The 57,671-nt window shown below is 36.9% G+C and carries 61 protein-coding genes and 2 tRNA genes (1 of these 63 running past the window's edge); 28 read left to right on the forward strand and 35 right to left on the reverse strand.

What is annotated here, in order from left to right; genetic code table 11:
- Nucleotides 1-775 precede the first annotated feature (775 nt).
- Both AC3WV0_RS14985 and AC3WV0_RS14990 read right to left on the reverse strand, forming a co-directional pair.
- Nucleotides 776-1,660: a cupin-like domain-containing protein gene (locus tag AC3WV0_RS14985; protein ID WP_488846910.1), complete on the reverse strand. Its 885-nt coding sequence runs from the start codon at nt 1,658-1,660 to the stop codon at nt 776-778.
- Between the two features lie 307 nt (nt 1,661-1,967).
- On the reverse strand, nt 1,968-2,135 hold the full coding sequence (locus tag AC3WV0_RS14990) for a hypothetical protein (RefSeq protein ID WP_488846911.1): 168 nt from the start codon (nt 2,133-2,135) through the stop codon (nt 1,968-1,970).
- An 89-nt stretch (nt 2,136-2,224) separates the two neighbouring features.
- Between AC3WV0_RS14990 and AC3WV0_RS14995 the strand changes: the two genes are divergently transcribed.
- The 9 genes from AC3WV0_RS14995 to AC3WV0_RS15035 all read left to right on the forward strand — a co-directional run bounded on the left by AC3WV0_RS14995 (nt 2,225) and on the right by AC3WV0_RS15035 (nt 10,106).
- On the forward strand, nt 2,225-3,127 hold the full coding sequence (locus AC3WV0_RS14995; RefSeq protein ID WP_488846913.1) for a bestrophin family protein: 903 nt from the start codon (nt 2,225-2,227) through the stop codon (nt 3,125-3,127).
- A 60-nt stretch (nt 3,128-3,187) separates the two neighbouring features.
- Nucleotides 3,188-3,718 (forward strand): RNA methyltransferase, encoded by a 531-nt coding sequence (locus AC3WV0_RS15000; protein ID WP_488846915.1) that lies wholly within the window; start codon nt 3,188-3,190, stop codon nt 3,716-3,718.
- Nucleotides 3,719-3,903: 185 nt separating this feature from the next.
- On the forward strand, nt 3,904-4,554 hold the full coding sequence (locus AC3WV0_RS15005; RefSeq protein ID WP_090000469.1) for a CBS domain-containing protein: 651 nt from the start codon (nt 3,904-3,906) through the stop codon (nt 4,552-4,554).
- A 6-nt stretch (nt 4,555-4,560) separates the two neighbouring features.
- A complete protein-coding gene (locus tag AC3WV0_RS15010) occupies nt 4,561-5,427 on the forward strand; it encodes an NAD kinase (protein ID WP_090000468.1) in 867 nt (288 codons plus the stop codon).
- A gap of 70 nt (nt 5,428-5,497) precedes the next feature.
- Nucleotides 5,498-6,568, forward strand: a complete 1,071-nt coding sequence (fbaA, locus tag AC3WV0_RS15015) for a class II fructose-bisphosphate aldolase (RefSeq protein WP_488846916.1) — start codon at nt 5,498-5,500, stop codon at nt 6,566-6,568.
- 87 nt (nt 6,569-6,655) lie between these two features.
- Nucleotides 6,656-7,510, forward strand: a complete 855-nt coding sequence (gene accD, locus AC3WV0_RS15020; protein WP_488846917.1) for an acetyl-CoA carboxylase, carboxyltransferase subunit beta — start codon at nt 6,656-6,658, stop codon at nt 7,508-7,510.
- 56 nt (nt 7,511-7,566) lie between these two features.
- A complete protein-coding gene (locus AC3WV0_RS15025; RefSeq protein ID WP_488846918.1) occupies nt 7,567-8,082 on the forward strand; it encodes a DUF6973 domain-containing protein in 516 nt (171 codons plus the stop codon).
- 153 nt (nt 8,083-8,235) lie between these two features.
- A complete protein-coding gene (locus AC3WV0_RS15030; protein ID WP_488846919.1) occupies nt 8,236-9,639 on the forward strand; it encodes a nucleoside recognition domain-containing protein in 1,404 nt (467 codons plus the stop codon).
- A 74-nt stretch (nt 9,640-9,713) separates the two neighbouring features.
- Nucleotides 9,714-10,106, forward strand: a complete 393-nt coding sequence (locus tag AC3WV0_RS15035) for a hypothetical protein (RefSeq protein ID WP_488846920.1) — start codon at nt 9,714-9,716, stop codon at nt 10,104-10,106.
- A gap of 14 nt (nt 10,107-10,120) precedes the next feature.
- Here the strand turns inward: AC3WV0_RS15035 and AC3WV0_RS15040 are convergent, their stop codons facing one another.
- From AC3WV0_RS15040 to AC3WV0_RS15055, 4 genes are all read right to left on the reverse strand, one after another.
- Nucleotides 10,121-11,002, reverse strand: coding sequence for a ferric siderophore ABC transporter substrate-binding protein (locus AC3WV0_RS15040; protein ID WP_488846921.1), 882 nt, complete (start codon nt 11,000-11,002; stop codon nt 10,121-10,123).
- Nucleotides 11,003-11,036: 34 nt separating this feature from the next.
- Complete coding sequence (locus AC3WV0_RS15045; RefSeq protein WP_488846922.1) at nt 11,037-11,435, reverse strand: ExbD/TolR family protein; 399 nt, start codon at nt 11,433-11,435, stop codon at nt 11,037-11,039.
- A gap of 57 nt (nt 11,436-11,492) precedes the next feature.
- The gene (locus tag AC3WV0_RS15050) at nt 11,493-12,197 is read right to left on the reverse strand and encodes a MotA/TolQ/ExbB proton channel family protein (protein WP_488846923.1); all 705 of its coding nucleotides are present in this window, start codon (nt 12,195-12,197) and stop codon (nt 11,493-11,495) included.
- Nucleotides 12,198-12,365: 168 nt separating this feature from the next.
- Complete coding sequence (locus AC3WV0_RS15055) at nt 12,366-12,827, reverse strand: hypothetical protein (RefSeq protein ID WP_488846924.1); 462 nt, start codon at nt 12,825-12,827, stop codon at nt 12,366-12,368.
- Between the two features lie 252 nt (nt 12,828-13,079).
- Here AC3WV0_RS15055 and AC3WV0_RS15060 point away from each other — a divergent pair, with 252 nt between their 5' ends.
- The 3 genes from AC3WV0_RS15060 (at nt 13,080) to AC3WV0_RS15070 (ending at nt 16,359) form a co-directional block, all read left to right on the forward strand.
- On the forward strand, nt 13,080-14,876 hold the full coding sequence (locus AC3WV0_RS15060) for a DUF885 domain-containing protein (RefSeq protein ID WP_488846925.1): 1,797 nt from the start codon (nt 13,080-13,082) through the stop codon (nt 14,874-14,876).
- Between the two features lie 568 nt (nt 14,877-15,444).
- Nucleotides 15,445-15,834: a DUF1398 domain-containing protein gene (locus AC3WV0_RS15065; RefSeq protein ID WP_488846926.1), complete on the forward strand. Its 390-nt coding sequence runs from the start codon at nt 15,445-15,447 to the stop codon at nt 15,832-15,834.
- 78 nt (nt 15,835-15,912) lie between these two features.
- Entirely contained in the window at nt 15,913-16,359 is a 447-nt protein-coding gene (locus tag AC3WV0_RS15070) for a DinB family protein (protein WP_488846927.1), read from the forward strand.
- Nucleotides 16,360-16,441: 82 nt separating this feature from the next.
- On the opposite strand, the gene nth is transcribed toward AC3WV0_RS15070, so the two are convergent.
- A complete protein-coding gene (nth, locus tag AC3WV0_RS15075) occupies nt 16,442-17,062 on the reverse strand; it encodes an endonuclease III (RefSeq protein ID WP_488846928.1) in 621 nt (206 codons plus the stop codon).
- A 32-nt stretch (nt 17,063-17,094) separates the two neighbouring features.
- On the opposite strand from nth, the gene bcp reads away from it, so the two are divergent.
- Nucleotides 17,095-17,544: a thioredoxin-dependent thiol peroxidase gene (gene bcp, locus AC3WV0_RS15080; RefSeq protein ID WP_488846929.1), complete on the forward strand. Its 450-nt coding sequence runs from the start codon at nt 17,095-17,097 to the stop codon at nt 17,542-17,544.
- A gap of 83 nt (nt 17,545-17,627) precedes the next feature.
- On the opposite strand, the gene AC3WV0_RS15085 is transcribed toward bcp, so the two are convergent.
- From AC3WV0_RS15085 to AC3WV0_RS15105, 5 genes are read right to left on the reverse strand one after another with little or no spacing between them, the layout of a single operon-like run.
- The gene (locus AC3WV0_RS15085; RefSeq protein WP_488846930.1) at nt 17,628-18,173 is read right to left on the reverse strand and encodes a GNAT family N-acetyltransferase; all 546 of its coding nucleotides are present in this window, start codon (nt 18,171-18,173) and stop codon (nt 17,628-17,630) included.
- Nucleotides 18,133-18,807 carry a hypothetical protein gene (locus tag AC3WV0_RS15090; RefSeq protein ID WP_488846931.1) on the reverse strand — a complete coding sequence of 225 codons (675 nt, stop codon included), beginning with the start codon at nt 18,805-18,807 and terminating at the stop codon, nt 18,133-18,135. Before AC3WV0_RS15090 ends, AC3WV0_RS15085 begins: the two co-directional genes overlap by 41 nt.
- Before the next feature lie 32 nt (nt 18,808-18,839).
- On the reverse strand, nt 18,840-19,922 hold the full coding sequence (locus AC3WV0_RS15095; RefSeq protein ID WP_488846932.1) for a mannose-1-phosphate guanylyltransferase: 1,083 nt from the start codon (nt 19,920-19,922) through the stop codon (nt 18,840-18,842).
- Nucleotides 19,923-19,924: 2 nt separating this feature from the next.
- Complete coding sequence (locus AC3WV0_RS15100) at nt 19,925-20,515, reverse strand: SprT-like domain-containing protein (RefSeq protein WP_488846933.1); 591 nt, start codon at nt 20,513-20,515, stop codon at nt 19,925-19,927.
- Nucleotide 20,516: 1 nt separating this feature from the next.
- Entirely contained in the window at nt 20,517-21,839 is a 1,323-nt protein-coding gene (locus tag AC3WV0_RS15105) for a TolC family protein (protein ID WP_488846935.1), read from the reverse strand.
- A gap of 98 nt (nt 21,840-21,937) precedes the next feature.
- Between AC3WV0_RS15105 and AC3WV0_RS15110 the strand changes: the two genes are divergently transcribed.
- From AC3WV0_RS15110 to AC3WV0_RS15145, 8 genes are all read left to right on the forward strand, one after another.
- The gene (locus AC3WV0_RS15110) at nt 21,938-23,182 is read left to right on the forward strand and encodes a bifunctional folylpolyglutamate synthase/dihydrofolate synthase (protein ID WP_488846936.1); all 1,245 of its coding nucleotides are present in this window, start codon (nt 21,938-21,940) and stop codon (nt 23,180-23,182) included.
- A gap of 44 nt (nt 23,183-23,226) precedes the next feature.
- A tRNA-Val gene (locus AC3WV0_RS15115) sits at nt 23,227-23,301 on the forward strand.
- 32 nt (nt 23,302-23,333) lie between these two features.
- A tRNA-Val gene (locus AC3WV0_RS15120) sits at nt 23,334-23,408 on the forward strand.
- A 103-nt stretch (nt 23,409-23,511) separates the two neighbouring features.
- The gene (locus tag AC3WV0_RS15125; RefSeq protein WP_488846937.1) at nt 23,512-24,492 is read left to right on the forward strand and encodes a hypothetical protein; all 981 of its coding nucleotides are present in this window, start codon (nt 23,512-23,514) and stop codon (nt 24,490-24,492) included.
- Between the two features lie 50 nt (nt 24,493-24,542).
- A complete protein-coding gene (locus tag AC3WV0_RS15130; protein WP_488846938.1) occupies nt 24,543-25,013 on the forward strand; it encodes a DUF4280 domain-containing protein in 471 nt (156 codons plus the stop codon).
- A 2-nt stretch (nt 25,014-25,015) separates the two neighbouring features.
- Nucleotides 25,016-27,682, forward strand: a complete 2,667-nt coding sequence (locus AC3WV0_RS15135) for a hypothetical protein (protein ID WP_488846939.1) — start codon at nt 25,016-25,018, stop codon at nt 27,680-27,682.
- Nucleotides 27,675-28,652 (forward strand): hypothetical protein, encoded by a 978-nt coding sequence (locus tag AC3WV0_RS15140; RefSeq protein ID WP_488846940.1) that lies wholly within the window; start codon nt 27,675-27,677, stop codon nt 28,650-28,652. The genes AC3WV0_RS15135 and AC3WV0_RS15140 overlap by 8 nt, the downstream gene beginning before the upstream one ends.
- Nucleotides 28,653-28,664: 12 nt before the next feature.
- Nucleotides 28,665-29,141, forward strand: coding sequence for a DUF3592 domain-containing protein (locus AC3WV0_RS15145; RefSeq protein ID WP_488846941.1), 477 nt, complete (start codon nt 28,665-28,667; stop codon nt 29,139-29,141).
- Between the two features lie 4 nt (nt 29,142-29,145).
- On the opposite strand, the gene AC3WV0_RS15150 is transcribed toward AC3WV0_RS15145, so the two are convergent.
- The 4 genes from AC3WV0_RS15150 to AC3WV0_RS15165 all read right to left on the reverse strand — a co-directional run bounded on the left by AC3WV0_RS15150 (nt 29,146) and on the right by AC3WV0_RS15165 (nt 31,961).
- Nucleotides 29,146-30,114 carry a glycosyltransferase family 9 protein gene (locus AC3WV0_RS15150; protein ID WP_488846942.1) on the reverse strand — a complete coding sequence of 323 codons (969 nt, stop codon included), beginning with the start codon at nt 30,112-30,114 and terminating at the stop codon, nt 29,146-29,148.
- A gap of 2 nt (nt 30,115-30,116) precedes the next feature.
- Nucleotides 30,117-30,536 (reverse strand): SufE family protein, encoded by a 420-nt coding sequence (locus AC3WV0_RS15155; protein ID WP_488846997.1) that lies wholly within the window; start codon nt 30,534-30,536, stop codon nt 30,117-30,119.
- Nucleotides 30,537-30,621: 85 nt separating this feature from the next.
- Nucleotides 30,622-31,737: a glycosyltransferase gene (locus tag AC3WV0_RS15160; RefSeq protein WP_488846943.1), complete on the reverse strand. Its 1,116-nt coding sequence runs from the start codon at nt 31,735-31,737 to the stop codon at nt 30,622-30,624.
- Nucleotides 31,734-31,961, reverse strand: coding sequence for a uroporphyrinogen decarboxylase (locus tag AC3WV0_RS15165; protein WP_090001590.1), 228 nt, complete (start codon nt 31,959-31,961; stop codon nt 31,734-31,736). Before AC3WV0_RS15165 ends, AC3WV0_RS15160 begins: the two co-directional genes overlap by 4 nt.
- 152 nt (nt 31,962-32,113) lie before the next feature.
- Between AC3WV0_RS15165 and AC3WV0_RS15170 the strand changes: the two genes are divergently transcribed.
- The gene (locus AC3WV0_RS15170) at nt 32,114-34,651 is read left to right on the forward strand and encodes an ATP-dependent Clp protease ATP-binding subunit (protein ID WP_488846944.1); all 2,538 of its coding nucleotides are present in this window, start codon (nt 32,114-32,116) and stop codon (nt 34,649-34,651) included.
- 98 nt (nt 34,652-34,749) lie between these two features.
- Here AC3WV0_RS15170 and AC3WV0_RS15175 read toward each other — a convergent pair whose 3' ends face one another.
- Nucleotides 34,750-35,277, reverse strand: a complete 528-nt coding sequence (locus tag AC3WV0_RS15175; protein WP_488846945.1) for a hypothetical protein — start codon at nt 35,275-35,277, stop codon at nt 34,750-34,752.
- 116 nt (nt 35,278-35,393) lie between these two features.
- On the opposite strand from AC3WV0_RS15175, the gene mnmA reads away from it, so the two are divergent.
- The 3 genes from mnmA (at nt 35,394) to AC3WV0_RS15190 (ending at nt 37,176) form a co-directional block, all read left to right on the forward strand.
- Entirely contained in the window at nt 35,394-36,581 is a 1,188-nt protein-coding gene (gene mnmA, locus AC3WV0_RS15180; protein WP_488846946.1) for a tRNA 2-thiouridine(34) synthase MnmA, read from the forward strand.
- Between the two features lie 65 nt (nt 36,582-36,646).
- A complete protein-coding gene (locus tag AC3WV0_RS15185; RefSeq protein WP_488846948.1) occupies nt 36,647-36,847 on the forward strand; it encodes a hypothetical protein in 201 nt (66 codons plus the stop codon).
- A gap of 26 nt (nt 36,848-36,873) precedes the next feature.
- Nucleotides 36,874-37,176, forward strand: coding sequence for a hypothetical protein (locus AC3WV0_RS15190; protein ID WP_488846949.1), 303 nt, complete (start codon nt 36,874-36,876; stop codon nt 37,174-37,176).
- 69 nt (nt 37,177-37,245) lie between these two features.
- On the opposite strand, the gene AC3WV0_RS15195 is transcribed toward AC3WV0_RS15190, so the two are convergent.
- The 9 genes from AC3WV0_RS15195 to AC3WV0_RS15235 form a co-directional block, all read right to left on the reverse strand.
- A complete protein-coding gene (locus AC3WV0_RS15195) occupies nt 37,246-37,989 on the reverse strand; it encodes a LytR/AlgR family response regulator transcription factor (RefSeq protein ID WP_488846950.1) in 744 nt (247 codons plus the stop codon).
- A 59-nt stretch (nt 37,990-38,048) separates the two neighbouring features.
- Nucleotides 38,049-38,324, reverse strand: coding sequence for a 2TM domain-containing protein (locus AC3WV0_RS15200; protein WP_488846951.1), 276 nt, complete (start codon nt 38,322-38,324; stop codon nt 38,049-38,051).
- Nucleotides 38,325-38,353: 29 nt separating this feature from the next.
- Nucleotides 38,354-38,647, reverse strand: a complete 294-nt coding sequence (locus AC3WV0_RS15205; RefSeq protein WP_488846952.1) for a 2TM domain-containing protein — start codon at nt 38,645-38,647, stop codon at nt 38,354-38,356.
- 187 nt (nt 38,648-38,834) lie between these two features.
- Entirely contained in the window at nt 38,835-39,404 is a 570-nt protein-coding gene (locus AC3WV0_RS15210) for a methyltransferase family protein (RefSeq protein ID WP_488846953.1), read from the reverse strand.
- A gap of 18 nt (nt 39,405-39,422) precedes the next feature.
- On the reverse strand, nt 39,423-39,731 hold the full coding sequence (locus tag AC3WV0_RS15215; RefSeq protein ID WP_488846954.1) for a 2TM domain-containing protein: 309 nt from the start codon (nt 39,729-39,731) through the stop codon (nt 39,423-39,425).
- Nucleotides 39,732-39,742: 11 nt separating this feature from the next.
- On the reverse strand, nt 39,743-41,059 hold the full coding sequence (locus AC3WV0_RS15220) for a 2TM domain-containing protein (protein ID WP_488846955.1): 1,317 nt from the start codon (nt 41,057-41,059) through the stop codon (nt 39,743-39,745).
- Nucleotides 41,060-41,186: 127 nt separating this feature from the next.
- The gene (locus AC3WV0_RS15225; RefSeq protein ID WP_488846956.1) at nt 41,187-41,837 is read right to left on the reverse strand and encodes a hypothetical protein; all 651 of its coding nucleotides are present in this window, start codon (nt 41,835-41,837) and stop codon (nt 41,187-41,189) included.
- A gap of 81 nt (nt 41,838-41,918) precedes the next feature.
- Nucleotides 41,919-44,159: a TonB-dependent receptor gene (locus AC3WV0_RS15230; RefSeq protein ID WP_488846957.1), complete on the reverse strand. Its 2,241-nt coding sequence runs from the start codon at nt 44,157-44,159 to the stop codon at nt 41,919-41,921.
- Between the two features lie 141 nt (nt 44,160-44,300).
- On the reverse strand, nt 44,301-45,203 hold the full coding sequence (locus tag AC3WV0_RS15235; protein ID WP_488846958.1) for an AraC family transcriptional regulator: 903 nt from the start codon (nt 45,201-45,203) through the stop codon (nt 44,301-44,303).
- A gap of 147 nt (nt 45,204-45,350) precedes the next feature.
- On the opposite strand from AC3WV0_RS15235, the gene AC3WV0_RS15240 reads away from it, so the two are divergent.
- Nucleotides 45,351-45,854 carry a superoxide dismutase family protein gene (locus AC3WV0_RS15240; protein WP_488846959.1) on the forward strand — a complete coding sequence of 168 codons (504 nt, stop codon included), beginning with the start codon at nt 45,351-45,353 and terminating at the stop codon, nt 45,852-45,854.
- Nucleotides 45,855-45,928: 74 nt separating this feature from the next.
- Here the strand turns inward: AC3WV0_RS15240 and AC3WV0_RS15245 are convergent, their stop codons facing one another.
- Nucleotides 45,929-48,058, reverse strand: coding sequence for a carboxy terminal-processing peptidase (locus AC3WV0_RS15245; RefSeq protein ID WP_488846960.1), 2,130 nt, complete (start codon nt 48,056-48,058; stop codon nt 45,929-45,931).
- 145 nt (nt 48,059-48,203) lie between these two features.
- Here AC3WV0_RS15245 and surE point away from each other — a divergent pair, with 145 nt between their 5' ends.
- Entirely contained in the window at nt 48,204-48,974 is a 771-nt protein-coding gene (gene surE / locus AC3WV0_RS15250; protein WP_090001623.1) for a 5'/3'-nucleotidase SurE, read from the forward strand.
- Between the two features lie 27 nt (nt 48,975-49,001).
- On the opposite strand, the gene AC3WV0_RS15255 is transcribed toward surE, so the two are convergent.
- The 4 genes from AC3WV0_RS15255 to AC3WV0_RS15270 form a co-directional block, all read right to left on the reverse strand.
- Nucleotides 49,002-49,370, reverse strand: coding sequence for a hypothetical protein (locus tag AC3WV0_RS15255; protein ID WP_488846961.1), 369 nt, complete (start codon nt 49,368-49,370; stop codon nt 49,002-49,004).
- Between the two features lie 127 nt (nt 49,371-49,497).
- Complete coding sequence (locus tag AC3WV0_RS15260; RefSeq protein WP_488846962.1) at nt 49,498-50,901, reverse strand: radical SAM protein; 1,404 nt, start codon at nt 50,899-50,901, stop codon at nt 49,498-49,500.
- A 10-nt stretch (nt 50,902-50,911) separates the two neighbouring features.
- The gene (locus AC3WV0_RS15265) at nt 50,912-51,145 is read right to left on the reverse strand and encodes a hypothetical protein (RefSeq protein WP_090001627.1); all 234 of its coding nucleotides are present in this window, start codon (nt 51,143-51,145) and stop codon (nt 50,912-50,914) included.
- Complete coding sequence (locus AC3WV0_RS15270; protein ID WP_488846963.1) at nt 51,123-51,920, reverse strand: prolipoprotein diacylglyceryl transferase; 798 nt, start codon at nt 51,918-51,920, stop codon at nt 51,123-51,125. The genes AC3WV0_RS15265 and AC3WV0_RS15270 overlap by 23 nt, the downstream gene beginning before the upstream one ends.
- A 1,194-nt stretch (nt 51,921-53,114) precedes the next feature.
- Here AC3WV0_RS15270 and AC3WV0_RS15275 point away from each other — a divergent pair.
- Nucleotides 53,115-54,155: a GMP reductase gene (locus AC3WV0_RS15275; RefSeq protein ID WP_488846964.1), complete on the forward strand. Its 1,041-nt coding sequence runs from the start codon at nt 53,115-53,117 to the stop codon at nt 54,153-54,155.
- Between the two features lie 72 nt (nt 54,156-54,227).
- On the opposite strand, the gene fabG is transcribed toward AC3WV0_RS15275, so the two are convergent.
- The 4 genes from fabG to AC3WV0_RS15295 form a co-directional block, all read right to left on the reverse strand.
- Nucleotides 54,228-54,971, reverse strand: a complete 744-nt coding sequence (gene fabG, locus AC3WV0_RS15280) for a 3-oxoacyl-[acyl-carrier-protein] reductase (protein ID WP_312902050.1) — start codon at nt 54,969-54,971, stop codon at nt 54,228-54,230.
- Between the two features lie 174 nt (nt 54,972-55,145).
- Nucleotides 55,146-56,621 (reverse strand): WG repeat-containing protein, encoded by a 1,476-nt coding sequence (locus AC3WV0_RS15285; protein ID WP_488846965.1) that lies wholly within the window; start codon nt 56,619-56,621, stop codon nt 55,146-55,148.
- Nucleotides 56,622-57,296, reverse strand: coding sequence for a 16S rRNA (cytidine(1402)-2'-O)-methyltransferase (gene rsmI / locus AC3WV0_RS15290; protein WP_488846966.1), 675 nt, complete (start codon nt 57,294-57,296; stop codon nt 56,622-56,624).
- Between the two features lie 7 nt (nt 57,297-57,303).
- On the reverse strand, nt 57,304-57,671 hold the 3' end of the coding sequence (locus AC3WV0_RS15295; RefSeq protein ID WP_488846967.1) for a DUF8457 domain-containing protein. 1,135 nt of this gene lie beyond the right edge of the window; the window shows 368 of its 1,503 coding nt (coding positions 1,136-1,503); its start codon lies off the right edge, out of view; it ends in the stop codon at nt 57,304-57,306.

The following is a 57,671-nucleotide window of genomic DNA, read 5'->3' on the forward strand; positions in this document are numbered from 1 at the left end:
TTTTTTGGCTTCAAGAATGTGGCTTCGGCTCCGCTCAGCCACCGTTGGGTTGGAGGGTTTGAGTTGAAGGACTGGTGGCTTCGAGTGACCTCAGCCACCATTGGGGTTGTAGTGTTTTAGAGTGGATCGAGTGTCTTTAGAGTATAGCTGTATGGATGTTCTTGTGGAACGACGAAAAGTAGTCGAATGGCGGCGCCTGAGCGGAGTCGAAGGCCGCGTACACAAGAAGGACTGGTGGCTTCGAGAACCTCAGCCACCATTGAACAGATGTCATCATTTCCATCGTCATGGTAACTACAAAGTTCAACGTTAGAAAACAGTAGGGAAAATTCCACTCCTCCGGAGAGGGGAATTTAGAAGCGATCGACTGGCGGAGCCTGAGCGGAGCCGAAGCCACTATCTCATAAAATGAATTTCAACGCAGAGAACGCAAGGTTTATTTGAAATGATTTCGTATATTTTCCGTTCGCAAAGGCGCTTCGCTCAGCAAATGATAGCAAAATCTAATATTTAATATTGCATTGTTTTTTTGAACACAATAGCGCACTAGCTTCGGCTCCGCTCAGCCACCATTGAACGGATGTCATCATTTCCATCGTCATGGTAACTACAAAGTTCAACGTTAGAAAACAGTAGGGAAAATTCCACTCCTCCGGAGGGGTGGCAAAAATTCTTTCGAATTTTTGACGGGGTGGTTTAAGACAGATTCCGAGATTGGTGGCTTCAGCTTTGCTCAGCTACCAATAAGAAAGAAACCGACTCAATTAGCTATATATCAAGCTTCGGATTTTCCACCTGCTATTTTTGCCAAAGCTTTCGAGCTCTTCTTATAGGCCAACTTTTGTTTGTAGTTCACCCATTTAGCTTTGAAAAGCTTTCTCATCAATTTATCGGTGTACCTCATGATAAACACATGATACAGCATACTGGCAAAAACGTTGGGCTTATTGGGCAGCGCACGAAGCGACATGGAGAATCCGGGTTCCAGATACCTGTTGAAATGCCAGAACGCTCCCGGGATAAAAAGGGCGTCACCATGTTCCATAAAGATTTCATAGCCTCTCGCCTGCTTTAAAGCAGGGAACTTTTCATAATCCGGATTTTCATAATCGAGATCATAGATCGTATGAACCGACAACGGAACTTTATACAAAAATGCAGACTGCTTCTGATCGAACAGCAGAATCCTTTTCTTCCCTTCAAAATGAATATGGAGGAAATCCCCCAGGTCTACGTCATAATGCATCAGCACATGGGCTTCACTTCCCCCGAAAAACAAAGTCGGCAGTCTTTTGAAAAACTTCATGCCCAAATCAGGATAAGTGAAGTTTTTCAGCAATTCCGGAAGACGGTCGGTAATAATGTAAAAGAAAATACGCAGATCAGATGGTTTGCTTCTGATCGTATCAATATAATCCCTCATTTTCATGTGGGTCACCGGCGCATCAGAACTTTTGGATGCATCCGCAGGCTTATTGTCGTAAAGAGGAACTTCCTGATCTCCCGCCTTTTCACGGATAAAATCAAAATTCCATTGATCGAAGGCATCCCATCTGCTGGCAAAATTCTTGATCAGCAGCGGCTTCTGCTTCTTAAAATAGTTTTTCTGAAAGTCTTCTTTACTAATATCTGTTACAACATCTACGTTTCCGAGAATCATCTGGTGTGGTGTTTTAATTGTGAAATAAAAGTAAGGCTTTTTTGAATTTCAGGAAAATTTTAAGCTACTATCAATTATCATTTTCAATACAATACTCTTTTTTATCGCAATATGTTTAAAACTAATTTAAATTTACCACAAAAATTGCAAAAAGATCAGCTCAGCTTTTATTTAAATTTGATGACTACAATGAAAAGATCACAATAGCTTTTAAAATCTGAGATTTTTATCTTTTGAGAACCTTAAGTATTCTACTCATCGCGTTATGATTATCTTTTGTAACTTTTGCGGTTAAATTTAAAATTACCTAACGGGTTTCAAGCAAATAAATTAACACAGAAATAATACCTCCGAAAATAATCACCGCACAACCTTGTGGACCTGTAGATTTCCTTTTCCTTCCAAATGTGCTTACATAGTGACCGCTCACCCATTTCCCATCTCTTCTGAAATGTCCTTTTCTGTAATATCCCATAATTCCTATTTTTTTAACAAAGAAAAAATGAACCGGGCAATAAAATTTATGGTTTTCCGTAAAACAAAAACGAAAGCGAAATTTTATATTTGTACGGACTAACCAATCTTATGAGAGTTTACAATACCAAACATTTTCTAAAAATCCTTTTCAGCCTGCATAAAAGCGACACCCTGAAGATCCTTTTCCCAACCATGCTGCTGATAGGATTATATGCCTGGGGAATTGAATACCTTGAGGTTGAGTATCTTCATCTGTCTTCAAAATCGCCAATCAGTAATGTTAGCATGATTCACTCGCTGCTGGGTTTTGTGCTGTCTTTGCTTTTGGTTTTCAGGACCAACACGGCGTACGACCGATGGTGGGAAGGAAGAAAGCTTTGGGGTAAATTGGTCAACGACTCAAGGAATTTCGCTATAAAGATCAATACCATTCTTGCTGACGATAGAAAAAGTGCCGAGCAGATCGCCAGATACCTGAAGTTTTTCCCGCATTTCCTGGCCAAGCATCTTTCAAAAGAATCGACAAGACTGGCTTTGGATGAGGATTATTCTGAAATTGAAGACTATATCAAACATCACGGCCCAAGTGAAATTGTAATTCTGTTGACCCACAAATTAAATAAACTAAAAAAGGAAGGTAAAATCTCCGATATAGAAATGCTGTATCTGGATACGCAGCTTTCAGGTTTTCTGGATGTCTGCGGTGGTTGCGAACGGATTAAGAACACACCTATCCCCTATTCATATTCCTCCTTCGTCAAAAAGTTCATCATTCTGTATGTGCTGGCTTTACCGGTCGCATATGTGATTTCTATCGGTCTTTTTATGATTCCGCTTACGGTTTTTGTTTATTATGTGCTGATGAGCCTTGAAATGATTGCCGAAGAAATTGAAGATCCTTTTAATAATGATGAAAATGATATCCCGATGGAGACTATCGCTCAGAATATTGAGAGAAGCGTCCATCAGATCATGTGTTCGGGAAAATAATTAAATCTGAAATAATCCTGAACTCGTACATATTTATAAACCATTAATAAAAATATACAATTGGTACAAAAATTAAAACTGGAAGAACTCAACAGAATTGATGTGGAAACCTTTAAAACGGTTAAAAAGATCCCTTTAATTGTAGTGTTAGACAATATCAGGAGCATGCACAATGTTGGAGCAACCTTCAGGACTGCGGATGCTTTTCTTGTTGAAAAGATTATTCTCTGCGGGATTACACCTCAGCCGCCGCACCGTGAAATCCACAAAGCTGCGCTGGGTGCTACGGAAAGTGTTGACTGGAGCCATGAAAGCGATATTAATACAGCCATTAATGATCTAAAATCCCAGGGATTTGAAGTCGTAGGAATTGAGCAGACGACAAACAGCACGATGATCACCGATTTTACGATTGATTCGTCTAAAAAGTACGCGGTAATTTTAGGAAATGAAGTAGAAGGAATCAGCGATGAAGCATTGGCAAATATTGATTCTTTTATTGAAATTCCTCAGCTGGGAACCAAGCATTCTCTGAATGTAAGTGTATGCGGCGGAATTGTGATGTGGGAGTTTGCCAAAGCCCTGAAATAAAAAAACTGCATATGTCTAAAACACAGTGCAGTTTGAAATAAATCTAATAAAAAGTAAAAATGAAAGGCGACAAAGATACCTAATTTTTTGTCACAAACAAATTTTAGGATCGCTTTTTTACTTTTTAAGGAAAAAAAGTTTGAAATTCAGAAATAGTTTCGTTTAATTTTTTATAAATTAGCACAATGTTTATCAAGGAATATATCTCGAAAGACTTTCCGTGTTTTAGCCTGACTGACTCTATAGAATCAGCAAGAGAGACGCTAGAAGCATTTGGATATTCTCATATTTTCATCAAAAAATCCCACCATTTTTATGGCGCCATCGCAGAAGATTTTCTTTATGAAGAAGAAGGTATTCTGAAAGATCTGGAACATCAGATCGAGCGCTTTGCCATTCTTGAGGACAATAATATTATGGATAGCATCAGGCTGTTTTATACCTTCAATGCCAATGTGATCCCTGTCATCAACAAGAATGAAAAATATCTGGGATATATCACCTGTGAGGATATCTTTCAGGATCTGTCGAAATATCCATTGTTCTCTGAATCCGGTGCTATTCTCACCGTTGAAACACCCGGCAGAAAATACTCGATGACTGAAATCGCCAATATTGTTGAAAGCAACAACTCCAAATTTTACGGCGCCTTCATCAGCCAAATGTCAGATGATGTGATCCAGGTGACGATCAAGATCAGCAATGAAAATCTGAGCTCTATTGATGAAACATTCGACCGGTACGATTATCGTATTGTACAAAAGTATTACTCTGATGAAAAATCAGATTTGTTTCAGGACAGGTTCGGGTTTTTCCAAAAATTTATAGAAATATAAAAACGAATGAAGGCAGCCATATATTCCCAGAAAAAAGATCTAGATACCTTTTTATATTTAAGCAAATTTATTTCTGAGCTTGAAAACAGAGGTGTAAAATCTGTTTTGTATGATGAAATGGCTGAAGCCCTGCAGTTCTCAAAAATCTTCGAAACGTTCAATTGTAAACAGGATCTCTTGGATAAAGAGATTGATCTTTTTTTTACGTTTGGTGGAGACGGAACGATCGTTAATTCTTTAACCTTTATTGAAGATCTGGAAATTCCTATCGTAGGGGTAAATACCGGAAGACTTGGATTCCTGGCCAGCTTCACCAAAGAAGAGGCTTTCAATGAACTGGATTCCATTTTAAAAGGAGATATAAAAACCAGCCGCCGCTCCGTTATTGAAGTAGTGTCGCCGGAAATAGAAGATTTTTCCCCTTATGCCCTGAACGATGTGACGGTTTCAAGAAAAGAAACCACCTCGATGATTACAGTGGATTCTTATATCAACAATGAGTTTCTTAATGTATTTTGGGGAGATGGCGTTATTGTCTCCACTCCTACCGGTTCTACCGCATATTCACTGAGCTGTGGCGGACCAATCATCTCGCCGAACAACGAAAACTTTGTCATCACCCCTATTGCCCCCCACAATCTCAACGTGCGGCCATTGGTGGTAAATGATAAAGTGGAAATAAAATTTAAAGTGGAAAGCCGTGTCCCACAGTATTCCCTTTCCCTGGATTCCCGGCTGATCCATATTGAAACAGATAAGGAAATCATCATTAAAAAGGCAGATTTCCAGATTCTTCTGGTACAGCCAAACAACCTCAGCTTCTATGAAACCATCCGCCAGAAGCTACTTTGGGGCAGAGACAAAAGAAATTAAGAATTAAGCAAAAATGATTACCTTTACAGGAATTTTACAAACCCTAATAATTTATATTAAAAAGTAAAACATGAGCAGAATTTTCCCGGCAGGAGTTGCCACAGGTCAATTAGTTACTGATATTTTTCAGCATGCTAAAGAAAACAAATTTGCATTACCAGCAGTAAACGTAATTGGTTCAAGCAACGTAAACGCGGTTATGGAAACTGCAGCAAAACTAAACTCACCTGTTATTATTCAGTTCTCTAATGGAGGAGCTGCTTATAATGCAGGAAAAGGATTAAGCAATGACGGACAGAAAGCGGCCATCCTGGGAGCGATCGCCGGAGCAAAACATATTCACACCCTTGCAGAAGCTTACGGAGCGACTGTAATACTTCATACTGACCACTGTGCAAAAAAATTATTGCCTTGGATCGACGGTTTAATGGATGCTAACGAAGAATTCTATAAGCAAACCGGAAAATCTCTTTATTCTTCTCATATGCTTGACCTTTCGGAAGAGTCTTTAGAAGAAAACCTTGAAATTTCAGCTAAATATTTCGAAAGAATGGCTAAAATGCAGATGACATTAGAAGTAGAGATTGGGGTAACCGGAGGAGAAGAAGACGGTGTTGACAACTCTGATGTTGACAATTCAAAACTATATACTCAGCCTGAAGATGTGGCTTATACGTACGAAAAATTAAGAGCTATTTCCGATAACTTTACGATTGCTGCTGCTTTCGGAAACGTTCACGGAGTTTACAAGCCAGGAAACGTAGTTCTTACTCCGAAAATTCTTGATAATTCTCAGAAATATGTTCAGGAGAAATTCGGAACTGCTGCCAAGCCAGTGAATTTTGTATTCCACGGAGGTTCCGGATCTACTTTGGAAGAGATCAGAGAAGCAATTGACTACGGAGTGATCAAAATGAATATCGATACCGACCTTCAGTTTGCATACACAGAAGGAATCAGAGATTATATGGTGGATAATATCGATTATTTGAGATCTCAGATCGGAAATCCGGAAGGAGAAGAAAAACCGAACAAGAAATTCTATGACCCAAGAGTTTGGGTAAGAAAAGGTGAAGAAACATTCGCTAAGAGACTTGTTCAGGCATTTGAAGATTTAAATAACGTAAATACTTTAAAATAACAAATTTGGCATTTGAGATTTGAAATTCGAGATTTAATTGATAAGTCATAATTTCAAATCTCAAATCAATAATTGCAAATTAACAATATGGCATTCGAGTGGTTTAAAAGAAAAGCACAAAATATTACGACCTCTACTGATCAGAAGAAAGACGTTCCCAAAGGTCTTTGGCATCAGACCCCTTCAGGGAAAATCGTAGAACACGATGAGCTGAGAAGAAACAACTATGTTTCTCCTGAAGATGGCTTTCATGTAAGAATAGGAAGTGCAGAATTCTTTGATATCCTTTTTGATGAAGGTAAGTTCACAGAATTGGACGCTAATGTTGAAAGTATTGACATCCTGAACTTTAAAGACACCAAGCCATATGCAGACCGTCTGAAGGAAGTAAAGGCTAAAACAAAGCTTACTGATTCTATCAGAAATGCAGTGGGTACCGTAAAAGGAACCGAAATGGTGGTTTCCTGTATGGATTTTGCTTTTATCGGAGGATCTTTAGGATCGGTAATGGGTGAGAAAATCAGAAGAGCAGTAGACTACTGTATCGAGAAGAAACTTCCTTACATGATCATCTGCCAATCCGGGGGTGCAAGAATGCAGGAAGCAACTTATTCCCTGATGCAGTTGGCAAAAGTGCAGGCTAAGCTGGCACAGCTATCTGAAGCTGGTCTTTTGTACATCGCTTATCTTTGCGACCCGACTTTCGGAGGAATTACCGCATCTTTCGCAATGACTGCTGATATTATTATGGCAGAACCCGGTGCTTTGATCGGTTTTGCTGGACCAAGAGTAATCCGCGAAACGATCGGAAGAGATTTGCCGGAAGGGTTCCAGACTTCGGAATTCCTGCAGGAAAAAGGTTTCGTTGATTTTATCGTAAAAAGAACGGAAATTAAGGAAACCGTTTCAAAAACAGTGAATCTGTTAACGGTAAAAGCTTAATAATTTATAACAAAATACAGCAATCTCTCTCTGAACAGGAGAGAGATTTTTTATTGATGAGAACTTTCAGCATATTTTTCAATACGATCCGCAGTATGAGCTTTAAAAAGATCATGCGCCTTCTGTCGCTTGTTCTTCCTCATCCTTTTTTTTCTTTATTAAGTTTTCATGCAACCCTTCAGGCATACTCCATTGCGCAGAAAAAATTTCCGAAAACAGCTTCTACCAACGGCATCGGAAATGCTTTCAGACATGCATTATGGTGTTGCTTTATCATGATGTATTGCTGTAAGATTTCCTCACCAGAGAAAGCACTGGCCTTCTGCAAAAGAATGACTGATCTCCATGAGGAACTGTTTCCCAACAAACCACTGGAAACGAAAATGGATCTTCACAACAATAAAATCGGAATGGATTACTTCATGGAACTGCTTCCGGGAATCCACCGCCAGTTCTTTGAAAAAAACTTTTTCATCGATGGCCTTGAAAAGAAAATGAAAGATGCTAAAGTTTTAAAGAGTCTGGATGATGATTTTGAAGGCTTTCTGGTTTATTTAGATGAAAATAAATAAATGTGAATGGTGAATTTCACTCTGCGAGTCAATTTTGCTGCGCAAGTGAATCTTAAATCAGCCTGAAAATTCACTTTTACCCTTGACTATTGACAATCACCCTTTGTTATCTGAAGTTTTTTTGATAAGTTTAAACAATTATAATTTAATCAGATGGTTCTCAGCAGAATTTGGTCGGCTTTTATCATTGTTGCCATTGCCATTGCCAGTATAAAATACATCTCATCAAGCCATTACAAAACGATTTTTAACGATATGGTGGTCGGAAAAGGTGGTGATACGGTGCAGATTGCAACTCAGAAAATGAATACGCTTCCTCCTATTGTCCGAGACAGCTTGATGAAAAAGCCAGATTTTGCCGACAGCAGAATCCATTATAAAACCGATTCGCTGAAACAGGATGTGAAGGTTTACCGCATTCAGGAAGCTGATGGTGTGATCGGAACTTCTGAAACGGCTGTAAAAATATGCCTTGGCCTAATTGGTATCATGACTTTGTTTATGGGCTTTATGAGTATTGCTGAAAAAGCCGGCGGAATCAATCTTTTAAGCCGCTTTATTCAACCATTTTTCTCAAAGCTCTTTCCTGAAATCCCGAAAAACCATCCTGCTTTCGGACATATGCTGATGAATTTCAGCGCCAACCTTCTCGGACTGGACAATGCCGCAACACCTTTTGGCTTAAAAGCCATGGAAAGTTTACAGACGTTAAATCCTCAAAAAGATACGGCAAGCAACTCGCAGATCATGTTTTTATGCCTGCATGCCGGGGGAATGACATTGATTCCTGTTTCTATCATTGCCATTCGGGCTTCGATGGGTTCGAAAACGCCGACAGATATTTTCCTGCCCTGTATGATCGCAACTTTTGCTGCAACCTTGGCAGCGATGATCATTGTTTCTCTATATCAGAAAATCAATTTATTGAGACCTGTTGTGATTGCTTACGTTGGAGGAATTTCAGCACTGATCGCTTTACTGGTTGTATATCTCGTGCAATTAAGCAAAGATCAGCTGGATGATTTCAGTAAAGTGGTAAGTAATGGCTTAATTCTATTTATCTTTCTGGCTATCGTCTTAGGTGCAGTTTACAAAAAGATCAATGTTTTTGATGCTTTTATTGAAGGCGCTAAAGAAGGCTTTACGACCTGCGTTAAAATCATTCCATATCTGGTTGGAATGTTGATCGCTATTTCTCTGCTAAGAACTTCCGGGGTTTTTGATGTTATCATTGACGGAATGAAATGGGTTGCCAATACCGCCAATCTGGACCCTCGTTTTGTAGATGGGCTTCCAACAGCTTTAATCAAGCCTCTTTCAGGATCAGGCGCAAGAGGTATGATGGTAGACACGATGGCTACATTTGGAGCAGACAGCTTTCAGGGGAAACTGGCCGCCGTTCTTCAGGGAAGCTCGGATACGACGTTCTACGTGATTGCCGTATATTTCGGGGCGGTAGCCGTCAAAAATACCAGATACACCGTAATTGCCATGCTTCTGGCCGATTTGGTGGGAATTATAACTTCCATTGCGCTAGCATATTTATTCTTTGCTTAAAAAATTCAATGTTTAAAGTTTAAACATTGAAACATCATATATCAACCTTAAACACTAAACTTTAAACCAGTACTATGATTACAGATAAAGAATTTACGTTAAGACTGATACGTCAGTTAAGCCAGGCATTGGAAAAACTGATCCTGGATAAACCCGAAGAAAGCTTAATGCAAAAAGAACTGGATTTTGATTCGTTAATGAGAGATATTTTCAAGATGAGCTTCACAGAAATTTCTTCCAAAACGAAAGAAGAACTAATCGAAATTGTACACGAAAGACAGGAAAGAGATCACAAAGATTATTATGAAATGTTGGGGAATCTCTTTTATTTTAAAGGAAAAATAGAATCTAACAATGATTTTCTGGATAAAGCAAAAACATTTTATGAACTCTATCTTCAAACAAGCGGTATTTTTGCACTTCCTGTAATCAACAGGATCTCTGAAATAAAAAAAGCACTTGAATAAAGTGCTTTTGTATTTTAGAATGTAATCTTATAAGTTCCGGTGGAAGAAACACTGGCTTTTTCAGCCTTCACATATTTCTTAACCCATGAAATAGCATTTGAAGTGATACATGGATCTGACGTACCTCCCGATCTCCTTGCTGAAACCACATTTCCCGCTTTGTCTACTGTATAAGCTATGGTAATCGTTCCACTGGCAGTACAATTATTTGCCGGTTGTGCACCTCCTCTGCCCATCGTTCCGGGGATGAAACCGACCAGTTTTCTATCGATCCCAACTTTGCTGTCGCCATTACCGTCTCCCCCTAAAGGATCTCCTGCATTTCCAATTCCGTTTCCGTCTCCCTGGCTTCCGGCTTTCGTTCCTCTTCCTCTGATCAGGTTTCCGATGGCTGCTGTTCCCTTCCCATCGCCGTTTCCTGTTTTTGAATTAGAAGTTACCGCACCGGATTTCTTGGTATTTTTGGTGGCATTGGTACTCGCCGCAGATTTTTTGGTCTCTGCTTTGGATTCCTCTTTCTTCGGAACACTTATTTTTGAGTTGTTTCCGGTAATAATTTTATCCTTAGCCTCTGATTTTTGTGTTTCAGGCTGTGGCTCTGGCTTGATAACTGTTTTTGTTTCCGGAACGGCTGCTTCTGCAGGTTCTGTAATATTTTCCGTTGCTGCAGCTAAACTTCCCGGCTGATCAGCAGGCTCTTCTTCTCCGTTTCCGTTTCTGTTGTCTCCGAAATTTACCAGCATGGTGGTCACAATTTCCGGTTGCTGATCCAGTTCCGGTTTCAGTTTATATAAAAAAACAAACAGCAAGATCGCAGACCAGATCAGGATAGAAAGCAATGCGCTTTTTATCCGGTCTTTATTTTGTTCTTCTCTGCTTATAATGTGGCTTCTCATCTTAAATGGATCCTTTCCGCTCGATTCGGAGTTGTTATTTATCTTTAACCGTTGCAATGGCAATATTAAATTTATGCTTTTCTGCAATTTCCATCACAAAAACAACGTCTTTATGCATGGTGTTTTCGTCTGCCCGGATGGTGAACGATTTATTGGTCTGGTTCGCCAGTTTATTCACAATCGTTTGTTCAAGCTGTGCCTTTTCTACAGGACTGTCGTCTGCAAAATAAGATCCGTCCGGTTTGATGCTTACCGTTAAAGGATTAGGAATATTATCTTCAACAGCACCCGTTTTTGGTAATTTCACATCAATGGCACTTTGATTCGCCGCAGAAGATGTTACCATAAAGAAAATCAGCATCAACAGGATAACATCCGTCATCGCTGCGAGACTGAATTCGGGATTTGCTTTATTTCTTCTCTGAATTTTCATCTGTTTACTTTCTTGTTTTTAATGGTCAGACGGAACCTTTCGGTTTCATATGAAGATTTATAAAGGTTTGTTGATAAGGTCTAAAAATTCTCCCGACATATTCTGTGCTTTCAATACAAACTTATCAATTCTTGTCAATAATAAATTGTAGAAGAAGTTTGCCGGAATTGCCACAGCAAGACCAACAGCTGTTTGCCCCAGCGCTGTATAAATACCTTCAGACAAGGTTTTAGGAGAGAAAGATCCGCTAGCATGGGAAAGATTAAAGAAAGCAATGATCATCCCGATTACCGTTCCCAAAAGTCCCAGCATTGGTGCGATACTCGGAACAACAGCCAAGAGATTAAGGTTCTTTTCCATATTGGCCACCTCAACCTGGGCCTGTGATTCCATCGCGCTTACGATATCGGATACCGGTCTTCCCAGTCTGGATATTCCTTTTTCCAGAATTCTTCCTTCCGGTGAATTTTGTCTTTTACAATAGTCCAGTGCAGATTCTATTTTGCCTTCTTTAATGAAGTCTTCAATATTATCCATAAAGTTGGCATCTGTTTTTGAGGTCAGCCTTTTAATAAAGAAAAACCTTTCGAAGAAGAGATAGACGGAAAATACACCTAAAAGGAGTACGGTCACCATTACTATTTTAGCAAAGGCTCCCCCGTGAAACATGATTTTCCAAAATGAAAATTCTAAATCTTCTGCCGCGACTGCAGGTGCAGCAACCTGTGCAAATAAAATCTGAGTAAGTTCCGTTATCAGCATTAATGTGTATTTTTATAAGAGTTGTAACGACAAATGTAATGGAATATTATGAAATGCTATCTTAAAATTTGCTTAAAAAATTGTTATTTTCAACAACAGCAAATTTCTTTCCAAAAAAATCTGAAAAGAAACATAATATCAATTCCGGAGAAGGAGTAGCGCTGAAGATTAATCTTCGTCTACTTCAATTTCATCCTGCTTAAATTCGCATTTCAGCCTGAAAGGAATCGGATTACCGGAACCTGTATAGAAATCATCAATTGTTCCTTTCCATACTACCTGCAGCTCTCCTTCTTCATTCTTATCAAACTGAAGTTCATTATCATAGATAAAAGCCTCTTCATCATCGAAAAGATCTACTTCCGTGAAAGTATCTTCGTCAGAATCACTGATTGTAATTGTTTTTCCTTCTATTTCTGCAGATTCGATAGGGAAATCGAAAACTTCAAGTGAAAGCTGAGGAAAATTGTATTGCAGAGAATCATCCTCTACATGATCCAGACTGTCATCCGTAATAATCTCAACCTCTAAGAAATGTTGTTGGTTGCTGTAAACCGCTTTACAATAAGTGTTTCTGATATTGTACTTTAGCGTTTCGTCCGGATGGTAAATTTTTAAAATCCCTTTCATTTTTTCTTAAAAAAGAGCTGTAATAATATGATTGTTAAACGTTTTCAACAAAGATAAAAAATAGATTGAACGTGAAAAATTTTTTGAAAATTATTTTTAAAAATTGCCGCATTTAATTACTTAAGTTTCTCCTGTAGCTATAATGTCTTCTATAAAATCCTTTGCAATTTTGCTTAAACCCAAGTGTTTTTTAATTTTAATTTAAAATCAATCATTTTAATATTACATTTGTTTTTTAAAGAATTCTGAGAAATGAAAAACATTTTATCTAAAAGTATTGTAGGGTTGAGCCTGGCCATAAGCCTTGCTTCCTGCAAAAAATCTGATTCGCCTTTAACTAAAGTCACGCCTTCCAATTTAGATTCTATTGCTTCCAATTATTATGAGCAGTATCTGAAACTTTATCCGCTGGATGCTACTTCACAGGGAGACCTTAGATACAATGACCAGCTGCCCATCAATATCGACAAGGATTTTATTTCAGGGGAAGTTGCTTTTTACAATTCAGTGCAGAAACAGCTTGAAAATGTTGATTATAAAAATCTTTCAGATGACGATAAAGTAGTGTATGATGTGCTGGATTTCACATTAAAAGATAAAATTCAGGCCTATGCTTATCATCCTGAATATATTCCGTTTACACAATTTGGCGGGCTTCCGCTGAATTTTCCGTTGTATGGAAGCGGAGAAGGAAGTCAGCCATTCAAAACAGAGAAAGATTACAGCGACTGGCTCAAAAGGATGGAAAAATTTCCTGACTGGATGAATGCTGCTACCGATAACTTCCGTGAAGGCATTAACAATAAAATGGTTTTGCCTAAAAAATTGGTTGTAAAGATGATCCCGCAAATGAGAGCCGAGGAAATTACCACCACTGATTTAGAAAAGAATATTTTCTACGGACCAATCAGAAAGTTCCCGAAAGATTTTACAAAAGAACAGAAAGAAAGATTTTCAAAACTTTATAAGGATGCCATTACACAGAAAATTATACCCGCTTATACCAAGATGGGCAATTTTTTAGAAAAAGAATATTTGCCTAAAGCAAGAGATACAGACGGCTACAACAGCTTACCAAACGGAAAGGAAATCTATCAGTATTATACAAAAAGCTGGACAACGACCAACAAATCTCCCGAAGAAATCAATAAAATAGGTCTTCAGCAAGTCGCTATGCTCCGTTCTGAAATGGAAAAAGTAAAACAGCAGGTTGGCTTTACAGGAACGTTGGAAGAATTTATCAGCTATGTAAAAACAGATCAGAAAGCAATGCCTTATAAAACATCAAAAGAGGTTTTGGATGCTTTTAATGGGATATTAACTAAAATTACTCCAAAGCTGAAAACCATGTTTTCCGTGACGCCGAAAACTAAATTTGAGATCAGACAGACAGAAAAATTCAGGGAAGCCAGTGCGAGTGCAGAATACATTCAGGGAACTCCGGACGGAAAGAGGCCGGGAATATTCTATGTTCCGCTTCCGGATCCTACAAAATTCAATGTCACTTCCGGGATGGAATCTCTCTTCCTGCATGAAGCGATTCCGGGGCATCACTATCAGGTTTCTCTTCAACAGGAAAATACCAAGCTTCCTAAATTCATGAGATTCGGATGGTTTGGGGCATATGGTGAAGGCTGGGCACATTACTGTGAAACGTTAGGTCCTGAATTCGGCCTGTATACAGATCCTTATCAGAAAATGGGTTACTTAAGTGATCAGATGCTGAGAGCCGTGCGACTGGTGGTAGACACCGGTTTGCATACGGGAAGAATGACACGGGAAGAGGCCATCAAATATTTCTTAAGCAATATTTCTTACGATGAAGCTGGCGCTACCGCAGAAGTTGAACGCTATATGGCAATGCCCGGACAAGCGTTGGGATATAAAATCGGATCGTTGAGAATCCGTGAGCTGAGAGATAAATATCAGAATGAACTGGGAAGCAAATTCAGTTTAGCTAAATTTCACGATGAAGTTCTAAGTCAGGGATGCCTTCCTTTGGATGTTTTAAACAGGAAAATGGAGCTTTGGGCAAAAAAACAGAAATGATGAAAGTAACCCTGTTTATCTATAAACTTGTTTTAAACTCATTTCAGAATTAACCGCAAAAGTCACAAAAGATAATTATAACATAATGAATAGTATATTCAAAGTTTTCAAAAGAATAAAAATCGAAGATTTTTTAAGCTATTGTGACCTTTCTCATTTGCAGTCGTCGATTTAAATATAAGTTAACTCTTCTTTTGTGGTTATATAAAACACTAAACAGACTTTATAAAAAGGTTAAATTTCAATCAAATCATCCGTGAAAAGTGGCCGCTACAGGTTTCTGAATATTCTGATGGCTCGTAAAAATTAATGCTGATAAACCGTTCAATTTATCCGCATAATTTTCCAAAGTTATCAGCATAAATTGGAAGATTTATCCATATAATTTTTCGGCAACAGGAAAACAACAGAAGAAAAACCATCAGAAAAGCCGATGAACAGAGGGTTGCGAGCATCTGCTCTAATTAATTCCGGATAGTAAAAAATTAGTCATTTTTATGTCGGTTTTTTCAGCAAATTTTCACTTTAGGCCAGGCTTTTATTTAACTTAAATACAAAAAGAAAAAAAATGTTTACACTAGAACAAATTGAAAATGCGCACAGCAAAGTAAAATCAGGAGCAGATTTCCCAAATTACATTAAAGAAATTAAAAGATTAGGCGTAAAATCTTTTGAAACCTGGGTAAAAGACAGCCATACCGAATATATCGGTGAAAATAGATTTACAACAAATTCACAGCCTCAATATGAAGATTTAGTGATTGCTGATGATTGTAATAAAGAAAAGTTTGTTCAACAGCTTAAAAGTCATCAAAAAGGTGAAACGGATTATATGACATTTTGTAAAGACTGCGCAGAAAACGGCATAGAGAAATGGTTCGTAGACCTGGATAATTTTACCTGTATTTATTATGATAAAGCAGGAAATGAAATGCTGACGGAAGAAATTCCTCATTAAAATATTGAAGCCACAGATTAGTTTTTGTGGCTTTTTTGTGAATATTCTTTAATTTTATCTCAAATTCATAAAGAAATCATGATGACAGCAAGCCTACAATCACTTTTCACCAGAGATTTGAATAAATTAAAAACAGAAATCGAATCGTATCAAAACGAAGAAACCATCTGGAAAACCGATAAAAACATCTCGAATTCTGCAGGAAACCTTTGTCTTCATCTGGTCGGAAATCTTAATAATTATATTGGTGCTGAACTTGGAAATTCTGGCTATATAAGAAACAGAGAACTTGAATTTTCATTAAAAGATGTTCCGAGAACCGAATTGATTCAGCAGATCGAGAGAACTATCGAAGTTGTAAATTCATCACTTGAAAGATTATCCCCAGAAGATATTCAGAAAAAATATCCGTCTGAACCTTTAGGCTATGAAATGACGACAGGCTATTTCCTGATTCATTTGTATGGGCATTTGAGCTATCATTTGGGACAGATTAATTATCATCGCAGATTGCTTGACGTGTAGTGATTTAATCTTTAAACCAGCCGTTTAAATTTTCCTTAAAATTATCCACTCCTCCAAAAGAGGGGAATTTATTCCGCTATATTTATTTTTCAAATAACATTTTGGTAATAAAGTCTTTTTCCCCTTTTCCTCGGGCCGGCGAATATTCTCTTCCATAAAAAATGATCTGAAGATGAAGCTTATTCCAGACACTTTCCGGCCATATGGCTTTCGCATCTTTTTCGGTTTCTACGACGTTCTTTCCGGAAGTAAGTTTCCATTGCTTCATCAAACGATGAATGTGCGTATCGACCGGAAAAGCAGGAAATCCGAAGCCCTGGCTCATGACTACTGAAGCCGTTTTATGACCAACTCCGGGAAGTGCTTCCAATTCTTCGTAGGTTTGCGGTACTGCTCCATTGTGCCTTTCCAGCAGCAATTCGGCCATTCTTTTCAGGTTTCTGGCTTTTGTATTTGACAATCCTATTTCTTTGATGAGCTCCCTGATCTCTTCCACTTCCAGTTTTGCCATTTTTTCAGGGGTTCCGGCTACCCTAAATAACTCCGGAGTCACCTGATTCACTTTTTTATCAGTTGTCTGAGCAGAAAGCGCTACAGCGACCATCAATGTATAAGGATCGGTATGATCTAGCGGAATCGGAACTTCAGGATATAATTTTTCTAATTCTGTCTGAACAAGCTTGGCTCTTTGCTTTTTTGTCATGTAACCATTAAATTTGAACAAAAATAATCATTATGCTGAAAGTTGGAGATAAATTACCTCAATTTGAAGGAACAAATCAGGATGGAGAAACAGTAAGTTCTGAAAAACTCATCGGAAAGAAACTTGTAATTTTCTTTTATCCTCAGGCCAATACTCCTACGTGTACGGTGGAAGCCTGCAACCTGAGTGACAATTATTCTAAATTGGAGAAAGCAGGATTTCAATTATTGGGAATCAGTGGTGATTCTGTAAAAAAGCAGAAGAATTTTCATAGTAAATTTGCCTTACCATACGATCTTATTGCGGATGAAAGCCATGAAATTTTAGAAAAATTCGGGGTATGGCAGGAGAAGAAGACATTCGGAAAAACCTATATGGGAATTGTGCGAACTACTTTTATATTTGATGAGAAAGGAATCTGCGAACGAGTGATTGAGAAGGTAACTTCAAAAACGGCTGCTGAACAGATTTTGGAAGGATAAGCCAAACACAAATTGCTCAAATGTTTTTCACTAATCTCTCAAACACTTGTGTTATTTAGTGAAAACATTTGTGAGATTCGTTTTTAATCAGGAGTTTCATAATACATCAATTCTTCCGGATCTCCCGGAATGGTAACAAATTTCTGGAATTTTAACCCTAACTTTTCAATTAACTTTTGAGAAGAAAAATTATTCTTGGTAGTAATCGCTGAGATTTTCTGTAGGCCAAAATCATTCATTCCGACCGATTTTATCTTTAAAGCAGCTTCGTAAGCGTATCCTTTTCCTTCGAATTCTTCAAGAAGAGAAAAGCCGATATCTACAACATCGAGTCCGTCTCTTTCAAATATTCCGACACCACCAATTTTGTGTCCGCCTTCCTTTGTCACGATCAGGTAATTTCCGTAGCCTAATTTCTCAAACTGAGGAAGGAATCTGCGTTGGATATAATTTTCGGCATCAGAAACCGATCTTATGTAGCGATCACCGATATATTTAATGAAACTTGGCCTGTTGTAAAGATCCAGAATAAATGCTGCATCTTCTACGTTCATCGGACGAAGAATCAGCCGTTCTGTTTCGTAAAATCTATCTGCGTTTTGCAGGTTTTCTTGATTTTTTAGGCTCATCTTTTGGTTCTTCTTTTTGTTCAAGTTTTAAAAGCCTCGGATTGTTGGTGCATTTCTTATTGTAAAGTTCAATATATGCTCCGTTATCTTTAACATTTGAGATACTTTCCGCTGGTTTACCGATTGTTAGCGTAAAATGTTTCTTTTGATAAGGACATTCTTTTGAGGTCAGCTTTCCAAGATCAAGGTAATAATTGGATTTATCTTCATAATAATTTGCTGCCAGATCTCTGAATTCTTCATCAATAATATACCCTTCAGTTGATGCAAAAACTGCTGCATCCTGAATATTATCTACTTTTCCTACAAACTTTTTCAGCGCATTCAGATCAGTAATATATTCCGGTTTTCCGGATGAAAAGTCTACAATATAGTAGAATTCATCTTCTTCAGCAATGCCGATATTGAATCCTGAGGACTGGGTTTCATATTCTTTTTTAGCCCCGGCTTCTCTGAGAATATTATCTTTTCCATAGCTTTTATGAACCAAAATCCATGAATCTGTTTTAGTATTTGGGCTTATTTTGCTTAAAATCACCGGAATTCCAGGGAGCTGCTTTTTCTCCTGAGCATATAAAAATATTCCGGATAAAACAAAAACGAATATAGCGAGTTGGTCTCTAAGTCTTATCATATTTAAAAGAACGCAGATGTCTCATGATTATTTTACATGAATTTGTCTCCTTTTTTAAAGTTTTTGAGATCGAGTACATAATCCTTTATCAGCTGGTCATGCTCTTTCGGGCAGATAAGCAATACTTTGTCCGTATCTACAACAATAAAATCTTTCAATGAATCGATAATAACCGCTTTATTCGTGTTTTTGATGTTGATAATATTGCCTTCCGAATTGTATGTTAAAATATGCTTTTGATTAGCTGCATTCCTGTTTTCGTCTTTAGCCGTGTTTTCATAAACTGAAGTCCATGTCCCAAGATCGCTCCAGCCGAGGTCTGCAGGAATTACGTAAACATTTTTTGCTTTTTCCAAGATCCCGTTATCAATAGAAATTTTTTGCACTTTGGGGTAGATCAGTTCGATACAGCTTTTTTCACTTTCTGCATTGTACTCACAGGCCATAAAATGCTGGGTCATTTCAGGAAGGTACTTTTCGAAAGCATGATGAATCGATTTTACATTCCAGATAAAAATTCCGGCATTCCACAAAAAGTCTCCACTTTCCAGGAAGCTTTTTGCAAGTTCCAGCATTGGTTTTTCTGTAAAAGTTTTTACTTTATAATAGTCAGAATCATGCTTATCTACAAACTGAATATATCCGTATCCCGTGTCTGGTCTTGTAGGCGTAATTCCTAACGTAACAAGATATTCATTTTTAGCAGCAATATCAAAAGCCAATTCCACTTTTTGAAGGAAAATTTCTTCTTTCAAAATGAGGTGATCTGCCGGCAAAACGATCATCGTAGCATCAGGATCAATTTCGGCAATTTTATTGGCCATGTAAAGATTACAGGGTGCCGTATTTTTCAGCAACGGTTCACCCACAATATTCTCCTGCGGAATTTCCGGTAACTGCTGATGAGAAAGCTCGACATATTCTGTATTGGTAATGACAAATATATTTTCATCAGGAATGATTTTACTGATCCGGTCATAGGTTTGCTGGATCATCGTGCGCCCGACTCCTAAAATATCCTGGAATTGCTTCGGAAATTTCTGCGTACTCAAAGGCCAGAATCTGCTTCCGATTCCTCCCGCCATAATCACGCAATATCTATTTGATTTTGACATTATTAAGTGCATTTTTCTACCCTTGCCAAAGGCTTGAAAGAGTACTTCCTTCCTGTAGCCAGGTTCTTACAAAGATAGTTTTTTTTAATAAGACCTTCCAATAAATACTTTTCATTGCGGTAAATGAAGAAATCTCCTTTTTGCAGTTTTTCAATAAATACAAGATTATCATCCTGTTTTTCAATATGAAAATATTTAACAAGATCCGGGCTTGCCATGAAATTGGCTTTAGGTGATTTCGAAAACTTTATAATGATCGGCCTTAGATCTTCTTCATATACGTTAATGCTTTGAAGGAGCATTTGCCGGAAAGTTTCTTTCCATTCATTGCCGTGCGGAGAAATTCTTCTTCCATACTTTTCAAAGGCAATAAGATGGGCCAGCTCGTGGGTAAGTACAAAAAAGAAAAGCTGTGGAACGAGAGTAGAATTTATGGTAATCTCATGGGAATTATCCGGCAGTTTGCGGTAATCTCCCAATTTTGAATCCCTGTTTCTTGTAATTTTTATATGAATATAATAATCTGCAAACCAGATCTTTAAATATTGAAGTGTATGCGGTGGTAAATATTTTTCTAATGATTGAATAGACATTTTACAAACTTAGTGGAATTCCTGCATAGAAATTCAACAATTTAAGACTGAAAAGATAATTATATTTTGCCTGTGCTACCGTTCCCTGGGCATTGGCGTAGTTGTTTCTTGCAATATTCACATCATAGATCGTAGATCTTCCTGCGGCATAGCTTTTATCTGCAAAGTCAAGTGCGAGCTTTGTGCTTTTCTCGGTCTGAACTGCTGATAAATAAATTTCATAGTTTGCGTCTACATCAAACTGAGCTTTCTGAACATTTTCACGAACTGCCTGCTTCTGTTGCTGCATGTTGACTTTAGCAATACTTTCATTCAGTTTTGATTGCTCTACCTGAAGTTTCGTAATGCCTTTATTGAAGATAGGAATATTAAGTGAAAGTCCCACATTCTGTCCAAACTGATCGCTATATTGATTAAAAAAAGTTCCTTGTACAACACCTGGCAGTTCATTAAATTGCTTATTGTAGAAAGTGTTAAGACCAGCGCTAGCTGTTAATGTAGGCCAGAATGCAGTTTTACTAACCTCAGTCTGTGCTTCGGCAGATCTTATCCTGCTTTCAGCTGCTTTTATCTGCGGTTGTGTTTCGTAAGCCGTTGTTAAAACCTCATCGACAGATTTCAACTGTGGAGCAAGCTGATCCGGTACATTAACATCTTCCACATCAAAATCTTTATATTCCTGAAGCTGAAGCAACTGAGCGAGTGCAAATAAACTTCTTCCTACATTAATTTCGGCTGTTTTCAGATTTTGCTTTTCTCTTGCAAGACCTGCTTCTGCCTCTGCTAAAACGGTTTGAGCCGTAGTTCCTACTTCTGTCGTAATTTTTGATCTGTCGTATTGCTTCTGAGCATTTTCAACTGCTGCCTGTGAAATTTTTACAATTTCCTTATTCAGTAAAGTTGTCAGATATTGCTGAGCAATCTGAAGAGAAATATCATTTTTAATTGTTTCTATGTCATATTGACTTGCTTCTACATCAAATTCCGTTTTTCTGACGGTTTTTTCAAGTCTTCCGTTGTTATAAACCAACATATCCGCACCAAGACCGACACTGTTATTGAATCTGTCGTTCCTGTAACTTCCCGCTCCTAATGATCCCTGTCCGAAGCTTACGCTGTTTCCAACGTTTGCAGATACAGATGGGAGATAGTTTCTCTTCGCAATTTTCAGATTGAGATCCTGCATTTGTTTTGAATATTCATTTTGGATCACCTGAAGATTATGTTTAGTCGCATAATCCACACATTCTCTCAAAGACCACTTCTTCTGGGCACTGACAGCCAGACAAGATAATCCCAAAATAATAGTCAAAACTCTTTTCATAATTACGATTTTTACTATTAGACGAACCAAATATAAAAAAGTTACAACTTGAAAAAATTATTGTTTCATATTTCTGAAACTTTTGAGAATTTTGCACCATGACAACTGCACAATATCAGGAAGCTGTAGAATGGCTATTCGTACAGGCTCCGAATTATCAGATCGACGGACAGAAGGCATACAAACCAGGATTGGATAATATCAGAAAGCTTTGTGAATTCTTCGGCAATCCTCAGGAAAAAATAAAATCCGTACATATAGGAGGAACCAACGGAAAAGGATCTACAAGCAACATGCTGGCTTCCGTTCTACAGGAGTCGGAATATAAAGTCGGAATCTATAATTCACCGCATCTTATTGATTTTACAGAACGTATAAAAATTAACGGTAAAAACTGCGATAAAGAATTTGTCTTTCAATTCATCCAAAAGCTGAAAAAACTGCCTGAAGAGATAAGGCCCTCTTTTTTTGAATTTACCACGATCATGGCGCTTGAATATTTTTATCAGCAACAGGTTGATATTGCAATCATTGAAGTTGGCTTAGGTGGCAGACTGGATTCGACAAATATCATCAATCCTTTAGTTTCAGCGATTACCAATGTTCAGCTTGATCATCAGAATATTTTGGGGAATACCATTGAAGAAATTGCAGGTGAAAAGGCAGGAATTATAAAAACCAACGTTCCCATTATCTCAGGAGATGAAAATGAAGTGGTAAAAACCATCATTAAAGATAAAGCAGAAAAAGAAAATGCCACTTTTATTGATGCCACTTCAATAAAATCTGATTTAAAATCTGATTTAAAAGGAAATTATCAGGAGAAAAATATCCGGGTTGTTTTAGCATTAATTGAAGAATTACAAAAATTGAATTTCAATATTTCCGACGAACATATTGAAAAAGGTCTTTTAAATGTTCATCGCAATACCGGTTTTATCGGCCGCTGGTTTGAGTTTTCTCAAAGTCCGCTCACCATTTGTGATACCGCACACAACCAGGCCGGCCTGGAATATGTTTTTGCACAATTAAATTCCATCAATAAGCATAAACATATTATTTTAGGTTTTGTGAATGACAAGAAAATAGATGAAGTCATTAAAATTTTACCGGAAGATGCCGAATTTTATTTTGCAAAACCGTCTATTCACCGGGGCAGATTCCCTCAAGAGTATGAAGATCTGCTGAAGGAAGCAAAAATTTCTTATACAATTTTGAATTCCGTACAGGAAGCCTATCTGTCTGCAAAAGAGAAATGTACAAAAGAAGAAATGATTTTTATCGGCGGAAGTAATTTTGTTGTCGGAGAATTTTTAGAAAAAAATTTGGAGATTTCCGAATAAGTCGTATATTTGCACCACTCTAATCGAGGAAACAACGATAAAGAGGGTTCTTAGCTCAGTTGGTTCAGAGCATCTGGTTTACACCCAGAGGGTCGGGGGTTCGAATCCCTCAGGACCCACAGAAAAGGAACGAAACCTTTCAAAAAAATTCGGGTTCTTAGCTCAGTTGGTTCAGAGCATCTGGTTTACACCCAGAGGGTCGGGGGTTCGAATCCCTCAGGACCCACAGAAATCTCTCTTTCTCAAGGGAGATTTTTTATTTTTATACCTTATATCTTTTTCAAACAAATTATTAAATTTGCCTACCCAATCCAAATATTAAATCCGTTATGGACATTTTAATGTCAAAAAAAGAAATACTTCGCAGGCTGAACAGCATCCGTATAAAACCTGCAGGCCTGAAACCCAGAAAATATGGTGTTTCAGTGAAATACTTTACCGGCACATCAGATATCCCGGAAAAAAGGGTAGATTATGAACTTACCATAACACTCGATTTAAAAGATTACAAAGGAATTTTAACAGTCGGCAAAGAATCTGTCTTCTATAATCAGCATGAACCCGACGGGATGAGCGAAATATTGGGAAATGCCGTTTCAAAGGCTTTATATCCGCTTCAAACCTACCTCAATGAAAAAGGGCTTTCTACTCATGAAATTATTAATATTGCAGAAATAAGGGATCGTTGGGAAAAGGAAAAAACAAAACTATCCGACAAGTATTGCAGTAATGATTTAGAAACATTTTTTAAAACTGTCGACAATAAAATAAATAACCCGGCCGAAGTAGAAAAAAGCCTGCATAACGACTGGTTCTGGAATCTTTTTTTTCATCCAAAATTCATTGATTACGGAGATACCCGAAGCACTTCAACAGCTCTTTTCTTATCTGTTATCCCCTATCAGCCCCCGGTAAGATTTCCGGGCCTACAGACCATTCAGAAAATACCAACAGACTATCATTCTTTTATTATTGAGTTTCAAAGCGAAGAACTTCCCGCTGAATCCTTTTTTATTTCAGGCATGGCAGAAAAAACAGAAGGATGGATGTCTTTAAAAGTAATTTTTGATCTTGATATTTATCATCATTTCCCTATGCATATCCGTGCTTATTTTGAAGTATATACAAAAGACCTTAACGGTAATAAACACACTGTTAAAAAAATACAATATACACAATACCATCAGAATACATCGTATTTTTCCACTTTAAAACTAGATCAGGATAGCCCGTTTATTACCGGAGGAATGGTTGTTTCCGAAAAAAATAAGTGGGGTTTTTATAAAAACGAATATGAAAACGACTGGTAGCCCATTTAAATAAAAAACACTAATTTTACATACCACACAAAATTATTAATATGTCTCAGAAAGAAAAAGTAGTACAGGGCGCCTTGTGCCAATGTCAGTTTGGTACTACCCCGGACAAATTAAAAGTACTTACCCAGCAAAAATATTTCGTAAATGACCTCAACGGCAGCAGCAAACTTGTTGCTACTCACAAAGATACCGGAGCTACTTTTGAAAAAAACACTTTCGGATCATGCAAAAAACAAAACAATGCTCCATGCTCTGCTATTGTCACAGAGTGGAGCGGATATTATAAAAAAGAAAAATATTCACCGCCCGACGGCTATATTCTGCTGGAAGACAGTAAAGCCACCTGCCCTATCGGCGGTAAGGATTGCATTATCATTATTAAGACCGGACAAATCGGGGAACCAACAAAGAAAAGCATTAAAAATGCAGATAATGAGCTGCAGTCTCATGCAAATCCACTGGTCAATATGAAGAATTTTGACGGAGATGAACCTTATAAATTCGGCTTTTAAAGATGGGAACAGCAGGAATAAAAAAAGCGCTCATCAAAGAGCCGAAACAGAACGTAAAACAATACGGATCCGGATTCATTGTAGAACTGGGGCATTCCCAAAATTCTTTTACAGTTTATCTCGACAAAACTTGTTTGGGACCGGGTACCCGAAATCCTCAGAATACAATAAATACTGTAAAATGGCTTCTGATCCGCGAGCATATCTGGCAGGCCTACAAAGCTCTGTATCCGCAATTAGGACCCAATGATTTTTTTCAGACGGTAAAAACCCAGGATCATAAAATTCTTGAAGGAAATAATAAAGAGATTAGCGTTTCAGATATCAAAACAGGCGCCGGAAATATCGGGGTAATCCATCTGCTGATTCCCTACAGTGTTTATCCTGAAACCGGCGCAACAGAAGCGATAAGAGTTGTAGCTTTAGACAAGCCTCAGGTTCTTTACTGTCACTTCAAATTTCCTAAGGGCGGTTATATTCCTCTGCAGGACACGGAAAAGAAAGCAGCTTATGGACAAACGGTGGAAGTGGAAATTTACACTCATCTTTTTCCTGATTTTAACAACAGATTAGACAAATTTGTTTTTGACGTTGAATTGATGAATAAAGGAAAAGCCGTTGCCATACAGAAAAATGTTGAAATAACCAATCCGGGACAGTTTGTTTATAACGGAAGAAAAACCGTCAGATTCTTTCTCGATCCGGAATGGCAGAAAAATCATAACGCACAAAAGCAGGACGAAAAATTTTACCTGAAACTGAAAGGAAGTATCGGCTATACCGCTCCTGTTTTGATTTCTGCTGATGCAGTACGCCCTACCGGTGAATACGATTCTGAAAAAGCCGTCACCGACTGGGCCAGGCTTGAGAACGGAAAATGGGTATACAATACTTCCCGGGAATTATTGGTCCCTTATGATACAATAAGCTCTCTTTTCGGTCAGTTTGAGGTCCAGAAAAACAATCAGATACAGTATATTGGTGACATCCGTTATACAAAACGGGAGTATGACCCTTGCGGTTATTCAAAAATTTCAATAAAAGATGACGACGATGCAGACAGATCTCCGCTGGTAATTTTTGATGAAGAGGATACCGTAAACCCTATCGACCGTACCAGTCAGACATTTAGTATATTAGCTGGTGACACCCGAAAAAACATTTCGATTACTTTAGATAAATTATCGACAAAAGATGTCTTCTGCCACGGCCTTCTTTTAGATGAAGGACAAAAGCATACATTACAGACCAATGTATTTCAGGTCGAAAAAGTATATGCTGCACAACGAGATCGATCAGGATTTAATACCCAGGAAGATAAAACGCACCAGCAGCAGCAGGAAAATGCAGGAATTGTAACGACTGACCAGAATAAAAATGACAGAGATGTCATAAGAACTGAAAAATCTTATAATCCCTCTGCCGTACAGCATTGGCAGGCGGGTGTAGATTACAAATTTCAGGGAGACAATAAAATTATACTGATGCTTCCTTACCATTTTAACAAAACCTTTTTGGAAGGAAATAAATATAATGTTGCACCAGCTGTAGCCAATCTCCTGTGGCTTTTTAATTATTTCATTTTAAAAGAGGATATGGCACAAACCTATTTTCTGCCCGTAAGTACGTGCCGTTACCCCAATCAGATTGCCAGAATAAAAGTATTTCCTAATGTAAGCTGGACAATCAATCTGAATTATGGCATGAAAAACCCTTTATATTACCGGGATACCTGGGTAGAGATGCGCCAGCACAGAGTAAATGATGCGGTAAATAAAGCACAGGCAGCTGATATTGATGGTTCTGACGGCACCGTGGAAACAAAATTCAGTCTTTCGGTAGAAGCCAAATGGAACGGAACGGAAACAGCCAAACTGGACCAGAAATTAGCTGAAAATATTAAAATTCTTATCGGAAGGTTTATTAAAATAAAACAATTCGTGGACAATGTCACAGGAAGAGACCGCGGGCGCTCTACCTCGGGAATGTCGGAAAGTATGATGGCGAGGGTTCGCAGGACACCATTAACAATTGAGGTTCTATCTCCTCAAATTGCAATTGGCGCCGGCTGGGAATACAAATTCGGACGGAAAGAAAAAAATGAAGACCATATTTTAGTTCCTACGATCGGGCTTGTAGCAAAAGCAGATCCCTTCATCGGTGCTGAAGCAACGATTGACCTGATTGCCTGGGGAAAAAAGCTTCATCCTGCCGCTCAGGCCGTTATTACAGCGCTCGATCTTATGGCATATGCTGCGAATGCGGAAGTCCGTTTTGATCTTAAATTTTATGGCAAACTTATTGTTCAGGGCAATATTGAACTAAGCCGGCTAAAAAAGGAAGGAGAATTAAAAGCTGAAGGCCAGTTTGGCTTTAGCCTGACTTTATCTGCAAAAGCAACAGGAAAAGTAAAAGCGGTAATTTACGAAGCAGATTTTGATTTTGAAGCGAAAGCCGAAGGCAAAGGCTATTTTTCATTAGGACTTGCTGCGGGCTGGGACGATAATCAAGGAATTTATGTACAGCCGGTTGTAAGGCATTCGGGAATTAAAGTAACTTTAACGTATAAAGCAAAATTCGGAAGTGTAGAAAGAGAAACCACCGACGAATTTGTCATTATTAAAGAAGGTAAAGCAGACGTCGATCAAAAATTCTATTTAAATGACTAAAAGAAGTATAAAATTCATTTTGGTAGCCATATCATGTTTCAGCTACAGCTGTTCTCAGAACAAAAATGAAAAAAAAGATCATATCTCTCAAGCAAAAACAGAAAACAACATGACCTCACAGATAGCACAACAAGTAAATTCATTTGCGACCAGACCTTATTACAGTGTAGATTTTGACAACGGCGACAGTGGATGCCAATTTGAAATACTTGTGAATGATGTTCCGGTGGCGAAAAAGATAGGCATTAAAGGAGCAATGACCTCTTCTGCGCCTATCAACTCCTGTATATTACAGAGCGGCAAACAAAAGATTACCGTAAAACTTTATCCTAATGTAGGGAAAGACAAGATCACTACTTCAGATAAGAACGCTTCTCCCTTTAATCTTTCAGTCACCTACAGAAAAGATGCCTGGAATCACAATGACATCAGTGAAGTTACTGTTTTTCAGCTTCCTGCAGTCGCCATCCCCGAGTCCGGACTTCCTTATTTTGAAAAAGAATTTGAATTTGACGCTGAAGTTCCTTATCGTTTTGAAGGATGGCAGACTTCCAAAGATTTAACAAAAGTTTCTGATATAAAGCAAAAAGTGATGAATAAATATGAGGAAATTAAAAAACTTCTGGAAGCTAAAAATTATACGGCTTTTGCCAAAATGAAAAACAAAAAAGATATAGAAATGAATACTTCCTTTTACTTAAAACCCGATGAAGCAGCCGAAGGAGATGCTTTTGAAAGAGAAGCTTTTACGGAAAAAAATGCGGAAGTTCAGCCTCTTACAAATGCTAAAGTTGTTTTTTACGGAAACGGAAGATTGGTTACATTAGAAAATACAGACGACAGGGGTTCTGCCTTAAGGACCAAGATAAAACATATAGCTGCAGACGGAAAAGTGAAAGAGGAAGTCATTAAATTTCCGATATTATTTCATATTCCCAAAAATTCGGAAGAGCTTGAAATTATACGTTAAAAAAATAACATCTTGGAAAACAGTAGAAAACCTGACTTTTTAGTCAATCTCTTTTTCATTTCTTTCACCTTAATCCTGCTTACATTGGGAACAGGAGGAATTGTCTACAGTCTGGGTAAATTAGGCAAAAACTTCACATTGCTTTTTACGGGTCAGAAAACTACAGGAAAAATTGTCGGCTATTCAGGAAGTTATACCAGAAACAACCAGGGAAACCCTACAAAAATGTATACTCCGGTGATACAGTATGCTGATCACCAAAATACAGTTCGCAGCATTGAAACAGAATACAGCAGCAGCGGAAAAGAAAGCCGTGATGAAGTGACGGTCTATTATGATCCTGAAAAACCATCAAAAGCAATACGTGGTGGTTTTATGAATATTTTTTTCTGGCCTTTCCTTATATTCTGCTTCTCGCTTTTAGCCTTATCAATCGGTGGTTATCTTGGCAGAGGTTTATTAGAAGGCTTAAAACGGGATAAATTATGAAATATTACAGTACTTTTTCAACAATTTTTTGTACAGTCAGCTCTTCCAGGCAGGCCCAGTCTCCACGAAAGCATTCTTTGTCTCCAAAAACCGAACAAGGCCTACACGTAAGATCTTTCACCTGAACCACATCGTTTTCGCTTTGTCCAAAACCTAAAAATCCGGCATAAGGATGGGTTTGCCCCCAAACGGAAACACACCTTGTTCCCACCAGACTCGCCAGATGCATATTCGCCGAATCCATAGAAATCATAATTTCTAATTTTGAAATCTGATCCAGCTCTTCGGTAAGGCTTAATCTGCCCGCAAGGCTTTTCGTATTAGGAATTTCCTTTTCCCATTTTTCCAGTATTTCGGTTTCTGTTTTTCCGCCACCAAAAAAATAGATGGTATGGTTTGGGGCTAAAATCCTTGCCAGCTCATAAGATTTTTCCAGAGGTAACATTTTTCCTTTATGCTGGGCGAATGGCGCAAAACCAATACCTGATTTAGAGATCACTTTAGGTCTTAATTGATGAGATAAATCAACCTTAAAACCCATTTTGCGAAAAACATCGGCATAACGTTCTACTGTTCTTTTTAACTGGTTTTTATTAAGATTCCAAATGTCTGTTAAATGTTCTTTTTCTTCTTTTCCTTTATTAATTTTGAAAACCTTTAATCCTTTTCTGCGATAGATTTTATCAAGAATTTTTGTTCTGATCACATCATGAAGATTGGCAATAAGGTCAGGATGAAACTCGCTGATCAACTCATTGGCAAGCCTTGTTAAACCAAAGAAACCTTTATAATCATCAAGGTTAACACCTTTAAATATAACATTCGGAATATCAGCAAATAAAGCTTCAAAATTACTTCTGGAAACCATAATGATTTCCACATCAGGATTTTGCTCAAGAAATTCCCGGAATACAGGTGCCGTCATTGCAACATCACCAAAAGCAGAAAAACGATATGCTAAAATTCTTGTCACAATTACGACTTTAGTTGGTAGGCAACCGCGTAAAATTTAATTTGTTTAGTCATAGCCATTAATCCATTCGCTCTGGAAGGAGAAAGAAACTCCTGCAAGCCGATTTCCGAAATAAAATCAAAATCAGAATCCAAAATCTCCTTTGTAGAATGGCCGCTGTAAATACTTACCAGAAGAGAAACAATTCCTTTTGGCAAAATCCCATCAGAATCAGCCTTGAAGAATAGCTTACCATCCTTAAATTCAGCATCGATCCAGACTTTGCTCTGGCAGCCTTTAATCAGATTTTCATCCGTTTTCTTGTCTTCAGAAAGGCCCTTAAGTTCTTTCCCCAGATCTATAATGTATTCATATTTCTGTTCCCAATCGTCAAGAAAAGCAAATTTATCGATTATTTCCTGCTGTTTTTCTTTAATGGTCATTGTAAATAATTCTTTCTGCAAAGATAATAAATTATGTTTAGGCCTAAGGTGGTTAAAATCACAATAAAAACAATTGACTCACTGCTTATTGTCTAAAAACCTGCGAGGACAAAATCTTTTCGAAAAGCTTCAGCAGTTTTACCTCTTCATTTTCCCAGCACAGCAGATCAGCTGCTTTTTCCAGCTCGGCCTGGTAATTTTTTCTCCCTTTTCTTAAAACTGAACGGAGCGCCTCTGCAATATTTTCAGGATGATGATTCTCAATAATTTCACCGACATAAAATTGCCGTTTAATATTCTGCATTTCAGGAAGATCAGAAAGAATTAACGGAACACGGGCCTGAATGCAATCTAAAACTTTATTAGGAAGTGAATAATAATAACTTTCTCCTCCGTTTTCCTCGATGCTCATCCCGCAGTCAGCGGTAAGGGTAATCTTCCGGAGATCCTCTGGTAGAAGTTTTCCCAAGAATAAGACTTTATCCTGAAGATTTTCTTTAAAAACAAGCTCTTCATATTCCTTTTTCTTCGGTCCGTCTCCTGCAATTTTAAAGATCACATGATCAAGATGATGCATAGCCAGAATTGCTTTATCGATGCCACGAAAAGGATTTATAACACCCTGATATAAAATTATCTTAGGATTATTTTCTGGAATATTGACATCAAAATCCAGTTTTTTTGGCGCATTTTGAATAACGGTCGCCTGTACGCCATAACGATTGCTAAACCATATTGCATAACCTGCGCTTGCCGTAATCATAAATTTAATATTCGGAATAACTGCTTTTTCAAGATAACGCCAGATTTTTTGTGACATTTTGCCCTGAATTGCCGGCATTTCGGAAAAAATTTCATGACTGTCAAAAACCATGGGAATATCCAGTTTTTTAGCAATTAAATAATTCGGGAGTAGCGCATCAAGATCATTGGCATACAGAATCGTATTTTTATCAGCTCTTTTTTTCAATTCCCTGTACAATTTCCAGTTGAACTCAAAATAGGCAGTTTTTAAACTTTTCGAAATAAGCTTTATTCTTGAAACTACATAGGGTCTGGATAATTCTTCTTCCCCACCCCAGTTATTTCCTATCAATTCAATGATATAGCCGTTATCGTGAAGAGTTCTGCAAATCTTTTCAATACGCTGATCTGTGTAAAGATTGCTGAATGCGGAAACCACAATTTTCTTTCTGCTCATTTTTTGCTTTTGTCCGCCAGAAGATGATAGATTTGTATAAAACAGATCAGTCCGTTTGGAATAATTACGGGCCACAGCATTCCGCTGAAAATGCCATAAATGACAAAACAGATGCATCCTATCATATTGACAATCCTGATCTTTCTGATGTCTTTAAGAATAAAACTCAGCACGATAAAAAGCGATGCGGAATATCCGATATAAGTAGCAATTTCGGGGTTCATTAGCGAAATTTAAAGGATCACAAACATAATCATTTTCAGGAAGATAATAAAATTTTTTCTGCCATAAAGTCATTTATTGGTTTTTGGTAAAATATTTGTAATTTAGATAATGGATAAATGGCAATGCTGCCTTTATTCTAATGAGATATATTATGGATTATAAGTTTTCACAAGGTTTGAGCCAAGTGTTCAAACAAAGCAAAAGCGAAGCGAAAAGGCTGAAAAGTGAATTTCTTAATACAGAACATCTACTTTTAGGTATTATAAAAACGGAAAACTCTGCAAAAGAAATCCTTCAAAACCTTAATGCGGATTTAACACAGATCAGAAGAAAAATTGAAACTTTAAATACAGCAAGTCTTAATCCTATATCTGAGGAGGTTACCAATATTTCTTTCACGAAAATGGCAGATCATGCCGTGAAGCGTGCAGAACTGGAATGCAGACAATATAAAAGCAATGAGATTAATACCGTTCATCTGCTTTTGGGCATTCTTTACAAATATGAGGATCCTACTGCCAATATTTTAGGAGCGTACGACATCGACTATGAAGGAGTTTCAAGAGAATATCAGACGATGCTGAAAAATTCCGGTCAATCTCCACAGATGAGTGCCTATGACGATGATGATGAAAGAGAGGAATTTGAACAGATGAGAAAGCCTACAGGTAATCTTGGATCTGCAAAAAGTAAAACACCTACACTGGATAACTTCGGTAGAGACCTTACTTCTTTGGCAAGAGACGGAAAATTAGATCCTGTTATCGGCCGTGAAAAAGAAATTGAAAGAGTTTCTCAAATCTTATCCCGTAGAAAGAAAAATAACCCGCTTCTTATCGGAGAACCGGGAGTTGGTAAATCTGCGATTGCGGAAGGTCTAGCACTGAGAATTCAGCAGAAAAAAGTATCCAGAGTTCTTTACGGAAAACGTGTTATTACTTTGGATCTTGCAAGTCTGGTTGCCGGAACAAAATACCGTGGACAGTTTGAGGAAAGAATGAAAGCGATCATGACCGAGCTTGAAAAAAACAGAGATGTAATTTTGTTTATTGATGAGCTTCACACGATTGTTGGGGCAGGAAGTTCTACCGGAAGTCTGGATGCTTCAAATATGTTTAAACCCGCCTTGGCAAGAGGTGAGATTCAATGCATCGGAGCGACCACTTTGGATGAATACCGTCAGTATATCGAAAAAGACGGCGCTTTGGAAAGAAGGTTCCAGAAAGTAATGGTAGAGCCTACTTCTATTGATGAAACCATTCAGATTTTAAATCAGATTAAAGATAAATACGAAGAGCATCACAACGTAATTTATACGCCTGAAGCTATTGCAGCCTGTGTTAATCTGACATCAAGATATATTACTGACCGTTTCTTACCGGACAAAGCAATTGACGCGATGGACGAAGCAGGATCACGTGTTTATATCAAAAACATGAAAGTGCCTACCGAAATCATTGATTTTGAAAAGAAAATCGAAGAGATTAAGGAATTAAAACAAAAAGCGGTAAAAGCGCAGGATTATCTGGAAGCCAGAAAGTTGAAAGATGAAGAAGAAAGACTTCAGATGGAATTAAATTCGGCGCAGGATAAATGGGATAAAGATGTTAAAGAGAAAAAAGAAACCGTAACGGAAGAAAATGTGGCTGAAGTGGTTTCTATGATGAGTGGTGTTCCGGTAACGAAGGTAGGTAAAAACGAACTTGACAAACTGGCTGGAATGGACGGAAACCTCAACGGAAAGGTTATCGGACAGGAAGATGCCGTGAAAAAAGTTGTTAAGGCAATTCAAAGAAACAGAGCCGGTCTTAAAGATCCGAACCGACCTATTGGTACCTTTATTTTCTTAGGAACAACCGGTGTTGGTAAAACAGAGCTGGCTAAAGTAATGGCAAGAGAACTCTTCGATTCTGATGAAGCACTGATCAGAATTGATATGAGTGAATACATGGAAAAATTTGCGGTGTCAAGATTAGTGGGTGCGCCTCCGGGATACGTTGGTTATGAAGAAGGTGGACAATTAACAGAAGCCGTAAGAAGAAAACCTTATGCTGTGGTTCTTCTGGATGAGATTGAAAAAGCTCACCCTGACGTATTCAATATCTTGCTTCAGATTTTAGATGAAGGTCACGTTACCGATAGTTTAGGTAGAAAAATAGATTTCAGAAATACTATTATCATCCTTACTTCCAATATTGGAACCAGAGATCTTAAAGACTTCGGTGATGGTGTAGGATTCGGAACTTCTGCTAAAAAATCAAGTTCGGATACAAGAGCCAGAAGTACGATCGAAAATGCACTTAAAAAAGCATTTGCTCCAGAGTTCCTGAACAGAATTGATGATATCATTATCTTCAACTCTCTTGAACAGACTGATATCAAGAAAATTATTGATCTTGAACTTGGTAAATTGTATAGCCGACTTGAAAAATTAGGATATAAAGTTGAATTAACTGAAGCAGCAAAAGACTTTATTTCTGAAAAAGGTTGGGACAAAGATTTCGGAGCAAGACCATTAAAACGTGCTATCCAGAAATACATTGAAGACTTATTGGCTGAAATGCTGGTAAACAAACAACTGAATGAAGGAGAAACCGTAGTTCTTGATCTTAATGAAGCGAAAGACGGATTGGCAGGAAAAACTTCTAAACCAAAGAAGTCAGCCGCTGAAAAGTCTTCACAATCATAAATAAATTGATTTAATTTTTATAAAAAGCACCGGGAATTTTCTCGGTGCTTTTTGTTTTTAATTTATATTGGAATCTATAAATACAATATAAAAATAACTTAAAGCCCAACCACAAAACCAATACTTGGAACCAGCCCTGTTGAGAAAATACTTGAATTTTCTTTCCATAAGACATTATACATCAAGCCGATCTGCATGAAAGAATTATTACCGATTCTCTGCATGTATCCTCCACCAAGGTATAATGCATCTTCGTCTGTATTCATTTTAAAGTCGTAATATTTATCTTTATAATTGATAAAATAATGCTGATAATTAGCACTTACATAAAATGATCTTGCAAAATAATAATTAACAAAAGGTCCTACCCCAAACATTGTAGATCGATAGAAATCGGAAGTCTGCCATGAGACACTTCCTGCAATTCCACCTTCCAGATCATTCGTAAGTCTGTAACCTACTCTTGGTGAAACAGATAAATAGAATGTACTCTGACTGCCGAAACCAACACCAATTCCGCCACCGAAAGTCCAGCGGTTATTGTTTTCCGGTGAAGTTCCCACAGCAACCTGTGAATATAGCAAGCCGGAAGCGGACAGAAATAAAGGAATAATAAACTTTTTCATATTACTATTGTTTTTGTCGATGTTTAAAATTATAACTTTTTTGCGAATCTTTTTAATCGTATTTTTGCCGCATCAAACTAAGAACTCCCGTTAAGAGTTTCGTAAAATTGAATATAATGAAAATAGTAGTAGGCCTCTCCGGAGGTGTAGATTCAAGTGTGGCGGCTTATTTGCTGCAACAGCAGGGCCATGAAGTAGTAGCCTTGTTTATGAGAAACTGGAATGATGCTTCAGTAACGTTAGAGGACGAATGCCCGTGGATTGAGGACAGTAATGATGCCTTAATGGTCGCTCAAAAGCTTGGAATTCCTTTTCAGGTAATCGATATGAGTGATCTTTACAAAGAAAGAATTGTAGATTACATGTTCGATGAATATCAGAAAGGAAGGACACCCAATCCTGATGTTCTATGCAACCGGGAAGTAAAATTCGATGTTTTCCTGAAAACGGCACTGTCACTGGGAGCAGATAAAGTAGCCACAGGACATTATGCCAGAGTAGATTCTACATTTGATGAAAACGGTAAGGAAACTTTCCATCTTTTGGCTGGAAAAGATAACAATAAAGACCAGTCGTACTTTTTATGTCAGCTTAGCCAGGAGCAACTCTCTAAAGCACTATTTCCTATTGGTGAATTGACGAAACCTCAGGTAAGGGAAATCGCCAAGGAAATTGGATTGGTAACCGCTGACAAAAAAGATTCCCAAGGATTATGTTTCATCGGTAAAGTAAGCCTTCCTCAATTTCTTCAGCAGCAATTGGTTCCCAAAGAAGGTGAAATTGTAGAAATTTTTAAAGATTCTCCGCTTTTTACACAAGAAAAACCACAATTTTCTTCAAAACAGGAAGAACTTGAATTCTTAAGTCAGAAAATAAATTATAGAAAATCCGACGGAAAAGTTATCGGAAAGCATCAGGGTGCTCAATTTTTTACGATCGGACAAAGTAAAGGATTAGGTATAGGCGGACATAAAGAAAGCTGTTTTATCATTTCCCGCGATATGGAAAACAACATTCTGTTTGTAGGAGAAGGTCATCAATTCCCGGGATTGCTGAAAAAAGCTTTAAAAATCGACAATTCTGAATTGCATTGGGTACGTAAAGATCTGCAGCTAAAAAACGGTGAATCGATGGAAGTTATGGCAAGATTTAGATACAGACAGCCTTTACAGAAAGCAACTTTATATCAGTTTGAAGATGCTTTTTATATTGAATTTGAAGAGCTGCAGTCTGCCATTGCGGAAGGACAGTTTGCGGCGTGGTATAACGGAGAAGAACTGTTGGGAAGCGGCGTTATTTCATAAAAGAAAATTTTGTAACATATTTTGAATTGTTATACTTACTCTATAAATAACAATAAAAAATCATTATGAAAACGATCTTAGAAAACAATTATTCCTACACACAACAATTAATTATTGCCCTTGTATCAACTTTTTTCGGATATCATCTTTATCAGGAAATTGTTACTCCGGAAAAATCACAGCTTACGTTAAGCATTATGCTGGTTGTCATTACGTATTTCCTGATCAATAAATTTGGAAATCAATCAGAAAAAAATAAAATCTAATTATTATCTATAAAACCCGGAGCATTTTGTTTCGGGTTTTTAACTTAAATAATAAAGAAATTTCATCCGCCAGCGTCATTATCTCAAGGATAAAAGATAGTAAGGAAAAGCTTAAAAATCCAGAATACAAGCTCCATGAATTGCATTTTATAAGTACGTGTATTAGTTTTAATCAGGAGCCGATTGCCCTTTTCGAAATTTTTCAGAAAGCCGGTAGGAAAACATTCATCACTGATTCCGTGAGTTTTCCTATAGACAGTGAAGAGATCCCATCATCAATCGTAAAACAACTTGAAGATACCGAAGCTAATCGTATCGATTATAAATAAATAATTTCCAGCTGATGGTTTTTTTGTTGAACGTTAATAGATAAATATTGGTTTAAATTCTTTGTCCAATTAACTTACCAGCCAGTCTTTAAAGTCTTTAACTCTTTCGCGGCTTACCGTGATTTCTTCTTTAGGCTGAAATTCGAGCTCTACCTTATAATTCGGCGAAGTATGAATATTTTTGATGTAATCTGAATTAATAATAAACTGCCGGTTTACCCTGAAAAATTTCCGCTCATCCAGAATATCTTCAAGCTCATCCAGGGTAAAATCTGAAGGAAAAGCACGTTCCTGAGTTTGCAGATAAACAATTTTATTTTCACTGAAAAAACAGCTTATTTCGTGTGTCTGCACAATTTTCAGATTATAACCTATTTTGACCAGGATTCTCGAAAGTGTAGTCTTATCTTTCTTAATTAATTGCTTAATTTCCTGTGAATTAACAGCGCTATCCGAAGGGATGAAAGATTTAAATTTTTCAATGGCCACAGCCAAATCCTCATCTAAAATTGGTTTTAAAAGATAATCAATGCTGTTTAGTTTGAATGCTTTCAGTGTGTACTGATCAAAAGCGGTGGTATAAATGATAAAGCCTTTTGTCGGAATTTTCTCAAAAATATCGAATGACAAACCGTCTCCCAGAACTATATCCGAAAAAATAAGCTGAGGATGCTCATTTTCAGAAAACCATGCAATTCCTTCTTCTACGGATTCTATTTTTGCCACCACTTCAATTTCAGGAAACTCATTAAGCATTCTTTCCAATTTCCTTGAAGCCGGTTTTTCGTCTTCGATAATGACTGTTTTTATCATTCTGAGCTTCTGATTTAGTTTTTTAATTTTGAATAAAAATAATCAAAACTTACCGGTTTTTAAAATTGAATCGGCTTTTTCGTATTTTTCATTTCCTTTTCGATGATATTTCTCTCCCATTCTGCATCAAAAATGAATAGTTTTACGGCTTTAACCGTCAGAATAATTCCCCAAATCGTCAGAATGATTGATCCGTCCCAAAGTGAAAAATTAAAAATTCCTTTTTCAAAAATATCGTCAAAGAAAAAGATGAAAGCGATAATTCCGAACCATAAAACGCTTTTGTAGAATTTTTTTAAATCGTGTACTCTTTGTTGTGCCTGATTGTAGTCCATTGTATTAATTTTTAAAGGTTATTATTATTTTAAAGTGTTTTTACATTCTTTCTTTCCTGCTCCATCAGTTCTTTGATTTTTTTTTCTTCCCAATCTTTTCCGATTCCGAAAGTAGTTACCGCATGAGCCACAACCCCAAGCCCCCATCCTATCATTGGCCAGAAAAACCACAGATATCCGGGTGATGTTAAAATGTTTAGTACTATAAGAAATGATATGACCAATATGTAAGAAGTAAGGTTTCCATAAAATCCTTTCAGTTCTTTTACTCTTCTGGTTGCTTTTTCGTAAGCCTGATTTTCTTTGGTAATGTAAGTTTCCATATTTTTTATTTTTAAAGATTAATTGTTTGTTTTTGTTGAGACAAATGTAAGTCAGGAAACAATCTCAAATCAATTTTATATGACCGAACCGTAGAATATGCAACCTGAATTGTAAAATCCCGACTCTACAGAGAATCGGGATCTTATTTAAATTTAAATTTTACAAAAAATATAATGATGTAAACCTTTAATAAACAAATGGAATGAGCTTTTTGGTTTTCTTTCTGTATTCCAGATATTCACCGCCGAACTGCTCGATCAGGGTTCTTTCCTCAATTGTAATACGGTAACTGAAAGCGATAAAGGGAATAATAAAAGCCAGCAACAGCGAAAGCCAGTTATTTAGATATAACCCGAGGCCAAGTGAAGTCAATAGAGAAAATGCATAAGAAGGATGTCTGATATACTTATAAAAACCTTCTTTTTTAATTTTATGATCCTGCCGTATGGTGACATCAACGGTAAAATATTTACCTAAAGACCTGATAATGATAAATCTAAGAACAATACCTAACCCTATAGCAATGACACCGGCATAATAGATCCAGACCTCATCAGAAATCGGAAATTCCGTGATATAGGATATCGTGACAGATACTGCAATTGATAATGGAATGGCAATCCAAAGGATATTAAGTGTAGATTTGTCCTTATCTTTTTTATCTTTTTCGTTGGATTTTAAAATATTCTTGTACAGAAATTCACTTAAAAACCACACAACCATCGAAAGAGCGAACAGGACCTGTAAAGTTTTCATTTTTAACAAATTAACAGTTTAAAGTTCTTTTTCTTTATCCATCAGCTGTTTTATTTTTTTCTCTTCCCAATTGCTTCCGAGGAATACGCCCGGAAGGAAAATGCTTATGGCATATCCGACAACTCCTATTCCCCAAAATATAGGAAGGGTAAAATATTTGAGCTGCCAGATCGTTTCTCCGGGTTTTAGTTCTCTATAATTGCTTACAAAAATAAAGATATTAACCACGATATACACGAAGGTAAAAATGTAAAAACTCTTTATCCTTTTTACACGCTTTTCTGCTTCTTTATATCTGATGTCATCTTCACTGATCTGCTGTTTCATGATAACTTAATTTAAAATTTATGATGTTTTTCCAGAATTTCTCTGATCTTTTTTTCTTCCCAGCTTTTACCGATGGCAAAGACATTCATTCCGTGTGCTGCGATACCTATTCCCCAGCCCAGCATTGGCCAGTAAAACCAGATATCATCCGGAGAAGTAATCAGGTTAATAATTATCAGAGCCGGAATGACGATACAGTATGAAATAAGATTTCCGTAAAAGCTTTTAAGTTCCTTTACCCTTTTCTGAGCCCTTTCGTACGCCTTATTTTCATCATCTTTTTTAATATTGATTTCTTGTGGTTTGGCAGACAAAATCGGAAGTTTTACTTTAAAATAATCTTCAGATTTTTCGATAAAAACATTCCGCTTGGTTAGCAGGGCGTATCTCTGAACAATATTGGAAAGCCCGATCCCTGAACTCTCTTTAATCTGTTCTCTTACCTGCAAATTGTTTTCGATGCATAATGTGTCATTTTCGGAAAAGATCTTTATAACAAGAGGTTTGGAGGATGTGGCAAAATTATGTTTGATACAGTTTTCCAACAGCAGCTGCAGTGACAGAGGAACTACTAATTTTCTGTAATTTTCTGCTCTGACATCAAAAACAAAATCTACGCTGTCTTCAAATCTGGTTTTCAGCAGTTCACAATAGGTTTTTGCAAATTCTAGCTCATCTTCTACTGTTACAAGTTCTTTATCCTTTTGTTCCAGAACGTATCTGTAAATCTTTGACATTGAGGCCGTAAACTTCTGCGCCTGTTTGGGATTTTCGTCGATTAAAGAGCTCAGAACGTTTAAAGAATTAAATAAAAAATGCGGATCCAGCTGATTTTTAAGGCTTTCAAATTGGGCATTGGCAGATTTTGCAATTAATTTCTGTTCAACGACTTCTTTTTTGGATGTTTTTTTCAGTTCCTCCATAAAGCCTTTTGCATGGAGAAAAGCTGAGATTAATAATGCAATATTGATCGTAAACCAATTGATATAATTATATTTTCCTGAAAAGTATTCTTCTGTAGTTGCACTTTTCTGAAAAACGACAAAATTCATATAATTACAGAAATACACAAGGATAATATTGGCAAACAAAATAGAGACGATGCTTATAACCGCTCTTTTTGTAGTCGCTTCAGACCAAGGAAATTTTTTGTTGAGAAAATCGTTGATCAATGCATTTCCAATCCCTAAAACAAAAGAATACATGGATGAAATGGCAATCGTAAGCATAAAATTCTTTACCGTTTTCTCGTTTGTAAAAACAAAAAAGAAAAACATAGATGTTGCCAGCGATATCCAGCATAAAGTAATAAAGTCCCTGCGTTTCATTATTTATTTTCCTGCCTCAAAAATTAGGCTATGATAAAAGTATTAAATTATTCTTTACCGAACTGTATTTATAAACCTGAACGGAACTCTAAACCTTCTGCTCTGAGAAGGCTTCAGAGTAAGGTCATTATTTTGCGGCTCCACTAAGAAAATACTCAGCTTCAGATTTTCCCCAATTCGGATCTAAAGAAGTTTTAGGCTTAAAAGTATTGAATTTTTCCAAAGCTGCTTTAAACTGTTCAATGCCTTTTGTCTTGCTTCCTCCGTATTGTTCAGGGGTAAAATAGGTATCTTCCGCCTTGATCAGAGCTACTCTAGGGTTTCCGGGATCAAGCGTTTCTGCCTTCTTAAGCTCTTCCATGGCTTTCATACCGTCGGTCATGTATCTTTCGGCCGGATTTTCCATCATTTTAAGAGAAAAAGCCATTTTTCTGAGAAGGTGAATTTCGGAATTATCTTTTCCTGCAATAGCTTCTGCCTGATCCAGATATTTTTCAGCAGCATTTGCATTTATGGAAAGTTCAGACATTTTTCCTTCCTGCATCTGTGTTCTTCCTTTTTGAAGATAGGCAAGCGCCGCGTAATAAGAAGGCAGCCATTGTTTCGTTTCTTTCTTGCCGATTCTGTCGAAATCATTGGCAAGCGCCTGTAATTCATCGGCCGATCTTGTATTTTCCAGTTTAGTAATCTTGTCAGACATTATTTTTTCATAATCAGCCTGAGCAAAAGCATTTAAACTCATTACACTTAAAGCAAAAGTTAAGAGGTATTTTTTCATTTTTCTAATTTTTGAAGGTTAAATTTTAATATGTTAAATATAATTTTTTAATTGTTTCTAAAATGATATTATAAATTGATATTATAAATTATTGTTGATGGCATCCTGGGTTTTATCAATCCCAAAGCTGATGAAAGCACCTACAAAAACGAAGGTATTTACCGGTGGTACTACCGCCGAACTTCTGTTTCCGTCCATCGAGAAATTGTATCCGTAAATATTTTTTGACCCTAAAATATTGGTCACGCTCAACACGAGAACGGTAAATGCTTTTGTGTCTTTTCTACCGAGATTCGGGAGATAATTCAGACTAAAGTTGAGGGCGTTATAATCTTTAAGTTTTCCCTCATTTCTAACAAAATATTCTGGTTTACCATTAACATCGTGTGTAGCAATATCATAATATGGGCGGCCTTTTGCGTAGGTATAGGAAAGGTTGAATCCTGTTTTCCATTTTGGTACAAATCGTTTAGCCACAGCTGAAAGCGTATGTTCGGAGGCAAAATTAGGTTTTAAACTGACAGGGTAATTCATAAAGTCCCTTTTGGAATCCAGATAAGAATAACTGATCCAATAGTCTATGTTTTCAAATGTTTTTTTATCTCTCCAGAACAGCTCGAGTCCTTTTGCATAGCCATAGCCATTGTTGTTGTCTGCAGTCTGCACATATTGGTTCTGGCTATCCTTATAATCCAGATTTCTTACTTTAACCAGGTCATCATATTTTTTATAAAAAGCTTCAAATCGCAGATTTCTTCCTTCCGTCGTTCTCTGAATCTGAAAAATATAATGTTGTGATTTCTGAAAATCCAAGTTGGCCGGCGCATTAATATATTTACTTTCAGGATTTTGGTAGAAAATTCCGTAAGCGAATGAGGTCGTCCAGTCTTTTGCAAGACGATACGCCAATGCAATACGCGGAGCAATATTGGCTTTTTCGAGATATGAAGAATATTCTGTCCGCATTCCTATTTTAGCCGAAAGCTGATTACTGAATCCAAGATCCGTTTCCAGAAAAGCAGAAGAGATCAGGTCTTTATAATTCTTTTCTACAAAGTCATTAAAGTTCAGTTTTTCGTTGGTACTGTTTAATTCAATTCCTCCACGCAAAGCACTGATTCTGTTTATCTTTCTTTCTAAAACAGTTTTAAAGTTGATATAATTTCCTTTATTTAAAAGTCGTGTATTTCCTGTCGAAACATCGCTTTTTAATGTTGAAAAATCAAGGTCTGACCGGTTAAAAGAATAAGAAGTACCGGCATTCAATAAATATTTACCAAATTTTTGCTTAAAAGACAGATTGTGATACGTACTTTTTCCTTTAAGATTAACGGACGATTCATCATATTTTTCCGGTTCCAAGCTTTGTGTCTGAACACCCATTCTGTTGGAATCGTACATGCCATAATATTTAATAAAACCTCCTGATTTTGTTTTAATTCTAAAATTAAAATCTCCGTTAATGTTTTGAGGCGCTTCTTCGAAATTGGTATTAAAATTAAAAACCTGCTGCATCAGCTTCAGGTTGGAATATCCTAAACTTGCGCCGAAAGAAGAATTCTTATTATCATTCAGTTTCTGAAATCCCGCATTTAAAAATATAGGGGAAAATCCAATATCATAAGAGCTTTGATCCGGCAGATCGATACTTTCCAGCATCAGCGCTCCGGAAAGAGCCTGCCCGTACAGGGCCGAATATCCGCCGCTTGAAAAAACATTTCCTTTGAAGAGCGAAGTATTAAAACGGTCCCTTCCAGCAATTCCCGGCACCGAATTAGAGAAATAATTATTAATTAAACTTCCGTCCATAAAGATCTTTGACTCTGTTCCGGTTCCTCCACGGATAAAAAGGCCTTCTGTCTCTCCCACTTTCTGAACTCCCGGAAGATAGGCTAATGCCGAGGAAATCTGTCCGTTTGCTCCGGCAGTCGTATAAATATCAATCGGCGTTAAAAGCGCTGTTGCTCTCTTTTTGTCGCTGGCTTCAATAGAACCTGCGGAAACAACAACAGCATCAATTTCATTAATCTGCTCTTTCAGTTCAGCACTTACTGAAATCTCTTGATTTTCAATGGAAATAGCTTTTTCTACATCAATATATTTGGGGTGGGTAAACAGTAAGATTTTATTTCCTTTTTCTGAAGTTTCAAAAGAAAAGTTTCCGTCGCCATCTGTAGTCGCTCCGTCATAAGTATCTTTTAAAGTGACGTTTACATCTCGTACGCCTTTGCTTTTATAAGTTACTTTTCCGGAAATTTTTACCTGGGCAAAACTCAGTGAGCAAATTAAAAGGAAGATGAAAAATAATAATCTTGTTTTCATAGCTGATTAATTTCGATTCAAAAGTATCTCGAATTTTAACCTGAAATAAATTTTTGTTGCTGAACCGTAGAATTTGAATTCTGAACTGTAAAATTTGTTTTTTCGTCAAATGATAATTTCTCTCAAAAGCCATATATTCTATTAATTAATCGGAATACAGAAATCCACGATCATTTTACCTTCAGGATGTTCTTTAAAATTGGTATGGTAAATTTCAAAAGGAAAAGCTTTCCGAAGGGTACAGTTGTTTTCTTTCATCCATAAAAAGAGAGAAACCCAGCTTTGCTCAAAATCATTCAAAGTAACTTCTCCACGTCCTACAATAAACCTTCCAGGCTCAATTGTTTCAGAAAAAATTTCCCCTTCGTTCTGTTTTAGCTTTTCGGATACAAGCATACAGGCATGAATTCTGACTTTATCTGCAGGCGTTACCTTAAAGCTGTCGTGATACACGGATATCATCTTCACATTTTCTGCCGGAAAAAGTTTTCTGTCTTTTGCCCAATCAATCAAAATGCCGTAGGAAGGTTCTACATTGGCAATTCCAAGGCTCATAACGGCAGCAAGATTCATCGTTGGAAATTCTTTAATTTCAATTTTTAAATTCATTTTCGTCCAATTTAAAAGGTTTTCAATATTGCAAATGTATTGGCTGAAAACAGAATTTATTTGTCCGTTCTTGCTTTGTTGAGTCTGGATAATATGAAAATTTTCCGGTACAGAATTCCTGAATTCCGAAGGCGATTTTCCATAATATTTTTTAAAGGTCCTGTTGAATGAAGAATGGCTGGAAAAACCAGATTGAAGATAAATTTCTTTCAGGCTTCTATTTTTCCGTAAGGCAAGATAAAAGGCGCTTTTTTCAGTCTTCTTTCTAATGATATAGTTCTGTAAGGTTTCTCCAGTGACCAGCCTGAAAATCCGATGAAAATGAAAGGGCGAATAGGCAGCAATCTGCGAAATTATTTCCAGCGAAAATTCCGTATCAAGATTATCGTCAATGTATTGAATCGCTTTTACAATTCTTTTTTTATACTCTTCCAAATGCAGCAGGATTTGGAATCAAATATATTCAGTTTGGATGAGAGAAGCTTGTCATTTATTGCTATTTTCAAAAAGATCCCTGAATCGTATGTTCTTTTCAGTAAATCTTTTTTAAATTTAACATAAAATCACTTTAAATCATTTAAAATGAAAGCTAAAACATTATCATTACTGGCAGGATGTGCTTTGCTGGCCGTATCATGCGGAACAACAAAAACCTATCAGGTCATGTCTAAAAGCAATACCCAAACGGGCGGAACCGCAAAATTTACCCAGAAAGGTGACGAAGTTATTATGAAACTTGATGTAACGAACCTTACGCCAGGAATTCATGCGGTGCATATTCATGAAAAAGGAGATTGTTCTGCAGCTGACGGAACGTCTACAGGAGGCCACTGGAATCCTGCAAAAGATGACCATGGAAAATGGGGTGCCGAGCATTTCCATATGGGAGATATCGGTAACCTGGTAGCAGACCAGTCCGGAAATGCAACATTGACTTTTAAGACCAATAAATGGTGCCTTGGATGTACCGATGAGTCCAAAAACATTATTGGTAAAGGACTGATCGTACACGCTGCGGCTGACGATTTCCATACGCAGCCTACCGGAAATGCCGGAGGAAGAGTAGGATGTGTTGAAATAAAATAAGTCCGACTATCCCATAAAAAAAACCGTTGTCTGAATTCCACAGACAACGGTTTTTTATTTGATATCGGTTTAAATTAAGATTTCACACCCATTTCAGCAATCACGTTCATGGCTTCCTGAAGGTAAAGGTCTTTTTTAAGATTTTTAACCCAGATTTCAGACTTCTTTTTGAAAGCTTCATCCTTTTTCTCTCTTTCAACTTCGTTCGGATACATCGTAAACTGAAGTCCGTTGTCGAATTTAGTTAAAGATTTAAACTTTTCGATCTGTGCTTTTCTCTGTTTTGTCAGTTCGTTGAACTTATTGATATTAAGTGTGATCGTTTCTTCTTTATCCAGTTTTTCTCTCCATTGTGCAGCTTCCAGCATCAATTGATATTTTGTATTTTTCGCTAATCTGTCTGCGCTTGCCTTTTCTAACGCCTGGATATTGAAGTAATTAACCTTTTGGAAATTTGTTGCCGGAATTTTATCCCAAGCCAACGCATAATCATCATATCGCTCTCCTATTTCGGCATAGGTAAGCAGATCCTTCATCTGAATATCAGAAACAATACCTTTTCTTTGGGTAGATTCTCCTGTAATTCTATAAAACTTCTGGATGGTAAGCTTTAACGCTCCGAAATCATCCTCTGTATTTAAAAATCTGTTTAATTCAACAAAAGTCTGCACGGTTCCTTTTCCGAAAGATTGTGGAGATCCGATAATCATGGCTCTTCCGTAATCCTGCATCACACCGGCAAGAATTTCAGATGCTGAAGCTGAGGCTTCGTTCTGCATGATTACCAAAGGACCTGTCCAGATCGGAGTTTCATTTTTATTCTTTAACGTCTGAATTTTTCCATTTCCATCCTTTACCTGAACATAAGGACCTGCCTGCATGAAAAGTCCCATGATATCACCAACTTCTGTTAGTGAACCTCCTCCGTTATTTCTAAGGTCCAGAACAATTCCCTCTATGTTTTGCTTTTTAAGCTTAATGATCTCATTTTTAATATCATCAGAAGCATTTCTTCCGTTTGGATTTTCAAAATCTGCATTAAAGCTAGGCAAGTTGATAAATCCATATTTTTTCCCGTTAGGAGAGCCTACGACTATACTTCTTGCAAAAGTATCTTCAATGGCTACCTCTTCACGGATCATGGTAACCTCTTTTATGGTTCCGTCCTTTTTCTGAACAGTTAGTGTTACAGGAGTACCTTTTTCCCCGCGGATTAATCGCACAGCTTCATCAGAGAGCATACCGACTACATTTACGGCATCTTCATTTGGTTTTGATTTTACTTTAAGAATCTTATCACCATCGGAAAGCTGTTTAGACTTCCATGCAGGCGCTCCGATTGTTAAGGCTCCTAAATAGAGATTTCCCTTTTTCTCCTGAATAATCGCACCGATACCAATTACTTTTCCTGTAAAGTTGGTATCAAAATCTTCTTTATCTTTCGGAGAATAGTAGTTTGTATGCGGATCGAAAACTTCTGTATACGCATTCATGTACACCGTAAACAGATCTATTTTCTTTCTTTTCTTAAATCTTCTGAACATGTCCTGTACAAGATCTTTTACCTCTCCGGTTGCTTTCTGAAGCTTCTGCTCAGGTGCAAGTGGCTGATATTTAATGGTATCTTTCAGTTTATATCGTTGTACAGAATCTTTCTTTTCCTTCTGGGTCTCTTCTTTGCTGTTCATCGATTCAATCTCCTGAAGAATATTGTATTTAATGAATTTTTTCCATTCATTATACTGTTCCTGCTTGTTGGCTGGAGCTTTTTTGAGTTTTGGCTCAAGCGTCAAAGTTTCATCTTCTTCGAGATTGATCGGTTTGCTTAAAATATCCTGAATCATTTTATCAATCTCGTCGGTTCTCTGGTACAATCGGTCAACCGTGAGTTTATAGAAAGTAAGATCTCCTTGATTAAGATAATCATCCAGCTTGGTTTCGTGCTTGGCAAATTCATCCATATCCGACTGCAGAAAATATCTTTTCCCGGAATCTACCAGATCAAAATACAGCTTATACACATCCTTGGAATACGCATCATTGATAGGTTTCGGGCTGTAATGCAGGTAAGAAAGAGTATTTTTTACGCTCACCATTATCGTCTGCATCTTTTCATCTTCATTTTTAGGCGAGTTGAAACAAAACATTAGACTTGTTAATGGAATGAGGAGTAAAAATTTATTTAGCTTAAAATTTTTCCACATAAATCTGTAATGTATTTTTATTAATTTTTAAAAAGTATTATAATGAGTAGTAATTTTTAATTTACTGTTACAAATTATCAAATTTAATACCTTCTTTACAAATATCAGATAGTTTTAAGTATTTTTGTTAAAATTAAATTTTAATATGGAAAAACCACTTATTCTGGTTACTAATGACGACGGAATCACAGCACCTGGAATCAGAAATCTTGTAAGTTTTATGAACGAAATCGGAGAAGTAATCGTTGTAGCACCCAACTCTCCACAAAGTGGTAAAGGCCACGCCATTACCATCAATTCTACCTTAAGCTATGAAGAAGTACATCTTGACGGTCCGCAAAGAGATTTCTCCTGCAGCGGGACACCTGTTGACTGTGTAAAGATGGCTCTTGATAAAATACTTCCCAGAAGACCGGATATTGTCGTATCAGGAATTAACCACGGCGCAAACTCATCCATTAACGTTATTTATTCCGGGACGATGTCTGCAGCAGTGGAAGCCGGTGTAGAAAATCTTCCGGCCATCGGATTCTCTTTGCTGGATTTCAGCTGGGAGGCAGATTTCACACAGGCAAAAGAATATATTCAGAATATTGTAAAGAAAACGTTGGAAAACCCAATGCCGAAAGGTGTTGTTTTAAATGTAAATATTCCTAAACTTCAGAAAGAAGAAATCAAAGGTGTAAAGGTCTGCAAACAGGCTCATGCCAAATGGGAAGAAAGCTTTGATGAAAGGGTGAATCCTCACGGTAAAAAATACTATTGGCTTACCGGCTATTTCAACAATATGGACGAATCTGAAGATGCCGATGAAACCGCTTTAGCAAATGGCTACATCTCAATTGTTCCTGTGAAATTTGACCTTACAGCATATGAGTATATGAATACGCTGAGCGAGGTGATGAAGTTTGATTAAAATACTGAGGCGTAATTATTTTACGCCTTATTTTTTTACTGAAACGAAAGCTTTTGCACCGAATAAAATTCTAATCATATCAAAAACTGTAAGTTTTATATGCCGGTATTCTAATAGGTTAAGTGCTTTTTTAATCTCAACATAATTAGAATAATCAAAACTTGATATTGTCTCAATAATTCTATCATCGCTTACAATATACAAAATATTATACGTAGAATATCTTGACCTTTCTTCTTTTTCAAAGCAAAAATCTAAATCCTTTAAGTTTATGATTACTGTTTTAAAAAGCTTTTTAGATATTATATCTTGATCAGTAATAATAATCTTCGTATGAATTTTGATGAAAAAATTCCATATAAATATTAATAGTAATAGTAAAAAAATATCTTTCACAAGTTTTAACAACTTGAAATTGTTAATATCATCTATTATAACAAAAGTAAAAACGATAGTTAATATAAATGTCAAGAAATAGACGATAATAAATGATTCAATATTTATCCTAGATCTTATCATAAAATCAAAATAAAACTCTATCCTCTTTTCTCAATTCTTCTAAATATTTACTCTTATCATCCCGGTAAAAAAGATTCATGGTTTCGAAGGGAATGAGTTTTAAATCTTTATTGACGATGTGCACACAGGATTTCTTTACGGCGCGGACATCAAAATCGTGGGCATCCATAAAATTCATGATGATGATTCTGAAAAGATTGTCATAATCGAGATTGGGAGCCGAAACTTCGGGAAGACAGCACAGTAACTGGTTTACTTTCGGTTTCACTTTATCTACGGAGATTCCGGTGCTGAAGATATCCAGAAGCTGCATCTGCAGTCCCGTATCTTGTTCGTATACGATTGTATTTCTCGTTTCATTATTCAGGAGATCAGCAGGATTGATATATCGTGTTAAAGGAATCGTTTCACCTTCAAGCTTTAGAATATAGCCCATCGCCAAAGCATCCGGATTACATGGAACCGGAATGATATCATCCGAATTGAGAAGCGGAAACTGGTTTAAAATCTCCTGTCTTACTTCGGTCAACGTTATCTTTTCATACGCAGAATCTTCACGGTTTCTTCCAGCAATTTCAACGGGCTGAAAAGTAATCCCACGCACGCATTTCTGTTTTAAAGCAAAATCAATAATTTTCCCGATCTCATCAATGTTTTTTCCTTTTTGAAGAACAATCACCAGCGTTGTAGACAGATTCAGGGCATTCAGTTTCTCTAAAGCTTTCATTCTGATATCCGTAAGGTCTTTTCCTCTAAAATCTTCAAGGACTTCAGGTTTAAAAGAATCAAACTGCAGATAGATCTCGAACTCCGGGGCATAGGTGGCCAGTTTTTCAGCAAAACCGGGATCATTGGCAATCCGTACGCCGTTGGTATTTAACATCAGATGCTTGATCGGCTTCGACTTGGCAATATCCATAATCTTAAAAAACTCGGGATGAATCGTAGGCTCGCCTCCGCTGATCTGTACGACATCCGGCTCGCCTTCATTTCTTACGATCGTATCAAACATCGCTTCGATTTCCTCAAGACTTCTGTGGCTTCCATAATGCGGCGAAGACATTGCATAACATGTAGGGCATGTAAGATTGCAGCGATCGGTAACTTCTACTATAGAAAGGCAGCTGTGCTGCTCATGATCAACGCATAAGCCGCAATCATAAGGACATCCGTATTCTACATCCGTTCCGAAATGAACCGGCATTTCCGAAGCTTTATTATAGTTTCTGATATTTTTGTAATACGGTACATCAGTAGCAATTTTCGTTTTGAAAAACCCATGATCGGGACATCTTTTCGTCATAAAAACAGCTTCATCTTCAATAATGATCTTCGCCCCCACTCTTTTCAGGCATTCCGGGCAAAGACTGATGGTATAATCGTAATAGGTATAGTTTCTTACTGGCATGATACTCTTTTTATAAACTAAAGCCACAGATGCATCCGCCGGCGATAAAGGTTAATATCCCGACAAGAATTCCTATTAAAGGCGCTTTGAAATTATACTTCTTTTCGGGGTTGGAGGCAGACATAATCCCTAAAATGAGGATCACGAGCACAGAAACCATGATGATCACAATTCCTGCACCGAGAAAAAAGATTCCAAATCCTGCGAACTGTCCTCCTAAATTACCGACTTCTAATAATTTCATACCTGTTTTTTTTGAATAGATAAATATAATAAATGATAATGAAAACACACACCAGCTGGATTGTACTTAAACCAAAAATGATATTGTACTTAGGTTTAATAAAATCAAGAAAAAACCGGAAAGAGAAATAAAGAAGCATAAAAATCTGGAATAAAACGCCGGATCTGTAGCTGAAATTTCTCTGAAAATATTTTAAAAATACAAATAATGCTGCTAAAAATACCATCTCATATAAAGCTACCGGATGCCTTAGAACATGGTCTCCCAAATCCATCCCGAAAACAGAATCTGTCGGAAGGCCATAAGTTTCTTCATAGACTCCGGTGAAAAAACATCCGATTCTGCCGATAAACATGGCTGCAATTAAAGGATAAACCATTCTGTCGCCTGTACTTTCCTTTTTACCAATAATTGCTTTCATGGCTTCGACGCCTATCAGTCCTCCTGCAAGTCCGCCAACAATGGTATTATTCAGCCAGATGTAGGCCCATACATCAGGCGCTTTCATCAAGTCATCAGGTCTTTCCAGAGAGCCGATCATGTGTGAACCAATTAAAGCTCCTAAAGTAGCCGCAATAAGGATTAATAAAGAATTTATATTGCTGAATTTTTCTTTATCATTTCTTTTTAAAAATGTATAATAACGCATTCCGACGAAAATCCCCAGAGACTCTGTGATCGGATGCAGTAAAACGTCTTTACCTAAAATATGAACAGTTGCAGGGAAATCCATGGTTTCAAATGTATTGCTTTTTACAGCGCTTCTGCAAGCCATTTTTTGATTTTTTATATATTGTCGAAACCTTATTAAAAAAATGTCGAGACGTTTTGTCTAAAACGTCGAAACCTTTTGGTGAAAACGTCGGGACCTTTTTAGTAAAACGTCTCGACGTTTTATGGAGTGCATCGAAATGGCCACTACAACAGTAAGAAAAAGGCTTTAAATAAAACATGATTCAGACTTCTGAAAATATAGACCTGTTTAGCTTTTCTTAAAGAAAGAATTTCTGTCAGAGAGATAACTAAACGTACACTTAATAGCAGAAGAAATCTGCTCTCTTTGCATTCTTAAACAATAACTTGTTTAAACTTTCTATTTAACCGCAAAAGATGTAAAAGATATTTAATCAAAGTTATAAACACAAAGAGAAGCCCATAAAAATATTAGATAAAATTTAAACATTAAGGAATTAAGGTTTTCTTAATTAACTTAATATAAAGCAATTAATTGATTTATTATTTTTTATACTTAATAAACTGAATTTCTTTATTGTTAAGATTAAGAATAAACTTCGTTTATTTGGATAAAGTACATTAAGAGAAGTCCATAAAAATATTAGATAAAATTTTAACATTAAGGAATTAAGGTTTAATTTCTTAATTAACTTAATATAAAGCAATTAATTGATTTTATTATTTTTTATACTTAATAAACTGAATTTCTTTATTGTTAAGATTAAGAATAAACTTCGTTTATTTGGATCAAGTACATTAAGAGAAGTCCATAAAAATATTAGATAAAATTTTAACATTAAGGAATTAAGGTTTAATTTCTTAATTAACTTAATATAAAGCAATTAATTGATTTCTTATTTTTACCACTTAATAACTGAATTTCTTAATGTTAAGATTAAGAATAAACTTCGTTTATTTGAATCAAGTACATTAAGAGAAGTCCATAAAATATTAGATAAAATTTTAACATTAAGGAATTAAGGTTTAATTTCTTAATTAACTTAATATAAAGCAATTAATTGATTTATTATTTTTTATACTTAATAAACTGAATTTCTTAATGTTAAGATTAAGAATAAACTTCGTTTATTTGGATAAAGTACATTAAGAGAAGCCCATAAAAATATTAGATAAAATTTTAACAGTTACTAAAAACAGCTTTATTGATAAATCACTGTCATTTAAGAGTTACAATCAATCTTTTTCCTTATTTTTATTAAATAATATCCAAATTATGAGAATAGAAAATGATATAAAACTGGGATTTAAAGATGTAATGTTCCGCCCGAAACGTTCTACTTTAAAATCCCGTTCGGAAGTTGATCTGGAAAGAGAATTTACCTTCAGACATACCCGGAAAAAATGGAGCGGCATACCGGTTATTGCAGCCAATATGGATACTGTCGGGACCTTTGAAATGGCCGTTGAACTTGCCAAAGAAAAGATTATTACTGCTATTCATAAGCATTATACGCCTGAGGAATGGTCTCAGTTCCTGGAATCGCAGCCTGAAAGCATCCATCAGTATATAGCCTTAAGCACCGGCACGGGAAAATCGGATGAGGAGAAAATCAGGACGATCCTCGAAAAGCACCCGAAAATTGAGTTTCTCTGTATTGACGTAGCCAATGGGTATTCGGAACATTTTGTGGAATTTGTGAAGAAAGCAAGAACTAATTTTCCGGATAAAATCATTATTGCAGGAAATGTGGTGACAGGAGAAATGGTGGAAGAGCTTCTTCTCGTGGGCGCAGATATTATTAAAGTGGGAATCGGTCCCGGTTCTGTCTGTACAACGCGTGTGAAAACGGGGGTCGGCTATCCCCAGCTTTCCGCCATTATTGAATGTGCCGATGCTGCGCATGGACTGAAAGGCCATATCATTGCAGATGGTGGCTGTAAAGTTCCGGGAGATGTGGCAAAGGCTTTCGGCGGCGGCGCAGACTTTGTAATGCTGGGAGGAATGTTTGCCGGACACGACGAAAGTGGCGGCGAAATTGTAGAAGAAAACGGCAAGAAATACCGTCTTTTTTACGGAATGAGCTCAAAAACAGCAATGGAAAAGCACTCGGGAGGAGTCGCAGAATACAGAGCTTCGGAAGGAAAAACCGTAAAAGTTGCCTACAAAGGTCCTGTATCGGAAACGGTAAAAGATATTTTGGGTGGCGTACGGTCTACCTGCACATATGTAGGCGCTTCAACCTTAAAAGAACTTTCTAAAAGGACAACCTTTATCAGGGTGCAGGAACAGGAAAATCAGGTTTTTAAAGATTAATTTTTTACTCTTATAAAACAACAAAATCCGTCTCATGAGACGGATTTTTATTATTAAATTGTTTAATCATTATTAAGTCAGGAGACCTCCATCAACGTTAATCGTCTGTCCTGTAATATATGATGCCATTTCGCTTCCTAAGAATACACAGGCGTTGGCAATGTCTTTTGTCTGCCCAAGCTTTTTCATAGGAATAGCTTCGTTCCATTTTTCTTTCGCTTTATCATCTAAGGCATCTGTCATTTCAGTCTGAATGAACCCAGGAGCAATAGCGTTGCAACGGATATTTCTTGAGCCTAATTCAAGGGCAACAGATTTTGTGAATCCAATAACCCCTGCTTTGGAGGCGGCATAATTGGCCTGTCCCGCATTTCCGCTGATTCCCACTACCGAAGTCATATTGATGATTGATCCTTCTTTAGCCTTCATCATCGGCTTGATTACCGCTTTTGTAAGATTGAATACAGAATCCAGGTTTACATTGATCACTTTGTCCCAATCTTCTTTTGACATTCTCAGGAGAAGATTGTCTTTAGTGATTCCTGCATTGTTGATGAGAATATCGATTTTTCCAAATTCTTTCATTACTTCATCCACCAGTGTTTGAGCGGCATCAAAATCTGATGCGTCCGACTGGTATCCTTTAATTTGAGTTACAGAACTTAAAGTTGCTTCTAATTCCTTAGCTTTTTCTACAGATCCGGCATAGGTGAAAGCGATTTTTGCTCCCTGCTGAGCATACATTTCAGCGATTCCTTTTCCGATTCCTCGGGTAGCTCCTGTTATTAGCGCTACTTTTCCTTCTAATAGTTTCATATGATGACAATTATTTTCTTGATAACTTATTAACCTTTTGAATGTTGGCTAATATACATTATTTAGTTTTATAGAAATAAAACGGTTCGCAAAGATATTATAAAATGTTATTCATTGCATTTTAAATCACACTTTTAGCAAAACTTTTTACCTGTTTTTTGTCATGCATATCAATTAATCTATAAAATTCCGGTCTTTCTGTTCGGTGAAATAAATATATTGGGTTTCTTTTCCTTTTATAAGTTTAAGGCCTTTTTTATCCTGAATAAACTTATCAAAAACAACTTCTGCCAAGGGTTCATTTTTGTGATTCGTTACTCCGAATTTGTTATCTTTTTTAATGATAAATTCGTTGACGCCGACAAAGGTTGTGATATCATCATAAATAAAAGGAACTACCTCTTTTCCTTCTTCATCCAATATCCCGTAAAAATTATCGATATTTTTACCAACAAGCATAGGATACATATCCAAAAGTTTTATTTCTTTAAAGCCTTTCAGTTCAACATATTGTCTGTCTTTTGGAGAAAATTTATAATATCTATTGTCTTTACTAAGAATCAAAGTATCAGGGAATATTTTCTCGATCTCATAATCTTCACTGATAACATTTTTAAGATCTTTATCCAAAATCTTCTCCTCATCATTTTTACGGAGGTATAAATATTTATCTCCCGCAATAGTAAGTCCTTCTATCCTGTCATATTCTTTTGGAAAAACTATTTCCCCATTAAGACGGACCACAGCAGCTTTCGGATTATTTTGATCCTGAGATGTTTTAAACAACCCATTAAAAATAGGGTTTACATAATGATAATCAAGATCATATATCTTCCCTTCCCGTTTAGAGAAGATGCTTACTTTATCATCTTTTGTAAGGTAAATATATTCTCTCCCAACAAAAGCCTGCTCATAAATTTCATCAGCGATTACAGTTTCTTTGTCATTAATAATTCCGTATCGGTTTTTTGTTGTATCAAGTGTTACAAGAAATGGAAAAGCATTGATATTGTCTACATTATGATTGGAAATTATCGTTAAGGTCTTTCCGTTATTATCAATAATCTCACCGGATTGTTCACCGGTTGTGATGTAGGTTCTTCCTTTATAAAAGCGGAGATCAGTGCTAAATTCCCTGTCTGAAATCTGCTTGCCATCGAAATCATAGATTAACCAGACTCCGTTTTTTTTAACAAAAAATCTGTTTTCACTGGCAAATTCTATTTTGTCGGAAAAAGGAATGATCTGTTTTCCGTTGAAATCATACACGCATTCTTTACCTTGTTTTGTGTAAATCATGCGGTCTTTATTTTCCCAAGTTCTGAACCTGAAGTTGTCTAAAGGGATCAGCTCTTTTCCTTTTTCGTCAATCAAAGCGGTTTTTCCGTTTGAATTTCCTGCTTTTACCTTCAGGATGAAGCGGTCTTTCCAAAGCCGTGAAATTTCACTTTTAAAAGGATAATCAAAGGTAATATTGCCTAAAGAATCTACAATTCCGGTTTTTCCGGTTTTGGCATCGCTGATCATTCCGTAGCCTTTCGTATAGGAACGTACTTCTTTGCCCAGTTTTTTAGTTAAAAGTATCTGTTTATACTGATCCGTCTGTCCGAAGCAAACCGACGAAAACAGTACGAAAATTAGTTTTTTCAATTAAATGGAATTATTTACGATGAGAACTATCTCACCTTTTAAGGTTTTGCTTTTTGAGAATTCAATGAGTTCAATAATTGTTCCGCGCTTGGTTTCTTCGAATTTTTTTGAAATTTCCCGGCTGAGACTTACTTTAGTTTCTTCTCCAAAAAATTCTTTGATCTGCTCTAAAGTCGTATTGATTTTATGCGGGCTTTCATACAGAACGATGGTCTTTTTCTCTTCGGCGAGTTGCTTGAGTTTGGTCTGCCTTCCCTTCTTTTGTGGCAAAAATCCTGCAAAAAGGAATTCGTTATTAGGTAATCCGGAAACCACTAAAGCCGGAACAAAAGCGGTCGCTCCCGGCAGGCAAATCATCTCAATATGATGGTCGGCACCTGCTTTTGCAAGCAAATATCCCGGATCTGAAATTCCCGGAGTTCCGGCATCGGTGATAATGGCAATGTTCTGACCGTTTTTAAGGTCGGTTATTACTTTTTCCGTTGCCTGATGTTCGTTATGGAGATGATAAGATTTTAAAGGTTTTGAAACTTCGAAATGCTTCAGAAGGACTCCGGAAGTTCTTGTATCTTCACACAATATGTAATCAACCTCTTTCAGCACATTGACCGCTCTGTAGCTCATATCTTCCAGGTTCCCGATGGGTGTGGGAACAAAATATAGAATTCCGCTCAAAATTAAGTTATAAAAATTTATTTTCTACCAATATCCAGAGTCTTTGGGCATATTCATCTACTTTATTCCATTTTTTAGAATAATAGAGATCGCTCAGATATTCTTTCGCTTCTTCCAATGTCCTGAAGCTGTTAAGATTATTCACTACTTCATTAAGTTCAGACTGACTACCGCCGAAAAGTGTTTTTGAAAAGGCAATCCGGTCATTGAGATCCAGTTTGAATTCCGGTTTTTTCTTTTCAGCTTCCATAAAATCCGTCGGTATATTTGTTTTTAAAATACTCCCTGACTCTTTTTTCTCAGCAGATTCTGTTTTTTCCGTCGGTAAAATTCTTTCCAAATGATCATCATCAAAAAGTGTCTGAACGGCTTTTA

Source organism: Chryseobacterium sp. 27AL (genome assembly GCF_057815395.1).

Coding starts and splice junctions, on each gene's coding strand:
- AC3WV0_RS15085 (WP_488846930.1), bottom strand. CDS start 18,173: ATGAGCCTAAAAAATCAAGAAAACCTGCAAAACGCAGATAGATTTTAC.
- AC3WV0_RS15035 (WP_488846920.1), top strand. CDS start 9,714: ATGATTACAGATAAAGAATTTACGTTAAGACTGATACGTCAGTTAAGC.
- AC3WV0_RS15220 (WP_488846955.1), bottom strand. CDS start 41,059: ATGAAACGCAGGGACTTTATTACTTTATGCTGGATATCGCTGGCAACA.
- AC3WV0_RS15210 (WP_488846953.1), bottom strand. CDS start 39,404: ATGAAAACTTTACAGGTCCTGTTCGCTCTTTCGATGGTTGTGTGGTTT.
- AC3WV0_RS15200 (WP_488846951.1), bottom strand. CDS start 38,324: ATGGACTACAATCAGGCACAACAAAGAGTACACGATTTAAAAAAATTC.
- nth (WP_488846928.1), bottom strand. CDS start 17,062: ATGACAAAAAAGCAAAGAGCCAAGCTTGTTCAGACAGAATTAGAAAAA.
- AC3WV0_RS15110 (WP_488846936.1), top strand. CDS start 21,938: ATGACAACTGCACAATATCAGGAAGCTGTAGAATGGCTATTCGTACAG.
- fbaA (WP_488846916.1), top strand. CDS start 5,498: ATGAGCAGAATTTTCCCGGCAGGAGTTGCCACAGGTCAATTAGTTACT.
- AC3WV0_RS15205 (WP_488846952.1), bottom strand. CDS start 38,647: ATGGAAACTTACATTACCAAAGAAAATCAGGCTTACGAAAAAGCAACC.
- AC3WV0_RS15195 (WP_488846950.1), bottom strand. CDS start 37,989: ATGATAAAAACAGTCATTATCGAAGACGAAAAACCGGCTTCAAGGAAA.
- AC3WV0_RS15240 (WP_488846959.1), top strand. CDS start 45,351: ATGAAAGCTAAAACATTATCATTACTGGCAGGATGTGCTTTGCTGGCC.
- AC3WV0_RS15105 (WP_488846935.1), bottom strand. CDS start 21,839: ATGAAAAGAGTTTTGACTATTATTTTGGGATTATCTTGTCTGGCTGTC.
- AC3WV0_RS15175 (WP_488846945.1), bottom strand. CDS start 35,277: ATGAAAAAGTTTATTATTCCTTTATTTCTGTCCGCTTCCGGCTTGCTA.
- AC3WV0_RS15030 (WP_488846919.1), top strand. CDS start 8,236: ATGGTTCTCAGCAGAATTTGGTCGGCTTTTATCATTGTTGCCATTGCC.
- mnmA (WP_488846946.1), top strand. CDS start 35,394: ATGAAAATAGTAGTAGGCCTCTCCGGAGGTGTAGATTCAAGTGTGGCG.
- AC3WV0_RS15125 (WP_488846937.1), top strand. CDS start 23,512: ATGGACATTTTAATGTCAAAAAAAGAAATACTTCGCAGGCTGAACAGC.
- AC3WV0_RS15260 (WP_488846962.1), bottom strand. CDS start 50,901: ATGCCAGTAAGAAACTATACCTATTACGATTATACCATCAGTCTTTGC.
- AC3WV0_RS15160 (WP_488846943.1), bottom strand. CDS start 31,737: ATGAGCAGAAAGAAAATTGTGGTTTCCGCATTCAGCAATCTTTACACA.
- AC3WV0_RS15130 (WP_488846938.1), top strand. CDS start 24,543: ATGTCTCAGAAAGAAAAAGTAGTACAGGGCGCCTTGTGCCAATGTCAG.
- surE (WP_090001623.1), top strand. CDS start 48,204: ATGGAAAAACCACTTATTCTGGTTACTAATGACGACGGAATCACAGCA.
- AC3WV0_RS15065 (WP_488846926.1), top strand. CDS start 15,445: ATGTTTACACTAGAACAAATTGAAAATGCGCACAGCAAAGTAAAATCA.
- fabG (WP_312902050.1), bottom strand. CDS start 54,971: ATGAAACTATTAGAAGGAAAAGTAGCGCTAATAACAGGAGCTACCCGA.
- AC3WV0_RS15265 (WP_090001627.1), bottom strand. CDS start 51,145: ATGAAATTATTAGAAGTCGGTAATTTAGGAGGACAGTTCGCAGGATTT.
- AC3WV0_RS15170 (WP_488846944.1), top strand. CDS start 32,114: ATGGATTATAAGTTTTCACAAGGTTTGAGCCAAGTGTTCAAACAAAGC.
- AC3WV0_RS15100 (WP_488846933.1), bottom strand. CDS start 20,515: ATGTCTATTCAATCATTAGAAAAATATTTACCACCGCATACACTTCAA.
- AC3WV0_RS15275 (WP_488846964.1), top strand. CDS start 53,115: ATGAGAATAGAAAATGATATAAAACTGGGATTTAAAGATGTAATGTTC.
- AC3WV0_RS15270 (WP_488846963.1), bottom strand. CDS start 51,920: ATGGCTTGCAGAAGCGCTGTAAAAAGCAATACATTTGAAACCATGGAT.
- AC3WV0_RS15140 (WP_488846940.1), top strand. CDS start 27,675: ATGACTAAAAGAAGTATAAAATTCATTTTGGTAGCCATATCATGTTTC.
- AC3WV0_RS15005 (WP_090000469.1), top strand. CDS start 3,904: ATGTTTATCAAGGAATATATCTCGAAAGACTTTCCGTGTTTTAGCCTG.
- AC3WV0_RS15090 (WP_488846931.1), bottom strand. CDS start 18,807: ATGATAAGACTTAGAGACCAACTCGCTATATTCGTTTTTGTTTTATCC.
- bcp (WP_488846929.1), top strand. CDS start 17,095: ATGCTGAAAGTTGGAGATAAATTACCTCAATTTGAAGGAACAAATCAG.
- AC3WV0_RS15225 (WP_488846956.1), bottom strand. CDS start 41,837: ATGAAAAAATACCTCTTAACTTTTGCTTTAAGTGTAATGAGTTTAAAT.
- AC3WV0_RS15050 (WP_488846923.1), bottom strand. CDS start 12,197: ATGCTGATAACGGAACTTACTCAGATTTTATTTGCACAGGTTGCTGCA.
- AC3WV0_RS15185 (WP_488846948.1), top strand. CDS start 36,647: ATGAAAACGATCTTAGAAAACAATTATTCCTACACACAACAATTAATT.
- AC3WV0_RS14985 (WP_488846910.1), bottom strand. CDS start 1,660: ATGATTCTCGGAAACGTAGATGTTGTAACAGATATTAGTAAAGAAGAC.
- AC3WV0_RS15010 (WP_090000468.1), top strand. CDS start 4,561: ATGAAGGCAGCCATATATTCCCAGAAAAAAGATCTAGATACCTTTTTA.
- AC3WV0_RS15070 (WP_488846927.1), top strand. CDS start 15,913: ATGATGACAGCAAGCCTACAATCACTTTTCACCAGAGATTTGAATAAA.
- AC3WV0_RS15025 (WP_488846918.1), top strand. CDS start 7,567: ATGAGAACTTTCAGCATATTTTTCAATACGATCCGCAGTATGAGCTTT.
- AC3WV0_RS15135 (WP_488846939.1), top strand. CDS start 25,016: ATGGGAACAGCAGGAATAAAAAAAGCGCTCATCAAAGAGCCGAAACAG.
- AC3WV0_RS15230 (WP_488846957.1), bottom strand. CDS start 44,159: ATGAAAACAAGATTATTATTTTTCATCTTCCTTTTAATTTGCTCACTG.
- AC3WV0_RS15215 (WP_488846954.1), bottom strand. CDS start 39,731: ATGAAACAGCAGATCAGTGAAGATGACATCAGATATAAAGAAGCAGAA.
- AC3WV0_RS15165 (WP_090001590.1), bottom strand. CDS start 31,961: ATGAACCCCGAAATTGCTACTTATATCGGATATTCCGCATCGCTTTTT.
- accD (WP_488846917.1), top strand. CDS start 6,656: ATGGCATTCGAGTGGTTTAAAAGAAAAGCACAAAATATTACGACCTCT.
- AC3WV0_RS15155 (WP_488846997.1), bottom strand. CDS start 30,536: ATGACCATTAAAGAAAAACAGCAGGAAATAATCGATAAATTTGCTTTT.
- AC3WV0_RS14990 (WP_488846911.1), bottom strand. CDS start 2,135: ATGGGATATTACAGAAAAGGACATTTCAGAAGAGATGGGAAATGGGTG.
- AC3WV0_RS15245 (WP_488846960.1), bottom strand. CDS start 48,058: ATGTGGAAAAATTTTAAGCTAAATAAATTTTTACTCCTCATTCCATTA.
- AC3WV0_RS15060 (WP_488846925.1), top strand. CDS start 13,080: ATGAAAAACATTTTATCTAAAAGTATTGTAGGGTTGAGCCTGGCCATA.
- AC3WV0_RS15040 (WP_488846921.1), bottom strand. CDS start 11,002: ATGAGAAGCCACATTATAAGCAGAGAAGAACAAAATAAAGACCGGATA.
- AC3WV0_RS15045 (WP_488846922.1), bottom strand. CDS start 11,435: ATGAAAATTCAGAGAAGAAATAAAGCAAATCCCGAATTCAGTCTCGCA.
- AC3WV0_RS15095 (WP_488846932.1), bottom strand. CDS start 19,922: ATGTCAAAATCAAATAGATATTGCGTGATTATGGCGGGAGGAATCGGA.
- AC3WV0_RS15055 (WP_488846924.1), bottom strand. CDS start 12,827: ATGAAAGGGATTTTAAAAATTTACCATCCGGACGAAACGCTAAAGTAC.